This is a genomic window from Streptomyces sp. NPDC059696 (assembly GCF_042733745.1).
GTDB lineage: Bacteria > Actinomycetota > Actinomycetes > Streptomycetales > Streptomycetaceae > Streptomyces.
Genome location: NZ_JBHWFG010000016.1, coordinates 1 through 54953 on the forward strand (window position 1 = coordinate 1; position 54953 = coordinate 54953).

Annotated in this window: 55 protein-coding genes, 1 pseudogene and 1 riboswitch (1 of these 57 running past the window's edge); of the genes and pseudogenes, 31 read left to right on the forward strand and 25 right to left on the reverse strand. The window is 73.9% G+C overall.

The window, feature by feature from the left end; all coding sequences use genetic code 11:
• Positions 1–160: 160 nt before the first annotated feature.
• On the forward strand, positions 161–724 hold the full coding sequence (locus tag ACFV20_RS18765) for a DUF6328 family protein (RefSeq protein ID WP_385657948.1): 564 nt from the start codon (positions 161–163) through the stop codon (positions 722–724).
• A 129-nt stretch (positions 725–853) separates the two neighbouring features.
• On the opposite strand, the gene ACFV20_RS18770 is transcribed toward ACFV20_RS18765, so the two are convergent.
• Positions 854–1312 carry an ATP-binding protein gene (locus ACFV20_RS18770; RefSeq protein WP_385657950.1) on the reverse strand — a complete coding sequence of 153 codons (459 nt, stop codon included), beginning with the start codon at positions 1310–1312 and terminating at the stop codon, positions 854–856.
• 213 nt (positions 1313–1525) lie between these two features.
• Here ACFV20_RS18770 and ACFV20_RS18775 point away from each other — a divergent pair, with 213 nt between their 5' ends.
• Together ACFV20_RS18775 and ACFV20_RS18780 are read left to right on the forward strand one after the other, a co-directional pair.
• Entirely contained in the window at positions 1526–2386 is an 861-nt protein-coding gene (locus ACFV20_RS18775; RefSeq protein ID WP_385657951.1) for a helix-turn-helix domain-containing protein, read from the forward strand.
• 10 nt (positions 2387–2396) lie between these two features.
• Positions 2397–2627: a DUF397 domain-containing protein gene (locus tag ACFV20_RS18780; RefSeq protein ID WP_385657952.1), complete on the forward strand. Its 231-nt coding sequence runs from the start codon at positions 2397–2399 to the stop codon at positions 2625–2627.
• Between the two features lie 52 nt (positions 2628–2679).
• Here ACFV20_RS18780 and ACFV20_RS18785 read toward each other — a convergent pair whose 3' ends face one another.
• Positions 2680–3807, reverse strand: a complete 1128-nt coding sequence (locus tag ACFV20_RS18785; RefSeq protein WP_385657953.1) for an 8-amino-7-oxononanoate synthase — start codon at positions 3805–3807, stop codon at positions 2680–2682.
• A 150-nt stretch (positions 3808–3957) separates the two neighbouring features.
• Here ACFV20_RS18785 and bioB point away from each other — a divergent pair, with 150 nt between their 5' ends.
• From bioB to ACFV20_RS18810, 5 genes are all read left to right on the forward strand, one after another.
• Positions 3958–5133, forward strand: a complete 1176-nt coding sequence (gene bioB, locus ACFV20_RS18790) for a biotin synthase BioB (protein WP_385657955.1) — start codon at positions 3958–3960, stop codon at positions 5131–5133.
• Positions 5126–6532 (forward strand): adenosylmethionine--8-amino-7-oxononanoate transaminase, encoded by a 1407-nt coding sequence (locus tag ACFV20_RS18795; protein ID WP_385657956.1) that lies wholly within the window; start codon positions 5126–5128, stop codon positions 6530–6532. Before bioB ends, ACFV20_RS18795 begins: the two co-directional genes overlap by 8 nt.
• Position 6533: 1 nt before the next feature.
• Positions 6534–7259 carry a dethiobiotin synthase gene (bioD, locus tag ACFV20_RS18800; RefSeq protein WP_385657957.1) on the forward strand — a complete coding sequence of 242 codons (726 nt, stop codon included), beginning with the start codon at positions 6534–6536 and terminating at the stop codon, positions 7257–7259.
• A gap of 135 nt (positions 7260–7394) precedes the next feature.
• A complete protein-coding gene (gene bla / locus ACFV20_RS18805) occupies positions 7395–8294 on the forward strand; it encodes a class A beta-lactamase (RefSeq protein ID WP_385657958.1) in 900 nt (299 codons plus the stop codon).
• A gap of 315 nt (positions 8295–8609) precedes the next feature.
• Complete coding sequence (locus ACFV20_RS18810) at positions 8610–9284, forward strand: class I SAM-dependent methyltransferase (protein ID WP_385657960.1); 675 nt, start codon at positions 8610–8612, stop codon at positions 9282–9284.
• Here ACFV20_RS18810 and ACFV20_RS18815 read toward each other — a convergent pair whose 3' ends face one another.
• Complete coding sequence (locus ACFV20_RS18815) at positions 9285–9539, reverse strand: hypothetical protein (protein WP_385657962.1); 255 nt, start codon at positions 9537–9539, stop codon at positions 9285–9287.
• Between the two features lie 3 nt (positions 9540–9542).
• A pseudogene (locus ACFV20_RS18820) lies at positions 9543–9716 on the reverse strand (toxin-antitoxin system HicB family antitoxin); the annotation flags it as partial.
• Positions 9717–9851: 135 nt separating this feature from the next.
• Here ACFV20_RS18820 and ACFV20_RS18825 point away from each other — a divergent pair.
• The 8 genes from ACFV20_RS18825 (at position 9852) to mug (ending at position 19236) form a co-directional block, all read left to right on the forward strand.
• The gene (locus tag ACFV20_RS18825; protein ID WP_385657963.1) at positions 9852–10673 is read left to right on the forward strand and encodes an ABC transporter ATP-binding protein; all 822 of its coding nucleotides are present in this window, start codon (positions 9852–9854) and stop codon (positions 10671–10673) included.
• Positions 10674–10677: 4 nt separating this feature from the next.
• On the forward strand, positions 10678–13245 hold the full coding sequence (locus ACFV20_RS18830; RefSeq protein WP_385657965.1) for an ABC transporter permease: 2568 nt from the start codon (positions 10678–10680) through the stop codon (positions 13243–13245).
• Positions 13246–13300: 55 nt separating this feature from the next.
• Complete coding sequence (locus ACFV20_RS18835; protein WP_385657967.1) at positions 13301–13726, forward strand: GNAT family N-acetyltransferase; 426 nt, start codon at positions 13301–13303, stop codon at positions 13724–13726.
• Positions 13727–13902: 176 nt separating this feature from the next.
• A complete protein-coding gene (locus ACFV20_RS18840; RefSeq protein WP_385657969.1) occupies positions 13903–15243 on the forward strand; it encodes a hemolysin family protein in 1341 nt (446 codons plus the stop codon).
• A complete protein-coding gene (locus ACFV20_RS18845; protein WP_385657970.1) occupies positions 15240–16253 on the forward strand; it encodes a hemolysin family protein in 1014 nt (337 codons plus the stop codon). The genes ACFV20_RS18840 and ACFV20_RS18845 overlap by 4 nt, the downstream gene beginning before the upstream one ends.
• Before the next feature lie 109 nt (positions 16254–16362).
• Positions 16363–17142 (forward strand): SGNH/GDSL hydrolase family protein, encoded by a 780-nt coding sequence (locus ACFV20_RS18850; RefSeq protein ID WP_385657972.1) that lies wholly within the window; start codon positions 16363–16365, stop codon positions 17140–17142.
• A gap of 92 nt (positions 17143–17234) precedes the next feature.
• Entirely contained in the window at positions 17235–18677 is a 1443-nt protein-coding gene (gene purB / locus ACFV20_RS18855) for an adenylosuccinate lyase (RefSeq protein ID WP_385657973.1), read from the forward strand.
• A gap of 13 nt (positions 18678–18690) precedes the next feature.
• Positions 18691–19236 carry a G/U mismatch-specific DNA glycosylase gene (gene mug, locus ACFV20_RS18860; protein ID WP_385657974.1) on the forward strand — a complete coding sequence of 182 codons (546 nt, stop codon included), beginning with the start codon at positions 18691–18693 and terminating at the stop codon, positions 19234–19236.
• Positions 19237–19284: 48 nt separating this feature from the next.
• Here the strand turns inward: mug and ACFV20_RS18865 are convergent, their stop codons facing one another.
• The gene (locus tag ACFV20_RS18865; protein WP_385657976.1) at positions 19285–20010 is read right to left on the reverse strand and encodes an ABC transporter permease; all 726 of its coding nucleotides are present in this window, start codon (positions 20008–20010) and stop codon (positions 19285–19287) included.
• Between the two features lie 2 nt (positions 20011–20012).
• Entirely contained in the window at positions 20013–20933 is a 921-nt protein-coding gene (locus ACFV20_RS18870; protein WP_385657978.1) for an ATP-binding cassette domain-containing protein, read from the reverse strand.
• Between the two features lie 108 nt (positions 20934–21041).
• On the opposite strand from ACFV20_RS18870, the gene ACFV20_RS18875 reads away from it, so the two are divergent.
• The 3 genes from ACFV20_RS18875 to ACFV20_RS18885 all read left to right on the forward strand — a co-directional run bounded on the left by ACFV20_RS18875 (position 21042) and on the right by ACFV20_RS18885 (position 24126).
• Entirely contained in the window at positions 21042–22214 is a 1173-nt protein-coding gene (locus tag ACFV20_RS18875; protein WP_385657979.1) for a sensor histidine kinase, read from the forward strand.
• 14 nt (positions 22215–22228) lie between these two features.
• Entirely contained in the window at positions 22229–22891 is a 663-nt protein-coding gene (locus ACFV20_RS18880; RefSeq protein ID WP_385657981.1) for a response regulator, read from the forward strand.
• 86 nt (positions 22892–22977) lie between these two features.
• The gene (locus ACFV20_RS18885) at positions 22978–24126 is read left to right on the forward strand and encodes an ROK family transcriptional regulator (protein ID WP_385657983.1); all 1149 of its coding nucleotides are present in this window, start codon (positions 22978–22980) and stop codon (positions 24124–24126) included.
• A 72-nt stretch (positions 24127–24198) separates the two neighbouring features.
• Here the strand turns inward: ACFV20_RS18885 and ACFV20_RS18890 are convergent, their stop codons facing one another.
• Positions 24199–24960, reverse strand: coding sequence for a GntR family transcriptional regulator (locus ACFV20_RS18890; protein WP_385657984.1), 762 nt, complete (start codon positions 24958–24960; stop codon positions 24199–24201).
• Between the two features lie 167 nt (positions 24961–25127).
• A complete protein-coding gene (locus ACFV20_RS18895; protein ID WP_385657986.1) occupies positions 25128–26012 on the reverse strand; it encodes an RNA polymerase sigma-70 factor in 885 nt (294 codons plus the stop codon).
• A 112-nt stretch (positions 26013–26124) separates the two neighbouring features.
• Here ACFV20_RS18895 and ACFV20_RS18900 point away from each other — a divergent pair, with 112 nt between their 5' ends.
• The 5 genes from ACFV20_RS18900 to ACFV20_RS18920 all read left to right on the forward strand — a co-directional run bounded on the left by ACFV20_RS18900 (position 26125) and on the right by ACFV20_RS18920 (position 32277).
• On the forward strand, positions 26125–26778 hold the full coding sequence (locus tag ACFV20_RS18900) for an NADPH-dependent F420 reductase (protein WP_385657988.1): 654 nt from the start codon (positions 26125–26127) through the stop codon (positions 26776–26778).
• Between the two features lie 121 nt (positions 26779–26899).
• Complete coding sequence (locus tag ACFV20_RS18905) at positions 26900–27730, forward strand: alpha/beta fold hydrolase (protein ID WP_385657990.1); 831 nt, start codon at positions 26900–26902, stop codon at positions 27728–27730.
• A 36-nt stretch (positions 27731–27766) separates the two neighbouring features.
• Positions 27767–29212 carry a PLP-dependent aminotransferase family protein gene (locus tag ACFV20_RS18910; RefSeq protein ID WP_385657992.1) on the forward strand — a complete coding sequence of 482 codons (1446 nt, stop codon included), beginning with the start codon at positions 27767–27769 and terminating at the stop codon, positions 29210–29212.
• Positions 29213–29342: 130 nt separating this feature from the next.
• Positions 29343–30911: an alkaline phosphatase D family protein gene (locus tag ACFV20_RS18915; RefSeq protein WP_385657993.1), complete on the forward strand. Its 1569-nt coding sequence runs from the start codon at positions 29343–29345 to the stop codon at positions 30909–30911.
• Between the two features lie 109 nt (positions 30912–31020).
• Positions 31021–32277 (forward strand): GNAT family N-acetyltransferase, encoded by a 1257-nt coding sequence (locus ACFV20_RS18920; protein ID WP_385657994.1) that lies wholly within the window; start codon positions 31021–31023, stop codon positions 32275–32277.
• Positions 32278–32286: 9 nt separating this feature from the next.
• Here the strand turns inward: ACFV20_RS18920 and ACFV20_RS18925 are convergent, their stop codons facing one another.
• Positions 32287–33507, reverse strand: coding sequence for a trans-sulfuration enzyme family protein (locus ACFV20_RS18925; RefSeq protein WP_385658290.1), 1221 nt, complete (start codon positions 33505–33507; stop codon positions 32287–32289).
• Between the two features lie 67 nt (positions 33508–33574).
• Here ACFV20_RS18925 and ACFV20_RS18930 point away from each other — a divergent pair, with 67 nt between their 5' ends.
• Positions 33575–34066: an Lrp/AsnC family transcriptional regulator gene (locus ACFV20_RS18930; RefSeq protein ID WP_107457283.1), complete on the forward strand. Its 492-nt coding sequence runs from the start codon at positions 33575–33577 to the stop codon at positions 34064–34066.
• 31 nt (positions 34067–34097) lie between these two features.
• Positions 34098–35789, forward strand: a complete 1692-nt coding sequence (locus ACFV20_RS18935; RefSeq protein ID WP_385657996.1) for a DUF885 domain-containing protein — start codon at positions 34098–34100, stop codon at positions 35787–35789.
• On the opposite strand, the gene ACFV20_RS18940 is transcribed toward ACFV20_RS18935, so the two are convergent.
• The 3 genes from ACFV20_RS18940 to ACFV20_RS18950 form a co-directional block, all read right to left on the reverse strand.
• Positions 35790–36623, reverse strand: coding sequence for an SDR family oxidoreductase (locus tag ACFV20_RS18940; protein WP_385657998.1), 834 nt, complete (start codon positions 36621–36623; stop codon positions 35790–35792).
• Positions 36624–36693: 70 nt separating this feature from the next.
• The gene (locus ACFV20_RS18945) at positions 36694–37212 is read right to left on the reverse strand and encodes an immunity 21 family protein (RefSeq protein WP_385658000.1); all 519 of its coding nucleotides are present in this window, start codon (positions 37210–37212) and stop codon (positions 36694–36696) included.
• Positions 37213–37257: 45 nt separating this feature from the next.
• A complete protein-coding gene (locus ACFV20_RS18950) occupies positions 37258–37731 on the reverse strand; it encodes a rhodanese-like domain-containing protein (RefSeq protein WP_385658002.1) in 474 nt (157 codons plus the stop codon).
• A 94-nt stretch (positions 37732–37825) separates the two neighbouring features.
• Between ACFV20_RS18950 and ACFV20_RS18955 the strand changes: the two genes are divergently transcribed.
• Positions 37826–38272: an Lrp/AsnC family transcriptional regulator gene (locus ACFV20_RS18955; RefSeq protein ID WP_385658003.1), complete on the forward strand. Its 447-nt coding sequence runs from the start codon at positions 37826–37828 to the stop codon at positions 38270–38272.
• A gap of 2 nt (positions 38273–38274) precedes the next feature.
• Here ACFV20_RS18955 and ACFV20_RS18960 read toward each other — a convergent pair whose 3' ends face one another.
• From ACFV20_RS18960 to ACFV20_RS19000, 9 genes are all read right to left on the reverse strand, one after another.
• A complete protein-coding gene (locus ACFV20_RS18960; RefSeq protein WP_385658005.1) occupies positions 38275–41271 on the reverse strand; it encodes an AAA family ATPase in 2997 nt (998 codons plus the stop codon).
• Positions 41268–42431, reverse strand: coding sequence for an exonuclease SbcCD subunit D (locus ACFV20_RS18965; RefSeq protein ID WP_385658007.1), 1164 nt, complete (start codon positions 42429–42431; stop codon positions 41268–41270). Before ACFV20_RS18965 ends, ACFV20_RS18960 begins: the two co-directional genes overlap by 4 nt.
• A 265-nt stretch (positions 42432–42696) precedes the next feature.
• Positions 42697–43323 (reverse strand): YigZ family protein, encoded by a 627-nt coding sequence (locus ACFV20_RS18970; RefSeq protein WP_385658009.1) that lies wholly within the window; start codon positions 43321–43323, stop codon positions 42697–42699.
• Positions 43324–43391: 68 nt separating this feature from the next.
• A complete protein-coding gene (locus ACFV20_RS18975; RefSeq protein WP_385658011.1) occupies positions 43392–43676 on the reverse strand; it encodes a hypothetical protein in 285 nt (94 codons plus the stop codon).
• Between the two features lie 162 nt (positions 43677–43838).
• On the reverse strand, positions 43839–44381 hold the full coding sequence (locus tag ACFV20_RS18980) for a SixA phosphatase family protein (RefSeq protein WP_385658013.1): 543 nt from the start codon (positions 44379–44381) through the stop codon (positions 43839–43841).
• Entirely contained in the window at positions 44378–45253 is an 876-nt protein-coding gene (locus tag ACFV20_RS18985) for a hypothetical protein (RefSeq protein WP_385658014.1), read from the reverse strand. The genes ACFV20_RS18980 and ACFV20_RS18985 overlap by 4 nt, the downstream gene beginning before the upstream one ends.
• A gap of 105 nt (positions 45254–45358) precedes the next feature.
• Complete coding sequence (locus ACFV20_RS18990; protein ID WP_385658015.1) at positions 45359–46156, reverse strand: ABC transporter ATP-binding protein; 798 nt, start codon at positions 46154–46156, stop codon at positions 45359–45361.
• On the reverse strand, positions 46153–47205 hold the full coding sequence (locus ACFV20_RS18995; protein WP_385658017.1) for a FecCD family ABC transporter permease: 1053 nt from the start codon (positions 47203–47205) through the stop codon (positions 46153–46155). The genes ACFV20_RS18990 and ACFV20_RS18995 overlap by 4 nt, the downstream gene beginning before the upstream one ends.
• Positions 47202–48218, reverse strand: coding sequence for an ABC transporter substrate-binding protein (locus ACFV20_RS19000; RefSeq protein WP_385658019.1), 1017 nt, complete (start codon positions 48216–48218; stop codon positions 47202–47204). Before ACFV20_RS19000 ends, ACFV20_RS18995 begins: the two co-directional genes overlap by 4 nt.
• 68 nt (positions 48219–48286) lie before the next feature.
• Positions 48287–48477: riboswitch (cobalamin riboswitch) on the reverse strand.
• 84 nt (positions 48478–48561) lie between these two features.
• On the opposite strand from ACFV20_RS19000, the gene ACFV20_RS19005 reads away from it, so the two are divergent.
• Complete coding sequence (locus ACFV20_RS19005; RefSeq protein ID WP_385658021.1) at positions 48562–48990, forward strand: CoA-binding protein; 429 nt, start codon at positions 48562–48564, stop codon at positions 48988–48990.
• A gap of 58 nt (positions 48991–49048) precedes the next feature.
• Entirely contained in the window at positions 49049–50272 is a 1224-nt protein-coding gene (locus ACFV20_RS19010) for a 4-hydroxybenzoate 3-monooxygenase (RefSeq protein ID WP_385658022.1), read from the forward strand.
• 212 nt (positions 50273–50484) lie between these two features.
• On the opposite strand, the gene ACFV20_RS19015 is transcribed toward ACFV20_RS19010, so the two are convergent.
• Positions 50485–50844, reverse strand: coding sequence for an ArsR/SmtB family transcription factor (locus ACFV20_RS19015; protein ID WP_385658024.1), 360 nt, complete (start codon positions 50842–50844; stop codon positions 50485–50487).
• 63 nt (positions 50845–50907) lie between these two features.
• On the opposite strand from ACFV20_RS19015, the gene ACFV20_RS19020 reads away from it, so the two are divergent.
• On the forward strand, positions 50908–51978 hold the full coding sequence (locus tag ACFV20_RS19020; protein ID WP_385658025.1) for a cation diffusion facilitator family transporter: 1071 nt from the start codon (positions 50908–50910) through the stop codon (positions 51976–51978).
• Positions 51979–52037: 59 nt separating this feature from the next.
• Here the strand turns inward: ACFV20_RS19020 and ACFV20_RS19025 are convergent, their stop codons facing one another.
• Together ACFV20_RS19025 and ACFV20_RS19030 are read right to left on the reverse strand one after the other, a co-directional pair.
• Entirely contained in the window at positions 52038–52595 is a 558-nt protein-coding gene (locus tag ACFV20_RS19025) for a YbaK/EbsC family protein (RefSeq protein ID WP_385658027.1), read from the reverse strand.
• A gap of 43 nt (positions 52596–52638) precedes the next feature.
• Positions 52639–53211: an XRE family transcriptional regulator gene (locus ACFV20_RS19030; RefSeq protein ID WP_385658029.1), complete on the reverse strand. Its 573-nt coding sequence runs from the start codon at positions 53209–53211 to the stop codon at positions 52639–52641.
• A 97-nt stretch (positions 53212–53308) separates the two neighbouring features.
• On the opposite strand from ACFV20_RS19030, the gene ACFV20_RS19035 reads away from it, so the two are divergent.
• The gene (locus ACFV20_RS19035; protein WP_385658030.1) at positions 53309–54166 is read left to right on the forward strand and encodes a DMT family transporter; all 858 of its coding nucleotides are present in this window, start codon (positions 53309–53311) and stop codon (positions 54164–54166) included.
• Between the two features lie 10 nt (positions 54167–54176).
• On the opposite strand, the gene ACFV20_RS19040 is transcribed toward ACFV20_RS19035, so the two are convergent.
• Positions 54177–54953: the 3' portion of a DapH/DapD/GlmU-related protein gene (locus ACFV20_RS19040; RefSeq protein WP_385658032.1), read on the reverse strand. Its footprint extends 21 nt past the window's final position; the window shows 777 of its 798 coding nt (coding positions 22–798); the start codon falls outside the window, past its right edge — the gene reads right to left on this strand; its stop codon occupies positions 54177–54179.

A 54953-nucleotide genomic window follows, 5' to 3' on the forward strand; every position in this document is an offset into this window, starting at 1 on the left:
CGTCTGTTTTGTATATGAGACTGGGGTGCGGCTCCATAAGATCTGCACCACGCGCGTCTGGTCGGGGCGCGTTACGTGACCCCCCCGGCGTGCGGGGGCGCCCGGCCGCGCCGCCCCACGCCGGAGCGTGACACGGGCCCGGATGGATACCCGTCACTCCATGGCCGAGCCCCGTCCCTGCACCGCGCGCAACGAGACCCCGCTGCAACGCGCCGACCGCAACTTCGTCGAGCTGCTGCAGGAACTGCGCGTCACCCAGACGGGCGTACAGATCCTCTTCGCCTTCCTGCTGTCGCTGGCCTTCACCTCGCGCTTCGAGGGCCTCGACACGGTCCAGCGCGTGACCTACGTCGTCACGCTGCTGCTGGCGGTCCTGGCCGCCGCCCTCTTCACCGCGCCGGCCGCCCTGCACCGCTCGCTGTTCCAGCAGGGTGCCAAGCCCCGCATCGTGCAGGTCTCCTCACGCCTGGCCACGGCCGGGCTGAGCGTGCTGGTGTTCGCGTTCAGCGGCTCCGTGCTGCTGGTGGTCGACGTGACCACGGGACGGACCGGCGGAATCATCGCGGGCGCCGCGACCTTCCTCACCTGCGTCGGGCTGTGGGGGGTGCTCCCGCGGCTGGTGCGACGGGCTTCGGGGAGCGCGAGTGCGCCGGGAGGCGCCGGCACGGCATCGGTGACGGCTGCGGGCTCCGGCGGGCCGGAAGGCGCGGAGCGGGCGTCGTAGCCGTGGGAGTGGGCCCGGATGTGGGTCGCGCGGGCCGGGGTGCTCGGAGGCACCCGCCGAGAGGTCGTTCAGGTCCTGCCGGCGACGATCTGGTCCTGCATGGGGTCGTTCAGGCCGTGCCGAGAGGGGCTACGGCTCCTGCCGGCCCGTCGCCGTCACCGGCTGGACGGGGACGGCCCACGGAAGCTCGATCGAGATGGTCTTGCCCCCCTCACGGGTGGGGCGGATGCGCAGTCTGCCGCCGCACTCGGCCGTCAGCCAGCGGATGATGACCAGGCCGCGGCCGTTGTCCTGCTGCACGGCCGCGGGCAGGCGTCTGGGAAGACGCGGGTGGCTGTCCGTGACACCGATGCGCAGCCGTTCGTCGCGGTCCAGCTCGACGTCCACGGTGAACGTGGGCGACTGGCCGAAGGTGTGCTGTACGGCGTTGGTGGCCAGTTCGGAGACGATGAGCCGGACGGTGTCGGACACCTCCGTGCCCGCCGGCAGGCCCCACTCCGCCAGCGTGCTCACCACATAGGAGCGCGCGACGGAGACCGAGGCTGGATCGCTCGGCAGAGTGACGGATGCTTCCAAATGGTCTGCCATGGCGACCTCGTCCCTTTTCCACGGGACCGCGGCCCGACACGGAGCGGATGGTTCGAGTACGGTCCCGGACTGGTGCTTCGTCGCCAGACTGCCACCAGAACACCCGTCAAGGTCGGCGATCCACCAAGATATGCATATATCTGTCGCTCAAAACGGTGAACTCTGCGACGCGAGACCGTATTTGGGTGGGTCCGAAGGAGTAAGGAGGAGCCCATGCAGCACGGTCCCGCGGTGCGCCGCCGGAAACTGGGCGCCGAACTGCGTGCGCTGCGCTCCTCGGCGGGGCTCACGAGCGGTGAGGCGGCCCGGCAGGTGGGCTGGCACCAGTCCAAGGTCAGCCGGATCGAGACGGGCACGAGCGGGGTGAAACCGGCCGACGTCCGGTTACTTCTCGACGCCTACGGGGTGGCGGACGTCCAACTCCGCGAACTGCTGATGGTCTTGGCGGGCTCCGAGGACAACGACGGCCGGCACCACTGGTGGCACGCCTACCGGGGTGTCCTGCCGCCGACCTACCGGGACTTCATCAGCCTGGAGTCGCAGGCCGGCGCGATGCGCACGCTGGAGACGACCGTGGTCCCCGGTCTGCTTCAGACGCCCGAGTACGCGCGTGCGGTGACGCGGGCCGCCGTGGAAGGGCTGTCGGAGGAAAGGCTCGACACCCTGGTCGAGGTACGTCTGGCCCGGCAGGACGTGCTGCGCGCGGATCCCCCGCTGGAACTGAGCGCCGTTCTGGACGAGGCGGTACTGCGGCGGGAGGTGGGCGGGCCGGACGTCATGGCCCGTCAGCTGGAACGACTGGTCGAGGCCGCCCGGCTGCCCCAAGTGCGCCTCCAGGTACTGCCGTTCGCCGCCGGGGCGCACATCGGCGTCACCGGACCTTTCGTTATCTTGTCATTTTCGAGCACTTCTGATCTGGATGTGGTTGTTCTCGACCACTTGACGAGTAGCCTCTATCTCGAACGGAAAGAAGACCTCCAGGCCTACACGGAGGCCTTCAACGCCCTTCAGATCCACGCCCTTTCGCCCGAGGACTCGTTGGATTTCATCGCCGGGACAGCCACCGGCGCGTAAGGAGGCACCTATGCGTGCACTGCCTCGTCACGTCCCCTCCAGCATCGAACTGCACGGTGTGCGGTGGTTGCGCAGCAGCTACAGCACCGGAGCGAACAACTGCGTGGAGACCGCCCGTCCGGACAGCCCGCCCTGGGCGGGGCTGCTCGCCGTGCGCGACTCCAAGGACCCGGCCGGACCCGCACTGCTCTTCTCCGCGAGGAGCTGGGCGGCGTTCGCGGCCGGGGTGGACCGTATGTGACCGTCGTCGATCCACACCGTCGTCGTGCGACGCACGGCCGTGTCACGCCGACTCATGGCCGCGTCTCGCCGATCAGTCGTACAGCGCGTTCGATCTGCTGACCGGTCAGGTCCGCGCGTGCGGTCAGCCTGAGCCGTGAGATGCCGTCCGGTACGGAAGGCGGCCGGAAGCACCCCACGGCCAGGCCCGCCGCGCGGCACTGTGCCGCCCAGCGCACGGCGCCCTCGGGAGACGGCGCCCGCACCGAGACCACCGCGGCGTCCGGACGTACCGCTTCCAGACCCGCGGCGGTCAGGCGTGCGTGCAGTTCGCCCGCCACCGCGCGGGCTCGGGCCGCGCGCTCCGGCTCGCGGCGCAGCAGCCGCAGGGCCGACAGCGCCGCCCCCGCCGCCGCGGGAGCGAGACCGGTGTCGAAGATGAACGTCCGGGCCGCGTTGACCAGGTGGTCGACGACCCGGGCCGGGCCGAGGACCGCGCCGCCCTGGCTGCCGAGCGACTTGGACAGCGTGACCGTCGCGACGACGTCGTCCGCGCCCGCGAGCCCCACGGCGTGCGCGGCGCCGCGGCCTCCGTCGCCGAGGACTCCCAGGCCGTGGGCGTCGTCGACGACCAGCCCGGCGCCGTGCTCCCGGCAGGCCTCCGCCAGCGCGGTCAGGGGGGCGGCGTCGCCGTCGACCGAGAAGACGGTGTCGGACACGGCGATCGCCGTGCCCTCGTGCGTCGCCAGCGCCTTCGCCACGGCGTCCGGCTCGGCGTGCGCCACGACCTGGGTACTGCCGCGGGCCAGCCGGCAGCCGTCGATGAGCGAGGCGTGGTTGCCCGCGTCGGAGACGATCAGAGAGCCGTGCGAGGCCAGCGCGGTGACCGCGGCCAGGTTGGCGGCGTAACCGGAGGAGAAGACGAGGGCCGCCTCGAACCCGCAGAAATCGGCCAGTTCCCGTTCGAGTTCGGTGTGCAGTTCGGTGGTGCCGGTGACGAGCCGGGAGCCGGTCGCGCCGCCGCCCCAGGTCCGCGCCGCCCGGGCGGCGCCCTCGGTGACCTCCGGATGGCGGGCCAGCCCGAGATAGTCGTTGCTCGCCAGGTCCAGGAGCGGCGAATCGGCCGGACGGGGGCGCAGAGTCCGCACAAGTCCGGCGCGGGCGCGCAGCTCCGCCTGCTCGTCGATCCAGCCGAACGCCATGGGTGGTCCTCCGGGGAATTTGTAGGCAGTGCACAGACACTAGCGGGACCACCAGCAGGTCAGTGTGTGGCAATACCCACACCTCGAAGCGACTCTGTTGTGCGAACTCTCCTTGGCCCCGGGCACCGACTTAGGACAGGATCGGCTTCCATGGACCTGCTGAACACGCTGGTGGACAAGGGGCTTCGGCGCGAGCTGCCGACCCGCGACGAGGCACTGGCCGTCCTCGCGACGTCCGACGACGACCTGCTCGATGTGGTGGCCGCGGCCGGAAAGGTGCGTCGGCACTGGTTCGGCCGACGGGTGAAACTCAACTATCTCGTCAACCTCAAGTCCGGCCTGTGCCCCGAGGACTGCTCCTACTGTTCGCAGCGGCTCGGCTCGACGGCCGGGATCCTGAAGTACACCTGGCTGAAGCCCGACCAGGCGTCCGACGCGGCGGCGGCCGGTGTGGCCGGCGGGGCCAAGCGGGTGTGCCTGGTGGCGAGCGGGCGCGGCCCGACCGACCGGGACGTGGACCGGGTCTCCGAGACGATCAAGGCGATCAAGGACAACAACGAGGGCGTCGAGGTGTGCGCCTGTCTCGGGCTGCTCTCGGACGGCCAGGCGGAGCGGCTGCGCGAGGCCGGTGCCGACGCCTACAACCACAACCTCAACACGTCCGAAGCGACGTACGGCGAGATCACCACCACGCACACCTACGAGGACCGGGTCGACACCGTGCAGAAGGCGCACGCGGCCGGTCTGTCCGCCTGCTCCGGGCTGATCGCGGGCATGGGCGAGACGGACGAGGACCTGGTGGACGTGGTCTTCTCACTGCGTGAGCTGGACCCGGACTCGGTGCCGGTCAACTTCCTGATCCCGTTCGAGGGCACCCCGCTCGGCAAGGAGTGGAACCTGACGCCGCAGCGGTGCCTGAGGATCCTGGCGATGACGCGGTTCGTCTGCCCGGACGTCGAGGTGCGGATCGCGGGCGGGCGCGAGGTCCATCTGCGCACGATGCAGCCGCTCGCCCTGCACCTGGCCAACTCGATCTTCCTCGGTGACTACCTCACCAGTGAGGGCCAGGCCGGCAAGGCGGACCTGGAGATGATCGCGGACGCCGGGTTCGAGGTGGAGGGCACCGACCAGGTGACGCTGCCCGAGCACCGGGCCACGGGCGGTTGCCACGACGGCGGCGGCGTCTGCGGTTCCGGTGGCGGCGGAGCCTGCGGCTCGGACGCCGCCCCGCAGACCGCCGATTCCCCGGCCGCCGGCGCACCACGCACCGACCTGGTCGCCGTGCGCCGCCGCGGCGCCGGGACGGACCTCGCGCCCAATGCCTGAGCTGACCGCCCCCGAGCTGCTGGAGCTCGACCGGCGGCACGTGTGGCATCCGTACGGCCCGATGCCCGGGCAGCGGGAACCGCTCGTCGTGGAGTCGGCGAGCGGGGTACGGCTGCGGCTCGCCGACGGCTCGGGAGTGCCGGGCGGTCGGGAAGAGCCGAGCGGTCCGGGAGTGCCGGGCGGCCGGGAAGCGCCGAGCGGCCCCGGAGCGCCGGCCGGTCCGGGAGGACCGGGCGGTCCGGGGGAACCGGGCGGTCCGCGCGAGCTGATCGACGGCATGTCGTCCTGGTGGTCGGCGATCCACGGCTACAACCACCCGGTGCTGAACGAGGCCGCCCGCGAGCAGCTCGGGCGGATGAGCCACGTGATGTTCGGCGGGCTCACCCACGAGCCCGCCGTACGGCTGGCGAAGCTCCTTGTCGACATGTCACCCGAGGGCCTGGAGCACGTCTTCCTCGCCGACTCGGGGTCGGTGTCGGTCGAGGTCGCGGTCAAGATGTGCCTGCAGTACTGGCGTTCGCTGGGCCGCCCCGGCAAGCAGCGGCTGCTGACCTGGCGCGGTGGCTACCACGGCGACACCTGGCAGCCCATGTCGGTGTGCGACCCCGAGGGCGGGATGCACGACCTGTGGACCGGGGTGCTGCCGCGTCAGGTGTTCGCCGGCCCGCCCCCGGCGGAGTACGACGAGGCGTACGCCGAGCAGCTGCGGTCGCTGATCGAGCGGCATGCCGGTGAGCTGGCCGCGGTCGTCGTCGAGCCGGTGGTGCAGGGCGCGGGCGGGATGCGGTTCCACTCCCCCGCGTATCTGCGGGTGCTGCGCGAGGCGTGCGACGCGCACGACGTGCTGCTGGTGTTCGACGAGATCGCGACCGGCTTCGGCCGCACGGGCGCGCTGTTCGCGGCGGAGCACGCGGCCGTCACACCCGACGTGATGTGTGTGGGCAAGGCGCTGACCGGCGGTTATCTGACGATGGCGGCGACGCTGTGCACCGCGCGCGTGGCCGACGGCATCTCGCGGGGCGAGGTGCCGGTGCTCGCGCACGGTCCCACCTTCATGGGCAATCCGCTGGCCGCCGCGGTGGCCTGCGCCTCGATCGAGTTGCTGCTCGGTCAGGACTGGCTCGCGGAGGTCAAGCGGATCGAGTCGGGGCTGCGGGACGGGCTCGCGCCCGCCTCGGACCTGCCGGGTGTGCGGGAGGTCCGGGTGCTCGGCGCCATCGGCGTCGTCCAGCTGGACCACCCCGTGGACATGGAAGCGGCGACGGCGGCGGCCGTGCGCGAGGGCGTGTGGCTGCGGCCGTTCCGCGATCTGATCTACACCATGCCGCCGTATGTGACGGGCGACGAGGACCTGGCGCGGATCGCGCGGGCCGTGTGCGCGGCGGCGCGGGAGGGATGACATGCCGGTACTGGTGATCACGGGCACGGGCACGGAGGTCGGCAAGACGGTCGTGACCGCCGCTCTCGCCGCGACGGCCCTGGCCGCCGGCCGCTCGGTGGCCGTGCTGAAGGCGGCGCAGACGGGCGTGGGGCCGGACGAGCCCGGGGACGCCGCCGAGGTGGCGCGCCTCGCGGGCGGGGTGACGACGGCCGAAGTCGCCCGTTATCCGGAGCCCTTGGCCCCGGCGACGGCGGCGCGCCGGGCAGGCCGGGCCCCGGTCCGGCCGCACGAGGTCGCGGAGACCGCCGCGAAACTGGCCACCGAGCACGACCTGGTGCTGGTCGAGGGCGCCGGCGGACTGCTCGTCCGGTTCGACGCGGCCGGGGGGACCCTGGCGGACGCGGCGCGGCTGTTGTCGGCGCCGGTACTGGTGGTGGCGCAGGCGGGACTCGGCACCCTCAACGCGACGGAGCTGACGACGCGTGAACTGCGTGCCCGGGAGCTGGAACCGGCCGGGATCGTGATCGGGAGCTGGCCGGCGGCCCCGGACCTCGCGGCGCGCTGCAACCTCGCGGACCTGCCGGAGGTGGCCGGAGCCCCGCTGCTGGGCTCCGTCCCGGCCGGCTCCGGCGCCCTGTCCCCCGCCGCGTTCCGGGCGGCCGCGCCGCACTGGCTGGCGCCCCGGCTGGACGGCTCGTGGGACGCGGAGGCGTTCCGGGAACGGGAGGCGCCCGAGGCGTTCTGAGGGGCCGGGGCGGCGGGCGGTGGAACCGGTGCGGCCGTGATCGCGTTCTGAGGGGCCGGGGCGGCGGGCGGTGGAACCGGTGTGGCCGTGATCGCGTTCTGATGTACGACCGTGATCACCTCCGAAGGGACCACCTTGCACGCGAACGGATTACGCCCGTCCCGCCGTACGGCCCTCGTCCTGGGCACGGCCGCCGCTCTCGCCCTGGGCGGCGGCACGGCCCACGCGTCGGCCGGCACCGCCGGTGTCGCCGCGCGGCTGCGGGAACTGGAGCGGGAGCACACCGCACGACTGGGCGTGTACGCCCGCAACCTGCGCACGGGCCGGACGGTGGCGTACCGGGCCGACGAGCGCTTCCCGATGGCCTCGGTGTTCAAGACGCTCGCCGCCGCGGCCGTCCTGCGCGACCTGGACCGCGACGGCGAGTTCCTGGCCCGGCGCGTCCACTACACCCAGGGGTACGTCGACCGGTCCGGCCACTCCCCCGTCACCGGGGAGCACGTCGGAACCGGCATGACCATCGGCGAACTGTGCGACGCGACCATCCGCTTCAGCGACAACACCGCGGGCAACCTGCTCCTGAAGGAGCTGGGCGGTCCGGCCGCCGTGACACGGTTCTGCCGCTCGGTCGGTGACCGCGTCACCCGGCTGGACCGCTGGGAGCCCGAGCTCAACTCGGCGGAGCCGTGGCGCGTGACCGACACGACCTCCCCGCGCGCCGTCGGCCTGACCTACGCCCGGCTGGTGCTCGGCGACGCACTCAAGCCCCGGGACAGGGCCCGGCTCACGGACTGGCTGCTGCGCAACACCACGAGCCTGGACCGGTTCCGCAAAGGCCTGCCGGCCGACTGGCTGCTCGCCGACAAGACGGGGGGCGGCCGGTACGGCAGCAACAACGACGTGGGCATCGCCTGGCCGCCGGACGGCCCGCCGATCGTGCTGTCGGTCCTGACCACGCAGCCGGAGGAGGACGCCGAGGCCGACCATCCGCTCGTGGCGCGCACGGCCGCGCTGCTGGCGGCGGAGCTCGCGTAGCGGGCCGCCGAAGCGTATCGGCGCTCGTACCGGCGTCGCGCGGGCCCGCTCACAGCCCGCGCGACGCATGCCGACCTCGCGCAGGCCCGCGCACGACCCGCGCCACGCATGCCGGCCCCGCCGCGAACCAGCGCACCGCCCGCGCCACGCATGCCGACCTCGCGCAGGCCCGCGCACGACCCGCGCGACGCATGCCGGATCCTCCCCGCGGGGGGCCGCCCGGCTCCTCCCTCGGTGGGCGGCAGGGGTGCGGCGGGCTCCCGCGGGGGAGAATCACCCCGAGGCTTCAGGCCGGCCCCGTCAGGGAGGTTCCCCATGCCGCTGCGCTCCGGCAAGGTGCCACGGGACGCCGTGCACCATCCGCTGTTCGCCCGCTGCTACGCGAGGATCAGTGTGGCCGCCGAGACCCGGATGGGCATGGGCCGGATCCGCGGGAGACTCCTCGACGGGCTGTCCGGGCGGGTGATCGAGATCGGCGCGGGCAACGGGCTGAACTTCGCGCACTACCCCGGCACCGTCGCGGAGGTGGTGGCCATCGAACCGGAGCGGCGGCTGCGGCACCTGGCCGTGGAGGCCGCGCTGCGGGCCGAGGTGCCGGTGGACGTGGTGCCGGGGGTGGCCGAGGCGCTGCCGGTCAAGAGCGAGGGCTTCGACGCGGCCGTGGTGTCCCTGGTGCTGTGCAGTGTGCGGGACGTCCCCCGGGCGCTCGGGGAGCTGCGGCGGGTGCTGCGGCCGGGTGGCGAGGTGCGGTTCTTCGAGCACGGCCGGGGCGGCGGCCGGGCGATGACCCTCACGCAGCACGCCCTGGACCGGACGGTGTGGCCGGCGCTGAGCGGGGGCTGCCACGTGGCCCGGGAGCCGGTGCGGGCGCTGCGGGAGGCCGGATTCGAACTCGGTCCCTACCGGCGGGTGCTCATGCCGGAGGAGGGGCCGAGGCTGCCGAGTTCGTACTGTGTGCTCGGCGCGGCGTGGCGCCCGGCCGACGGGTAGTCACAGGGTCCACTGGCGCGGTTCCCGCTCGATGTCCCGTACGGACGCCTCGTCCAGCGCGGGGGCGTGGAGCGGGAGCTGGAGCAGGGCGGCGGCGCGGGCGTGCGGGCTGTCGTGGACGGGGACACCGAACAGGGCGGCCCGGTGGCGTGCGACGGCGGCGACGAGGGCTCCCCAGTCGGTGACCTGAGGGTCTCCGGGGTCTTCCGCTCGGCGAGCACCAGCAGCCAGGCGAGTCGACCTCGAAGTTGTCAAAGGTCAGCGGCGACCTTCGCGCGTGCCCTCGCGGTCTTCCCCCGCTCCCGGCTTCGCCCGGGCGGGGGCGCCCCCGTCGAACTCCTCGGCGAGGACGGACTCGTACTGCTTCATGAAGTCCGCGGCGGCTTCCACGAAGGTGTGGCCCACCTCGCCGGTGTCCTGTCCGACGAGTTCCATACCCCGAAGCCGGCGCGCTGGTGCCGGCACCGGCAAGGGCGAGTCCGACCCGCGGAGGATTCCGAGTGTGGGCCGGGTCACATTACGCTCGGGCAAGGTTGAGGTCCTGAGGCAAACCCAGAGGAGGCGGCCTTGTCCACACCTGCTGCGGAGCACGCTCCCGGCCTCGCACCGGCCGACCGGATCGCGGCCCGCGCCCGCGGTCTCACCAAGGCGTACGGCGCGGGCGAGACGGCCGTGCTCGCGCTGGACTCGGTGGACGTGGACGTCGTCCGGGGCCGGTTCACCGCGGTGATGGGCCCGTCGGGCTCGGGGAAGTCCACCCTGATGCACTGCCTCGCGGGGCTCGACACCGTCTCGGCCGGTCAGGTGTGGCTGGGCGACACGGAGATCACCGGGCTGCGGGAGCGGGAGCTGACGCGGCTGCGCCGGGACCGGATCGGGTTCATGTTCCAGTCGTTCAACCTCATCCCGACCCTCAACGCGCTGGAGAACATCACTTTGCCGATGGACATCGCGGGCCGGAAGGCCGACGCGACGTGGCTGGACCAGGTGATCGACACCCTGGGCCTGCGGGACCGGCTCGGGCACCGGCCCTCGCAGCTCTCCGGCGGGCAGCAGCAGCGCGTGGCCTGCGCGCGGGCGCTGGCCTCCCGCCCCGAGCTGATCTTCGCGGACGAGCCGACCGGCAACCTCGATTCGCGGGCCGGCCTGGAGGTGCTGGGCTTCCTGCGCGAGGCGGTGGACCAGCTGGGGCAGACCGTCGTCATGGTCACCCACGACCCCGGCGCGGCCGCCCACTCGGACCTGGTGCTCTTCCTCGGAGACGGCCGGATCGTCGACGAGATGCGGCACCCCACCGCCGAGGCGGTCCTGGAGCGGATGAAGAGGTTCGACGTGATCCGCACCCGTGCCGGGGGCACAGACGCCCCGGCGTCGCCCGAGGAGAAGTGAGCCCGTGCTCAAGGCGACCCTGCGGAGCTTCCTGGCGCACAAGGGGCGGCTGCTGCTCTCCGCGCTCGCCGTCCTGTTGTCCGTCGCGTTCGTCACCGGCAGCCTGATCTTCTCGGACACCGTCAGCCGCACCTTCGACCGGCTGTTCGCGTCCACCGCGGCGGACGTCACGGTCAGTCCGAAGGAGGACCTCGACGAGGCGGTGCCCTCCGGCCGCACGGCCACCCTGCCCGCCGCGCTCGCCGCACGGGTCCGGCAGGTCGACGGGGTCGCGGCGGCCCGCGCCGACGTGAAGGTGAACGGCCTCACGGTCGTCGACGAGAACAACGAACCCGTGGGTCCGACCACCGGGGCGCCGACGCTGGGCAACGCGTGGAACCCGAACGAGCGCAGCCCCGTGCGGCTCGCCTCGGGCCATGCCCCGCGCGGACCCGGCCAGGTGTTGCTCGACGCGGAGACCGCCGATCGCAAGGACGTGCGCGTCGGCGACACCCTCACCGTCATCGCGCCCCCGGGGTCGTTCAGGGTCCGGGTGGTCGGCATCGTCTCGTTCAGGACGACGAATCCCGGCTCCGCGCTGCTCTACTTCGACCCGCCCACGGCGCAGGCGAAGCTGCTCGGCCGGCCGGGGACGGCGACCGGCATCTCGGTCGACGCGGCTCGGGGCGTCAGCGACGACCAGCTCAAACGACGCGTCGCCGGGGCGCTCGGCGCGCACACCTACGACTTCAGGACGGCCGGGGAACAGGCCGAGTCGGACGTCCAGCAGCTGGGCGGGTTCCTCGACGTCATCAAGTACGTGATGCTCGGCTTCGCCGGGGTCGCCGTGCTGGTCGGCGTGTTCCTGATCGTCAACACCTTCTCCATGCTGATCGCCCAGCGCACCCGGGAGCTGGGCCTGCTGCGCGCGCTGGGAGCCGACCGGCGCCAGGTCCGCGCCTCGGTGCTCACCGAGGCGTTGCTGCTCGGGCTGGTCGGCTCCACCCTGGGGCTCGCCGCGGGCATCGGCCTGGCGGCCGGGCTGATCGGGCTGATGGGCCTGCTGGGCATGAACATCGACGCCGGCGAGATGGAGATCGGCTGGGCGACCCCGGTGGCGGCGTACGTCGTCGGGCTCGGCGTCACCTTCGTCGCCGCGTACCTCCCGGCCCGGCGGGCCGCGGGTGTCTCCCCGATGGCGGCCCTCTCGGACGCCGAGGTCGCGGGGGTGGGCCGGCCGCTGCGGATGCGGGCGGTGGCGGGCGCGGTCGTCGGGGCGGCCGGTGCGGCGGCGCTCGCGGGCTGCGCGGTGTCGCAGCGGACGCCGTCGGCGGCCTCCCTGCTGGGTCTCGGGGTGGCGCTCACCCTGATCGCGACGGTGATCGCCGGGCCGCTGCTGGTGCGCCCGGTGATCCGGGTGCTCGGCGCGGCCTTCCCCGCCCTGTTCGGTTCGATCGGCCGGATGAGCCAGCGCAACGCGCTGCGCAACCCCCGCCGCACCGGGGCCACGGCCGCGGCCCTGATGGTGGGCATCGCGCTGGTCGGCGGGATGTCGGTGGCGAGCGAGTCGATGACCGCCTCGTTCGACCGGCAGATCGACAGGACGCTCGGCGCCGATTTCGTCGTCCAGAACAGCAACTTCCAGACGTTCCCGCGTGAGGTCACCGACAAGGTGCGCCGCACCGACGGCGTGGGCCTGGTCGTGCGCGGGCGGTTCACACCGGTCGCGGTGCGTCTCCCGGACGGCGACCGCGTCGAGACCACGGCGGCGGGCTACGGTCCGCGGCTCGACGAGGTCGCCAACATCACGTACTCGCAGGGCGACTCGGCGTCGGCGCTCGCGAGCGGGCACCTGGCCATGGACCGGGACTTCGCACGCGACCACGACGTCCGGGTGGGCAGCACCCTGCCCGTGCGGTTCCCGGGCGGGCGCTCGGCCCGGCTGACGGTCGGCGCGCTCACCGACCAGGACGCCGCCGAGGGATTCGGCACCCAGGGCGGGCTGTTCTTCGGTCTGAACACCCTGGAGCGGTACGCGCCCGGCGGACAGGACTCCGCGCTGTACGTCAACGCCGCCGCCGGCACGGGCGACGACGCCCTGCGCGCGGCCCTGGAGAAGACCCTGGATCCGTATCCGCAGGTGCAGGTGCGGGACATGGCCGACTACAAGAGGCTCGTCCACGACCAGATCGCCGTCCTGTTGTACCTGGTGTACGCGCTGCTCGGGCTGGCGATCATCATCGCGGTGCTGGGTGTGGTCAACACGCTCGCCCTGTCGGTCGTCGAACGCACCCGGGAGATCGGCCTGCTGCGGGCGATCGGGCTGGCCCGGCGCCAGCTGCGGCGGATGATCCGGCTGGAGTCGGTGGTGATCGCGGTGTTCGGCGCCGTCCTCGGGCTCGCGCTGGGGCTGGTGTGGGGGGTGTCCATGCACCGGGTGCTGGCGCTCCAGGGCATGACGGTCCTCGCGATCCCGTGGCTCACGATCGTCCTGGTGGTGGTCGGCTCGGCGGTGGTCGGGGTCGTGGCGGCGCTGCTGCCGGCGTTGCGCGCCTCCCGTATGAACGTGCTGGCGGCCATCGCGCACGAGTGACGTCCGGATGGTGAAACGGTCTGACACGGACGGGCACGAGTGCTGTGATCATGCGATGACCGATGTGCGCATCCGGGCCGCGACGCCCGAGGACCTCGACGCCGTGCTGGCCTTCTGGAAGGTGGCCGCCGAGGGCACGAGCATCAGTGACGACCGCGGCGGCGTGGAGCGGCTGGTGGAGCGTGACCCCGGGGCGCTGATCCTGGCCGAACACCGGGGAGAGCCGGCCGGCACGGTGATCGCCGGGTTCGACGGCTGGCGCTGCCATCTGTACCGGCTGGCCGTGCACCCGGACCGGCGCCGCCGGGGGATCGCCACGGCGCTGCTCGCCGCCGCGGAGAAACGGTTCGTACGGCTCGGCGGGCGCCGGGCGGACGCGATGGTGCTCACGCGCAACGAGACCGCGCACCGGACGTGGGGAGCGGCGGGTTACGGGGCAGAGGAGCAGTGGCGACGCTGGGTGAAGCCGCTCACCGGGTAGGCGCGGCCGGGAGGTGGTGGCCGCACCCGGAAGAGGACTTTGCCCATCCTTTACTCTTGAATGGCCACTCGGTCCGGCATGAAAGGTTGTGAGCCTCCGCCCATGGGCGAGCCTCCCCGTGCGCGACACCGCGCGTTCCGCCCCGTCCTGGAGAACCATGGAACGGGGGTGAACCGATGACCGAAGTGCTCCTGCTCCTGGCGGCGATCGCGCTCTCGCTCGCCTGCGGTGCCTTCGTCGCGGCCGAGTTCTCCCTCACCACGGTCGAGCGCGCCGAGCTGGAACAGGCCGTGGAGCGCGGCGAGCGGGGTGCGCAGGGCGCGCTGAAGGCCGTACGGAACCTGACGTTCCAGCTTTCCGGGGCGCAGCTCGGCATCACCGTCACGAACCTGGTCGTCGGCATGCTCGCCGAGCCGTCGATCGCCGCCCTGATCGCCGGGCCGCTGGAGGACCTGGGCGTCTCGCGCTCGGCGTCGCACAGCATCGCGCTGGTGATCGGCACCGCCCTGTCCACGGTGTTCCTGATGGTCGTCGGCGAGCTGGTGCCCAAGAACTGGGCGATCTCCTCGCCGCTGACGGTCGCCAAGACCGTGGGCAACGCCCAGCGCTGGTTCAGCGCCGCGTTCCGGCCCTTCATCACCCACCTGAACAACACGGCGAACCGGGTGGTGCGGCGCATCGGGGTCGAGCCGGCCGAGGAGCTGGCCTCGGCGCGCGGTCCGCAGGAACTGGCCGCCCTCGCCCGGCACTCCGCCAAGGAGGGCGCCCTGGAGGCGGACACCGCGGAGCTGTTCGTGCGGACCCTGAACCTCGCCGATCTGACCGCCGAGAACGTCATGACGCCGCGGGTGCAGGTCGTCGCGCTGGAGGTGCAGGCGACCCTGGAGGACGTGGCGAACGCGACCCGGGCGACGGGCCTGTCCCGGTTCCCCGTCTACCGCGGCACCCTCGACTCGGTCGTCGGCACGGCGCACGTGAAGGACGTGCTGGCGGTGCCCGCCGAACGCCGCCCCCGGATCCACGTCTCCGAGCTGATGCGCGAACCCCTGCTGGTCCCGGAGACGCTCACCGTGGACCGGCTTCTGGACCGGCTCTCCGGCAAGCACACGATGGCCGTCGTGATCGACGAGTACGGTGGCACGGCCGGTGTGGCCACGCTGGAGGACATCGTCGAGGAGGTCGTCGGCGAGGTGCGCGACGAGCACGACCCGCACGAGACGCCCGACCTGGCCCCGGCCGGCACCGACGAGTCGGGACACGCGCTGTACTCGGCCGACGGATCCGCGCGCGTGGACCACCTGGAACGGATCGGGCTGCGCGCGCCGGAGGGGCCCTACGAGACGCTCGCCGGGCTGGTGGCGTCGGTGCTCGGCCGGATACCGGAGGCCGGTGACACGCTCGAGGTCGCCGGCTGGCACCTGGAGGTCCTGGACGCGACGGGGCGCCGGGCGGCCCGCGTCCTGCTGCGCGCCCCGCTCGACGACGAGAAGCCCGACGTGAAGGGGGCGGAACTGTGACCGCCGTCCAGCTGCTGATCGGACTGGCGACGCTGGTCGTCAACGCCTTCTTCGTGGGGGCCGAGTTCGCCCTGATCTCCGTGCGCCGCAGCCAGATCGAGCCCTACGCCGACCAGGGCGACCGGCGCGCCAAGAGCGTGCTGTGGGGTCTGGAGCACGTGTCCGCGCTGATGGCGGCCGCGCAGCTCGGCATCACGCTGTGCACGCTGGTGCTGGGTGTGGTGGCCGAGCCCGCGATCGCTCATCTGCTGGAGCCGGTGTTCCACGCGGTGGGCGTGCCCGAGGGAGCGGGACACGCGGTGTCCTTCGTGATCGCGCTGTCGCTGGCGACCTATCTGCACATGCTGCTCGGTGAGATGGTGCCGAAGAACATCGCGCTCGCCGAGCCGGTGCGCAGCGCGCTGGCGCTCGGCCCGCCCCTGGTGGCGCTGTCCCGCGCCCTGCGCCCGGTGATCTTCACGGTGAACGCGTTCGCCAACACCCTGCTGAAGCTGCTGCGGGTGGAGGCCCGCGAGGAGGTCGCCGCCTCCTACTCGGACGCCGAGATAGCGCGGATCGTGAAGGACTCCAGCGAGGCCGGCCTGATCGACGACCGCGCCCAGGAACGCCTGCGCGACGCGCTGGAGCTGGGCCGCCGCCCCGTGCGGGACGTGGTGCTGCCGCTGGAGCGCGTGGTGTACGCGCGTGTGGGGGTGACGCCGGAGGAGCTGGAGCGGCTGTCGGCGGAGTCCGGGTTCTCGCGCTTCCCGGTGGTGGACGAGGGGCGGCGGATCGTCGGTTATCTGCACGTCAAGGACGCCCTGGACGCCCCCGGCCGGACCACGCCGTTCCGGCTGCGGGACATGCGCCCCATCGCCCGCGTACGGGAGCACACGCCCCTCGACGACGTCCTCACGGCGATGCGGGGCAGCCGCACCCACCTCGCGGCCGTCCTCGGGGCGGACGGGCGGCTGGCGGGGCTCGTGACCATGGAGGACGTCCTGCGGGAGCTGTTCGGTCTGCGGGCGTGAGGACGTGGGTCCGGCGGGCTGCGGGAGCCGCCGGTTCGCAGGGTCGAAGCCCGCTCCCGGGGGACCGACCGACTGCTGGGTATGTGCACGGGATACCATTTCCGTCGCCATGCAGACGAACCCCACCTACAGCAGCCTGGTCGCCCTCGGCGACTCCTTCACCGAGGGCATGTCGGACCTGATGCCCGACGGCACCTACCGGGGCTGGGCCGACCTGCTCGCCGCGCGGATGGCGGCCCGTACGCCCGGCTTCCGGTACGCCAACCTCGCGGTCCGCGGCAAGCTGATCCAGCAGATCGTCGACGAGCAGGTCGACGTCGCGGCGGCCATGGGGGCCGACGTGATCACGCTGGTCGGCGGGCTCAACGACACGCTGCGGCCCGCGTGCGACATGGGCCGGGTCCGCGGGCTCCTCACGGAGGCGGTGGAGAAGCTGGCCCCCGCCTGCCGGCAGCTCGTCCTGATGCGCAGCCCGGGCCGGCAGGGCCCGGTCCTGGAGCGCTTCCGGCCGCGCATGGAGGAGTTGTTCGCCTGCGTCGACGAGCTGGCCGCCCGGCACGGCGCGCTCGTCGTCGACCTGTACGGCGCGCCCTCCCTGAGCGACCCGCGGATGTGGGACGTGGACCGGCTGCACCTGACGGCCGAGGGGCACCGCCGGGTCGCCGAGGCGGTCTGGCAGGCGCTGGGCCACGACCCGGAGGACGCCGAGTGGCGCACGCCGATGCCGGCGACACTGCCGCCGGGCTGGGTGGCACGGCGGGTGGCGGACGCGCGGTTCGCCCGGCAGCACCTGCTGCCGTGGATAGGCCGCCGTCTGACGGGCCGCTCCTCGGGCGACGGCCTGCCCCCGAAGCGACCGGACCTGTTGCCCTACCAGGACCCGGCGTAGCCGCAGGTGGACGCGCCCGCCGTGCCTTCGTAGGTTCCGACGAAGACACCCGGGGCGCTGGCCTGCACGAATCGCCAGTAGAATCCGTCCACGTGACTTCCGCTCCCGCCAAGCCCCGCATCCCGAACGTCCTCGCCGGACGCTACGCCTCCGCCGAGCTCGCCACGCTCTGGTCGCCCGAGCAGAAGGTGAGGCTGGAGCGGCAGCTCTGGCTCGCCGTGCTGCGGGCCCAGAAGGACCTCGGCATCGAGGTGCCGGACGCGGCGCTCGCCGACTACGAGCGTGTGCTCGACACCGTCGACCTCGCCTCCATCGCCGAGCGCGAGAAGGTCACGCGGCACGATGTGAAGGCGCGGATCGAGGAGTTCAACGCTCTCGCCGGGCACGAGCACGTGCACAAGGGCATGACCTCCCGCGACCTCACCGAGAACGTCGAGCAGCTGCAGATCCGCCTGTCGCTGGAGCTGGTGCGCGACCGCGCGGTCGCCGTCCTGGCCCGGCTCGGCAAGCTGTCCGGCGAGTACGGCGAGCTGGTCATGGCCGGCCGCTCGCACAACGTCGCCGCCCAGGCCACCACCCTCGGCAAGCGCTTCGCCACCGCCACCGACGAGCTGCTCGTCGCGTTCGCCCGGATCGAGGAGCTGCTGGGCCGCTACCCGCTGCGCGGCATCAAGGGCCCGGTCGGCACCGCGCAGGACATGCTGGACCTGCTCGGCGGAGACGCCGGGAAGCTCGCGGACCTGGAGCAGCGGATCGCGAAGCACCTGGGCTTCTCGCAGGCGTTCACCTCGGTCGGCCAGGTCTACCCGCGCTCCCTGGACTATGAGGTCGTCACCGCGCTGGTGCAGCTGGCGGCGGCCCCGTCGTCGCTGGCCAAGACGATCCGGCTGATGGCCGGGCACGAGCTGGTCACCGAGGGCTTCAAGCCCGGCCAGGTCGGCTCCTCGGCGATGCCGCACAAGATGAACACCCGCTCCTGCGAGCGCGTCAACGGCCTCATGGTGATCCTGCGCGGCTACGCCTCGATGACCGGCGAGCTGGCGGGCGACCAGTGGAACGAGGGTGACGTGTCCTGCTCGGTGGTGCGCCGGGTCGCGCTGCCCGACGCGTTCTTCGCGCTGGACGGTCTGCTGGAGACGTTCCTGACGGTGCTCGACGAGTTCGGCGCGTTCCCGGCGGTCGTCGCCCGTGAACTCGACCGCTACCTGCCGTTCCTCGCCACCACCAAGGTGCTCATGGGTGCCGTGCGCGCGGGTGTCGGCCGGGAGCTCGCCCACGAGGCGATCAAGGAGAACGCCGTCGCCTCCGCGCTCGCCATGCGTGAGCAGGGCGCCGAGCGCAACGAGCTGCTCGACAAGCTGGCCGCCGACGCGCGCATCCCGCTGGACCGGGACCAGCTGGACGCGCTGATGGCCGACAAGCTGTCCTTCACCGGTGCCGCGGGCGACCAGGTCGCCGCCGTCGTCGCCCGGGTCGAGGAGATCGTCAAGCAGCACCCCGAGGCCGCGGGCTACACGCCCGGCGCGATCCTCTGACGCGCTGTTCCCCATGGCGCGTTTCACCCCCGAGGAGCTGGAGGCCGCCCGCGACCGCGTCGTGCCCGACGTGGTCGCGGAGGGCCTGCGGGTCCTGTTCTGCGGCATCAACCCCGGCCTGATGACGGCCGCCACGGGCCATCACTTCGCCCGGCCGGGCAACCGCTTCTGGCCTGCGCTGCACCGGTCCGGGTTCACGCCGCGCCTGCTGAAGCCGTCCGAGCAGCAGGAGCTGCTGTCGTACGGGCTGGGCATCACCAACGTCGTGGCGCGGGCCTCCGCGCGGGCCGACGAGCTGAGCGCCGAGGAGTACCGGGAGGGCGGGCGGCTGCTCACGGCGAAGGTGGAGCGGCTGCGGCCGCGCTGGCTGGCGGTGGTCGGCGTGACCGCGTACCGCGCCGCGTTCGACGACCGCACGGCGCGGGTGGGGCCGCAGGCGCGGACGATCGGTGACACGCGCGTGTGGGTGCTGCCCAATCCGAGCGGCCTGAACGCGCACTGGACGCTCGCGACGATGGCCGAGGAGTTCGGACGGCTGCGGGAAGCCGCCGAAGGCTGATCCTCCCTGCGCCGGGTGCTCTCCCCGCCGGGCGCCGGCCGGCCCTCCTCAAGCGTCGCTGCGGCGCACCCGCCAGGCTCCCGCCAGGAGGGCCGCGGCCGACCACAGCGCGGTCACCGCGAGCCCCGACCACGGGCCGAGGGCACCGTCGTACGTCTCCCGGAGGACCAGCTGCCCGGCCTTGTCGGGCAGGAAGTCGGCGACGGTGCCGGTCGCGTCGCCGATCACGAACGACACGACGAGGATGAACGGCACCAGCAGGGAGAGGGTCGCCACGCCGCTGCGGAGCAGGGCGGCGATCCCCGCGGCGAACAGGGCCATCAGCATCAGGTAGACACCGCAGCCCACGACCCCGCGCACCTGCTCACCGGCGCTGAGCCCGCGGGCCGCCGTGCCGAGCCCCGCCCGCCCCGCGAGCAGGGCGGCGAGGGCCGTCACCAGCCCCACGAGCAGCGCCGGCACGGCGATGACGGCGGCCTTGGCGGCGAACCACCTCCCCCGCTGCGGCACCGCGGCCAGGGACAGCCGCAGCCCGCCCTGGTGGAACTCCGACGACACCGCCATGGCCCCGAAGGTGACGGCCGCGATCTGCCCCGGTATCACGCCCGAGAGGGCCGTGAACAGCGGATCGAATCCCGGGTCGGAGACATCGGAGGCTCCGGCGAGCGCCGAGAACGCCGTGGTCGCCGCGAACAGCGCCAGCAGCGCCCCCGGCAGCGAGCGCAGCGTGCGGACCTTCAGCCACTCGGAGCGCAGCACGGGTGTGACCTCCATGGTCAGGCCTCCTGCGGCTGTGCGGTGAACTCGGTCTCGGCCCCGGTGAGGTCGAAGTAGGCCTGCTCCAAGGTGCCCTCCTCGGCGGCCAGTTCCAGGACGGGCACACCCGCGGCCGAGGCGATGCGGCCGACGTCGTCCACGCGCGCGTCGTGCACGGTCCAGTGCCCGTCCGTGTGTTCCTCGGCGTCGTGGCCGTGCCGGGCGAGGGCCGCGGTGAGGGCGCCCGGTTCGGTCGTGCGGATGCGGACCCGGGGTCGTACGCGGGCGTCGATGAAGTCCCGCACGGGGGTGTCGGCGAGGAGCCGGCCCCGGCCGAGGACGACCAGGTGGTCGGCGAAGGACGCGGTCTCGTTCATCAGATGGCTGGAGACCAGGACCGTGCGGCCCTCCCCCGCGAGCCGGCGCAGCAACCGGCGGATCCACACGATGCCTTCGGGGTCGAGGCCGTTGGACGGCTCGTCCAGCATGACCACCCCGGGATCGCCCAGCAGGGCGGCGGCGATGCCGAGCCGCTGGCGCATGCCCAGGGAGTACGTCCGTACGCGGCGCCGGGCCACCGGTGCCAGGCCCGTCTCCTCCAGGACCTCGTCGACCCGCCGGTCCGGGACGCGGTTGCTCGTGGCGAGGACGCGGAGGTGGTCGCGGGCGGTGCGGGAGCCGTGCGCGGCCTGTGCGTCGAGCAGGGCGCCCACGTGGCGCAGGGGTTCGCGCAGCGCCGGGTAGGGCCGGCCGCCGATCGTGGCGGAGCCGGAGGTCGGCCGGTCGAGGCCGAGCACCAGCCGCATGGTGGTGGACTTTCCGGCGCCGTTCGGGCCGAGGAAGCCGGTGACGCGGCCGGGCAGGACGCGGACGGTGAGCCGGTCCACCGCTCGCCGGTCGCCGAACTCCTTGGTGAGGTCCTGGACGTCGATGCTGGTCATGGCATCAGCGTGGCCTCGCGCAGGGGGCGCCGGCCTCCCCCGGCGGTGGAGATCGTCTCCCCCGTGCGGGGGAGGTTCCCGGCCGGTGGGGGCTGGCACGATGGCGCGGTGGTCCGGATGCTGCGCCCGCTCACGCGGGCGGTGACGTACAAGCGGTGGCTGCACATCGTGGTGGCCATCGTGTGGCCGTCGCTGTGGCTGTTCGTCGAGGAGGCCTGGTGGACGCAGGTCACGGCCGCCGTGCTGCTCGGGCTCGCCGGCCTGGTGCCCGTCACGCGGGTCGTGGAGGGGTTTCAGGCCAGGCTGCTGCTGACCGGGCCCCGGCAGGGCACCGGCGACAGCCCGGAGATCGTGACCACCCCGTCGGTCACCTGGGCCGATCGCGGGCGGACCGTGGTGTGGCTGGAGGCGCGGCTGTGCCTCGGCTGGGCGGTGGCCCACGTCTCCGTCCAGATGCCGCTCCTGGCGGTCGACCTGCTGACGGCGGGCCTCGGCCCGGGCGCCGCCGCCGACGGATTCGTGAGCGTCGAGGGCCACCACTGGTGGTACGCGGTGCTCGCACCCCTGCCGTTGGTGCTCCTCGCTGTGGTCGTGGTCGGGTCGGGCCATGTGACGACCGCTCTGGCGGGGCGCCTCCTCGGGCCGTCGCACGCCGAGCGGATGGCGGCGCTGGAGGAGCGCACCGAACAGCTGCTGGAACGCACGCGGATCGCCCGCGAGTTGCACGACTCCATCGGTCACGCGCTCACGGTCGCCGTCGTGCAGGCGGGGGCCGCCCGGGCGGCGGGCGATCCCGCGTTCACCGACCGCGCGCTGGAGGCCATCGAGGAGACCGGCCGGGCCGCCCTGGAGGATCTGGAGCGGGTGCTCGGGGTGCTGCGCGAGTCGGAGAGGCCGGTGAGCGGCAGACCCACCCTGGCGGACGCCGACCGGCTGCTGGAGTCCGCCCGTGCCTCCGGGGCGACGGTCGATGCCGAGGTGACCGGCCCGGTCGGGGCGGTGCCCGGGCCGGTGTCCCGGGAGGGCTACCGCATCCTCCAGGAGTCGCTGACCAACGTGCTGCGGCACGCGGGCGCGGTCCCGGTGCGCGTCCGCGTCCACGTCGCCGAGGGCGCCGTCGTCCTCGCGGTCCGCAACCCGCTGCCCGCCGGTGTGTCCGGCGCCGGTCGCGGCAGTGGCCTGCGCGGAATACGGGAACGCGCGGCCCTGCTCGGCGGCCGGGCCCGGACCGGACCCGACGGGGGCGACTGGCAGGTCCATGCCGAACTGCCGCTGAGTTGATCTACGCTGGCCCGATGCCGGTCACCGTTCTCCTCGTCGACGACGAACCCCTCGTGCGCGCGGGTCTGCGGGCCGTGCTGGAGGCCCAGCCCGACATCGAGGTCGTCGGTGAGGCCGCGGACGGGGCGGCGGTGATCCCCCTGGTGCGGCGGCTGCGGCCGGACGTGGTCGCGATGGACGTGCGGATGCCGCTGCTGGACGGCATCGAGGCCACCCGGGCGCTGCTGCGGACGGTCGACGATCCGCCTCGGATCCTCGTGGTGACGACCTTCGAGAACGACGAGTACGTGTACGAGGCGCTGCGGGCGGGCGCCGACGGGTTTCTGCTGAAGCGGGCCCGGCCGGCCGAGATCGTGCACGCGGTGCGGTTGATCGCCGAGGGCGAGTCGCTGCTGTTCCCGGCGTCGGTGCGGCAACTGGCCGCGGAGTACGGCGACACCGGCGGCAACCGTGCGGCCCGGGCCGTGCTGGAGCGGGCCCGGCTGACCGAGCGCGAGGCGGAGGTGCTGCGGCTGATGGCGCGGGGCCTGTCGAACGCGGAGATCGCCGTCCGGCTGGTCGTCGGGACGGAGACCGTGAAGTCGCACGTCAGCGCGGTGCTGGCCAAGCTGGGGGCGCGGGACCGCACCCAGGCGGTGATCGCGGCGTACGAGTCGGGGTTCGTGGCACCGGGCTGATCGGCGAGCGGTGCCCGCCCCTCGCCGGGGTGCGCCCCGCCGAAGTACGATCCGGCCATCACGCGCACGACCTGGGAGGACGGACGGTGGGGCGGCTGACCGGCGGGGATCCCTCGCTGCTGCGAAGGATCAACTCCGCGGTGGTGCTGCACGCGCTGCGTGCCACGGACTGCGCGACGCTGACCGAGATCACCCGGGTGACGGGGCTGTCCCGGCCCACGGTCGAGGGTGTCGTCGAAGGGCTCATCGAGGCCGGGCTGGTCGTCGAGACGGCGGCCGAGGAGGGCGCCGCCCGGCGGCAGGGGCGTCCGGCGCGGCGGTTCCGGTTCCGGGCGGAGGCCGGGCACCTGCTGGGGCTGGAGATCGGGGCGCACCGGGTGGCGGCGCTGCTGTCCGACCTGGACGGCCGGGTGATCGGCGCGCAGGCCAAGGAGGTGCCCGAGACGGCCGGGGCCGACGAGCGGCTGGAGCGGCTGCGCGGGGCGGTCGCCGAGCTGTTGCGGAGGGCCGGGGTGGCCCGCGGTTCGCTGAGGGCCGTGGGCGTGGCCACGCCCGGGATCGTCGAGGCCGACGGCACGGTCCGGCTGGGCACGGCGCTGCCGGGCTGGACGGGGCTGCGGCTGGGCGAGCGGCTGGGCCGGTCGTTCACGTGCCCGGTGCTGGTCGAGAACGACGCCAACGCCGCCGCCGTCGCCGAGCACTGGAAGGGTGCGGCCACCGAGTCGGACGACGTGGTGTTCGTGCTGGCGGGGCTCAGCCCGGGCGCCGGGGCGCTGATCGGCGGCCGGCTCCACCGGGGCTACGGCGGGGCGGCCGGGGAGATCGGGGCACTGCATCTGCTGGGCCGCGGGGTCACTCCCGAGACGCTGCTGTCCACCACGGACGAGCCCTTGCACCCCCTCGACGAGCAGGCGGTCGCCGAGGTCTTCGCTCAGGCACGCGAGGGCGACGAGCGGGCCCGCGCGGCCGTCGACCGCTTCATCCAGCGCCTGGTCCACGACGTCGCCGCCCTGGTCCTCGCCCTGGACCCGGAGCTGGTCGTGATCGGCGGCTGGGCGGCGGGCCTGGACGGCGTCCTGGCCCCCCTCCGCCAGGAACTGGCCCGCTACTGCCTGCGCCCTCCGGAGGTGACCCTCTCCGGCCTGGGGGACGCGGCCGTGGCGACGGGCGCCCTGCGCCTGGCCCTGGACCACGTGGAGGACCAACTCTTCGCGGTGGAGCAGCGCCCCCTCTAGGGGCGCGGGAACTGCGCGAAGAGCCTCAGCGCGCCGGCAGCCCTCCACGACCGCACCCACACGGCGCCAGGCTCAGGACGCCTGCTTCTGCAGCCCGGCGTCGATCTCCACACCCCCCGCGTCACCGAAGGTGAGACGGCAGGTGTCAGCCCGATACGTCGCGACCGACAGCGCGGCCACCCGCCCCCCGGCGACGAACCGCGTGGTCACCACCAGCACCGGCGCGCCCGGCAGCCGGTCCAGCTCCTTCGCCTCCTCGGCCCCGGCGGACCCCAGCTCCACCGCGTTCTCCTGCCGGTCCAGCTCCAGCCGCTGCAGCTCGCGCAGCACCGCGCGCGCCCGTGCAGCCCCCGACGGCGCGTCGATGCCGGACAGGTCGGGCACCGAGGACTGCGGGATGTACAGCAGCTCCGCGGCCACCGGCCGGCCGTGCGAGACGCGGGAGCGCCGCACGATGTGCACGGACTCGTCGCGGCCGGTCTCCAGCGCCTTCGCGACGCTCCCCGGCGGGACGGCGTCCGCGCAGTCGACGGGCTGCCAGGCATCCTCGGAACCGCCCGGCCAGGTGTGCGGGCCGGTGCCGAGGGAGATGCCCACGCGGGGCGGCGCGACGGTCGTGCCGACACCGCGGCGGCGCTGCAGCCTGCCTTCGAGTTCGAGTTGTTCCAGGGCCTGGCGGAGCGTGGCGCGGGCGACGCCGAAACGGGCCGCGAGGTCGCGCTCGTTGGGCAGGATCTCGCCCACCGCGAACTCCGAGTCGAGCGCTTCGCTGAGCACCGTCTTGAGATGCCAGTACTTCGGTTCCTGCACCGATTCCAGCTGCGTGGTCCCCACCCTGTCCTCCGCAATCGCCGTGGTCGGCGGCGTTTTAGCGCCCTTGTTTATTAAAGGTTGTTGCACTTCTCTGCGACCATAGGGCGGCCCTGATCCTTGGTCAAGACCAATGGCCGGGAACGTTCACGGGCTGTTCATCACCGGTCGGGTGCCCGCCGATCGGCGGCCTAACAGGACGTCAGGGACCGCAGCTTGTCGGGGTTGCGGATGATGTAGACGGACTGGACGCGGCCGTCGGCGACGTCGATCTGGAAGACGGAGTCGGGCCTGCCGTCGGCCAGGATCAGCGCGGCCGGACCGCCGTTGAGCTCCAGGAAGCGCACGGACAGACCGGGCAGGCTCTTCTGCGCCGCGCCGACGAGGAACCGGCCCACCTTGTCGGCGGAGTGCAGGACCCGCAACGGCGCCCGCGACTTGCCGCCGCTGTCGCCGACGAGCCGGACCTCCGGGGCGAGCAGCGCCATCAGGCCCTCGAGGTCGCCGTCGGCCGCCGCGGCGAGGAAGCGTTCGGTCAGGTCGCGGCGCCGGGCGGGGTCGACCTCGTAGCGCGGACGCCGCTCCTCGACGTGCTTGCGGGCCCGCCCGGCCAGCTGGCGCACCGCCGGTTCGCCGCGGTCGAGCATGGCGGCGATCTCCGAGTAGGGGAAGGCGAACGCCTCGCGCAGCACGAACACGGCCCGTTCCAGCGGGGACAGCGACTCCAGTACGACGAGGACGGCGAGGGAGACGGAGTCGGCGAGCACGGCCCGTTCGGCGGTGTCCGGCACGGTGTCGCCGAAGTCGGTGGCGTAGGGCTCGGGCAGCCAGGGGCCGACGTAGGTCTCGCCGCGGGCCTTGATCTGGCGCAGCCGGTCGATGGCGAGGCGGGTGGTGATCCGTACGAGGTAGCCGCGTGGTGCGCGCACGTCGCCGCGGTCGCTGCCGGACCAGCGCAGCCAGGCCTCCTGGACCACGTCCTCCGCGTCGGCCACGCGGCCCAGCATCCGGTAGGCGACGCCCAGCAGGACGGGACGGTGGGCTTCGAACACGTCGGTCGGGGTCTCGGTGGTCACGAGCTCCATCCCAGCCCACCGGTGCGGCCCTGTCCAGGCGGAATCGGCCCTTCCCGGACAGAATGGCCGACAGGGCGCCGTTGATCGGCGACGACGGCTTGCGGAGGTGGCGATGCGGTACGCGGTGCTGGGCACGGGGCAGGTCGGGCGCACGCTCGGCGGACGGCTGGTGGAGCTGGGGCACGAGGTGCGGCTCGGTTCGCGCACCCCGGACAACACGGCCGCCGTGCAGTGGGCCGCCGCCGCGGGCCCCCGGGCCGGCACGGGGACGTTCGCGCAGGCGGCGGAGTTCGGCGAGGTCGTGGTGAACGCGGTCGGCGGTCGGGTGGCGCTGGCCGCACTGGAGGCGGCGGGCGCGGAGCACGTCGACGGCAAGGTCCTGGTGGACGTTTCCAACCCGCTGGCGTTCGAGGAGGGCGAGCTGCGCCTGTCCCCCGTCGAGTCGGACAGTGTGGGCGAGCAGATCCAGCGAGCGTTCCCGCACGCGCGCGTGGTGAAGTCGCTGAACACGGTCAACTGCCGGGTGATGGTCGATCCGGCCAGTGTGCCGGGCGAGCACGACGTCTTCGTCTGCGGTGACGACCCGGAGGCCAAGGAGCAGGTGACGGCGCTGCTCGGGGAGTTCGGCTGGCCGGCGGAGCGCGTGCTCGACCTCGGCGGGATCCGGGCGGCCCGCGCTGTGGAGATGTGGCTGCCCCTGTGGGCGGAGCTGTTCCGGACGTTCGGGCACGCGGAGTTCAACCTGGAGGTGCGGCGGGCGCGTTGAGCGTCCGGACGACGAGGGTGATGAAACTTGGGGCTACCCGCCGGTAGCAATTGCTGACAAGCTGTCTCAGTGGAAGGACCCCCCAAGGCGTCCGTCAGCGAGTACAGCCGAGGAGCACCCCATGTCCGCCACCGTCTCCTTCGAAGTCCCCTCCGCTCGGGGCGAGCAGAGCGTGACCCTGTCCTACACGCGCCGGGGCCGCGGCGAACCGCTGCTCCTGCTGCACGGCATCGGCCACCACCGGCAGGTGTGGGACCCGGTGATCCCCGCGCTCGCGGCCGAACGCGACGTGATCGCCGTGGACCTGCCGGGCTGCGGCGAGTCACCGGCGCTCCCGGACGGCATGGCGCACGACCTGCCCACGATGAGCGCGGTCCTGACGGCACTCTTCGGGGCGCTGGAGATCGAACGGCCGCACGTGGCGGGCAACTCGCTGGGCGGCCTGCTCGCACTCGACCTGGCCCGGGCCCGGCTCGTCCGCTCGGTCACCGCCCTGTCGCCGGCCGGGTTCTGGAACGAGGCGGAGCGCCGCTACGCCTTCACCGTGCTGAGCACGATGCGGCAGATCGCCCGGCGGATGCCGCCGCCGCTGGTGGAACGGCTGGCCCGCCCGGCCCTCGGCCGTACCCTGCTGACGAGCACCATCTACGCCCGGCCGGGCCGCCGTTCGCCCGAGGCGGTGGTCGCCGAGACGCTCGCGCTGGCCCGGGCCCAGGGCTTCTCCGAGACCCTGCGCTCCGGCCGGACCGTGCAGTTCACCGAGGACATCGTGGGGACCCCGGTCACCGTGGCGTGGGGCAACCGGGACCGGCTGCTCATCCCCCGCCAGGGCGTGCGCGCCAAGGGCGTCATCCCCGGGGCCCGGCTGGTCCGGCTGCCCGGCTGCGGTCACGTCCCGATGAACGACGACCCCGCGCTGGTGGCCAGGGTCGTCCTCGACGGCAGCCGCTGACCGTTCGGGGGGACACAGCCTCTAAGGTCTCCCCTCATGAGGCCACCTGAGAGCGACCCGGGTGACGGCTCCGCGTCCGCCGCCTGGGAACTGCTGCTCCCCGCCGCGTCGGCACCGGCACGCACGCGTGGCCGTTCCCTGCAGGCGGCACTGCGTGAGGCGGTCCGCTCGGGCCGCCTCACGCCGGGCACCCGGCTGCCGTCGAGCCGTGACCTCGCGGCGGACCTCGGGGTCTCGCGCGGGCTGGTCACCGAGGCCTACGAGCAGCTGACGGCCGAGGGGTACCTGCGCAGCGGCCGGGGCGCCGGCACGTGGGTGGGCGCGGCCGTCCGGGCCGTCCGGCCACGGGCCCGCGATCTCGCTCCGCGCGCGTCCGGCACCCGCGCGGACTTCGTGCCCGGGACACCGGACCTGGCGCTGTTCCCGCGCACGGCGTGGGCCGCCGCGCAGCGCGCCGTGCTCGGGGAACTGCCGCACCAGGAGCTGGGTTACCCCGACCCCCGCGGGCTGCCGAGGCTGCGCACCGCACTGGCCGGACTGCTCGCCCGGCGACGCGGCGTGGTGGCCGACCCCGAGCGGATCGTGGTCGTCTCGGGCGTGGCCCAGGCGACAACCCTGCTCGGTTTCGCGCTGCACGCGCGCGGGCTGCGCACGGTCGGCGTGGAGGACCCGGGCAGTCCCCAGCACGACGCGCTGTACGCCTCGGCCGGGGTCACCGCCGTACCGCTGCCGCTGGACGACGAGGGTGTCGCCCTGGAACCGCTGCGGGCGTCCGGCGTGCGGGCCGTCGTGACGACACCGGCGCACCAGTTCCCCACCGGCATCGCCTGCTCGGCCGAACGGCGGGCCGCACTGCTGGACTGGGCGCGGTCCGTGGACGGCATCATCCTGGAGGACGACTACGACGGTGACTTCCGGTACGACCGTGCCCCGGTCGGCGCGCTCCAGGGCCTCGACCCGGACCACGTGGCCTACACCGGTTCGGTCAGCAAGTCCCTGGCGCCGGGCCTGCGGCTGGGCTGGCTGCTGGTGCCCGAGTCCTGGACGGAGGAGGTCGTCGAACGCAAGCGGACGATGGATCTCGGCCACCCCGCCCTGGACCAGGCGCTGTTCGCCCGCTTCCTGGAGCGCGGCGACTACGACCGTCAGCTGCGCCGCTGCCAGCGTGCCTACCGGGACCGACGGGACGCGCTGGTCGCCGCCCTGGACGCGCATTTCCCGGGGTCGGAGGTGTCCGGGATCGCCGCTGGTCTGCACGTGATCGCCACTCTGCCGCGCCGGTACGGGCCCGAGGAGCGGTTCCTCGCGCGCATGGCGGAGGCCGGGGTGGCGGTGCGCGCGCTCTCGGCCTACGCCCACACACCGGCCGGGCCGGCCGCGGCCGGGACCGCCGGGGACGTCCGGCTGGTGCTGGGCTACGCCCATGTGCCGCCCGCGCGGATCGCCGAGGGCGTGCGCCTCATGGCGCGGGCCGCGACCTGATGAGCCGACCGGTTCGCGCGTTCCCTCACCCTGCGGGCAGTTGTTCACTTGGGGTTCGTGTGTGCGCCGTGACATGCCAGTAGGTGTGGCTCTGCACACTTGGCCGGATCCCGTCCGTGGAGGCGCATCCATGTCCCAGTCCCACCGTCCGTCGCCCGGGCGCCGCAGCGTCCTGCGGGGCTCCCTCGCCGCGTCGGCCGCCCTGACCCTGCCCACCGCCCTCGGCGCGGCGCCCGCGTTCGCACGCTCCGGGCGCCCGGTCGCGCGGTGGGGTGTGCAGACCGGTGACGTGACCCGCGACTCCGGGCTGGTGTGGGTGCGCTCGGACCGCCCGGCCCGCATGATCGTGGAGACGTCGGCGACCGAGTCGTTCCGCGACCCGCACCGATGGCACGGACCGCTGCTGGGCCCGGACACCGACTTCACCGGAACGACCCGGCTGCGCGGTCTGCCGTCGGGCGAACAGATCCACTACCGCGTGCTGCTGGCCGACCCGGACGACCCGCGCCGCGCCGGCGAGCCGGTCACCGGCACGTTCCGCACGGCGTCAGCCAAGCGCCGCGACGGCGTGCGGTTCGTCTGGTCCGGCGACCTCGCGGGGCAGGGCTGGGGCATCAACCCGGAGCGCGGCGGCTACCGCATCTACGACGCGATGGGCGCCCTCGACCCGGACTTCTTCCTCTGCAGCGGCGACAACATCTACGCCGACGGCCCGATCGCCGAGACCGTGGCCCTGCCCGACGGGCGGACCTGGCGCAACGTCACGACCGAGGAGAAGGCCAAGGTCGCCGAGACGCTGGCGGAGTTCCGCGGCAACTTCCGCTACAACCTGCTGGACGAGAACCTGCGCGCCTTCAACGCCCGGGTCCCGTCCATCGTCCAGTGGGACGACCACGAGGTCGTCAACAACTGGTACCCGGGCGAGATCCTCACCGACACCCGGTACACCGAGAAGAACGTCGACGTGCTCGCCGCCCGCGCACGCCGGGCGTTCTCCGAGTACTTCCCGATCTCCACGCTGCGCCGGCCCGGCGGCCGGGTGTACCGCGTGCAGCACCACGGCCCGCTGCTGGACGTGTTCGTCCTGGACATGCGCACCTACCGCAACGCGAACTCGTCCGACGCCCAGACCACCGACCCGCAGGGCATCCTCGGCCGTGAGCAACTGGAGTGGCTCAAGCGGGAACTGTCCCGGTCGCGGGCGGTGTGGAAGGTGATCGCCTCCGACATGCCGCTCGGGCTGGTCGTCCCGGACGGGCCCGCCATCGAGGCCGTCGCGCAGGGCGACCCCGGCGAGCCGCTCGGACGCGAGCTGCAGATCGCCGAACTCCTGCGGTTCGTCAAACACCGGCGGATCACCGGCACGGTGTGGCTCACGGCCGATGTGCACCACACCTCGGCGCAGCACTACCAGCCGTCGAAGGCCGCCTTCACCGACTTCGAGCCGTTCTGGGAGTTCGTCTCGGGCCCGCTCAACGCCGGCGCCTTCCCCGCGAACGCGCTCGACGGCACCTTCGGCCCGGACCGCGTGTTCGTGAAGGCCCCGGTCACCGCCAACGTCTCCCCCGACGGGGGATACCAGTTCTTCGGCGAGGTCGACATCGACGGTCACAGCGGTGAGCTGACGGTACGTCTGCGGGAGCAGGACGGCTCCGTGCTGTTCACGAAGACGCTCCAGCCGGGGCTCGTCGGTCAGTAGGCACAGAGCGCAACGTTTGAAGCGTCGACAAAAGGGGCACAATGGCTCCTTTACCCGCCGGTCACAATGCGTTCGCGATCACGCAACACCGCTCGGTCACAGTGGGTGCATGACGCGAGAAGTGACCCATGTGACGCACACCGACGACAACTGCCGCCCCGCCACCTCGTGGCAGCGGATCGCGACGGCGTTCCAGGCCTGGCGGACACGACGCCAGGAAGACGCGCCGCCGACGAGTGATACCGGGTCCCCGGCGCCGGAAACGGTGCCGGGGGCGCACACCCTGTGGCGGATGCGGACCACGGTCCAGGAGGAACCGGGGTCACTGGCGGCGCTGTGCGGCGCCCTGGCCGGGCAGCGTGTCGACATCGTGAGCCTCCAGACGCACCCGCTCGCCGAGGGCACGGTCGACGAGTTCCTGCTGCGGGGCCCGGCGGATCTGCCGGCGTCCGCGATCACCACGGCCGTCGGCTCGGCCGGCGGCACCGACACCTGGATCGAGCGGGCCGACGCCCACGACCTGGTGGACGCGCCGACCCGGGTCCTCGGGCTCGCCGCCCGCACCGCCCTCGACTCGGCGGAACTCCCCCTCGCGCTGCGGCAGTTGCTGGGTCGCTGCACGATCCGCTCCCGGCCGGCCCCGGCCGGTGCCGACCGGGCGCCCGGGGACCTCTCCGTGGAGGGAGCCCTCGACGACACCGTGATGCGGCTGCGCGCTCCGGAAGGCGGCGTGATCATCGTGGAACGGCCGTATCTGCCGTTCACCCCCACCGAGTTCGCCCGGGCGAGGGCCCTGGTCGAACTGGACGCCCGGCTCGGGCCCCGGCTGCCGCACGGGCAGGACGTGTTCACGCTCGCCGAGGGCAGCGACATCACCGTGCGGCGGGCCGACACACGCGACCTCGAAGCGGCCAGGGCGATGCACGAGCGGTGCTCGCCGCGCACGCTGAAGCAGCGCTATCACGGGCCCGTCCGTGACGCCGACCGGTACCTCAACCACCTGCTCAGTCCGCGCTACGGCCGTACGCTCGCCGTGCAGACGGCCTCCGGGCGGATCGTCGGGCTCGGTCACCTCCTGTGGGACGGGGACGAGACGGAGGTCGCGCTGCTCGTCGAGGACGCCTGGCAGCGGCGGGGGGTCGGGGCGGAGTTGCTGCGCAGGCTGGTGGGGATGGCAGTCGATGCCGGGTGCTCGAGTGTGTATGCCGTGACGCAGTCGTCCAACACGGGGATGGTCGCCGCCATGCGGGGACTGGGACTGCCTCTCGACTACCAGGTCGAGGAGGGGACACTGGTCATCACGGCGCGGCTGGGTGAGGCGGTTGTGACGGCGGCGGAGGAGCTGGGCAGCGCCTCCGCGCCGTAAGGGTGCACCTCAGTGGGCGACTGCGGGCTCGTTGTGGTTGTTCGCGCAGTTCCCCGCGCCCCTTCGGGGGCGTCGTCCCAAGGCCGCGTCCAGATCCGACCAGAGGTCCTCGACGTCCTCCAGGCCCACCGACATGCGCAGGAGCCGGTCGCTGACGCCGGCTCCCCTGCGGTCGTCCGCGTCGACGATGCGGTGGCTGATGGACGCCGGGTGCTGGATGAGGGTGTCCACGCTGCCGAGGCTCACCGCCGGGGTGATCAGGCGGACCGCGGCGATCACCTCGTGCGGGTCGCCGTCCACCTCGAAGGCGACCATCGCGCCGCCGATGCGCGGGTAGTGCACCGTGGCGACCCGGGGATCGGCGGCGAGGCGCCCGGCCAGTTCGGCCGCCGTCGCGGAGGCCGCCCGGACCCGGACGGGGAGGGTGGACAGGCCGCGCAGCAGCAGGTACCCGGCCAGTGGATGCAGGACTCCGCCGGTGGCGAAGCGCACCTGGCGCAGCCGGCCCGCGAACTCCTCGTCGCAGGCGACCACACCGGCGAGGACGTCGCCGTGCCCGCCGAGGTACTTGGTCGCGCTGTGCAGGACCAGCCGGGCGCCGTGCTCGGCCGGGCGCTGGAGGACCGGCGTGGCGAAGGTGTTGTCCACCAGCAGCGGCACCGAACCGCAGGCGTGTGCGACGGCGCGCAGGTCGACCTCGGCGAGGGTGGGATTGGCCGGGGACTCGACCAGGACCAGTCCGGTGTCGGGCCGCAGGGCGCCGGCGACGCCGGCCGGGTCGGTCCAGGTCACCTCCGAGCCCAGCAGCCCGGCGGTCAGCAGGTGGTCGCTGCAGCCGTAGAGGGGGCGTACCGCGACGACGTGCCGCAGGCCCATGGAGCCGCGCACGAGCAGGACGGCGCTGAGCGCGGCCATGCCGCTGGCGAAGGCGACCGCCGCCTCGGTTCCCTCCAGCCGGGCCAGGGCCGTCTCGAAACGGGCCACCGTCGGGTTGCCGAGCCGTCCGTAGACGGGCGGGCCGTCCGGCTCGGCGCCGGTGGTGGCGAACGCGTCGATGCGGGCCGCCTCGCCGCGGCTGTCGTAGGACGGGTAGGTGGTGGACAGGTCGATCGGCGGGGCGTGCAGCCCCTGGCGGGCGAGGTCGTCCCGCCCGGCGTGCACGGCCTCGGTGGCGAGGGCTCGCGGTGCGGTGCGTACGTCGTCGTGGGCGCGCGTGCTCGTTGTGTCCATGTCCATGGTGGGCAAGGGTGAACATCGGCCGGGCTGCCGACTGCGAACCCCGTGCTACGTTCGGCCGATGGCTGAATCTGTCGTACTGGATCCGGTGGATCTCCATCTGCTGCGGCTGTTGCAGAACGACGCCCGGGCGACCTACCGGGATCTCGCCGCGCAGGTCGGGGTGGCGCCTTCCACGTGCCTGGACCGGGTGACGCGGCTGCGCCGCTCGGGCGTGATCCTCGGGCACCGGCTGGAGCTGGATCCGGCGAAGCTGGGGCGCGGGCTGGAAGCCCTGCTGTCGGTGCAGGTCAGGCCGCACCGGCGGGAACTGGTGGGGCCGTTCGTGGAGCGCATCCGGGCCCTGCCGGAATCGCGGACGGTGTTCCACCTGACCGGTCCCGACGACTACCTGGTGCATGTCGCGGTCGCCGACATGGCCGATCTGCAGCGGCTGGTGCTGGACGAGTTCACGTCGCAGCGGGAGGTGGCCCGGGTGGAGACCCGGCTGATCTTCCAGCAGTGGGAGTGCGGCCCGCTGCTGCCGCCTTCGCCCTCGGCTCAATCCGCGTGACGTGCGCGGTCCCTCGTACGAGGATGGCCGCATGTCTGAGATCAAGAGCCCGCTGCCCCGTGAGGTCGCCGACGCGTACGTCGACGAGCTCGTCGCCCTCGACCCGATCACCGGTACGTACCTCGGCGACGCGGAGAGTTCGAGCAGGTTGCCCGACACCTCGCCCGCGGGCCAGGAGGCACTGGCCGAGCTGGCGCGCCGGACGCTGGCCCGGCTGGACGAGGCCGAGCGGCTGCCCGGTGCGGACAGTGACATCGAGCGCCGGTGCGCGCGGCTGCTGCGCGAGCGGCTCGGCGCCGAACTCGCGGTGCACGAGGCCGACGAGAGCCTGCGGTCCGTGAGCAACCTGAGCTCCATCGCGCACGCCGTGCGGCGGGTGTTCACCGTGACGCCCGCGCGGACGGAGCAGGACTGGGCGGCGATCGCCGAGCGGCTGCGCGGCGTCCCGGCCGCGTTGGAGGGCTACCGGGAGTCCCTGGCGCTCGGCCTGGAGCGCAAGCTGTACGGCGGCCCCCGCGCCACCGCCACCTTCGTGACGCAGCTCGGTGAGTGGGCCGACGCCGATGGCGAGGGCCACGGCTGGTTCGAGCAGTACGCGGCGGCCGGCCCCGACTCCCTGCGGTCCGAGCTGGACACCGCCGCCCGGTCGGCCACCGAGGCCGTGGTCCGGCTGCGCGACTGGATGCGGGACGTGTACGCGCCGACGATCGAGGGCGCGCCGGACGTGGTGGGCCGGGAGCGGTACGCCCGCTGGGTGCGCTACTTCAACGGCACCGACCTCGACCTGGACGAGGCGTACGCCTACGGCTGGTCCGAGTACCACCGCCTCCTCGGCGAGATGAAGACCGAGGCCGAGAAGATCCTGCCGGGCGCCGGCACGCCGTGGGAGGCGCTGGCCCACCTCGACGCGCAGGGCACGCACATCGAGGGCGTCGACGAGGTCCGCGACTGGCTGCAGAGCCTCATGGACGAGGCGATGGACGCGCTCGACGGCACCCACTTCGACCTGGCCGAGCGGGTGCGCCGGGTGGAGTCGCGCATCGCCCCGCCGGGCAGTGCCGCGGCCCCCTACTACACGCCCCCGTCGGACGACTTCTCCCGCCCGGGCTGCACCTGGCTGCCCACCATGGGCGAGACGCGCTTCCCGGTCTACGACCTGGCGTCGACCTGGTACCACGAGGGCGTGCCGGGCCACCACCTCCAGCTGGCGCAGTGGAAGCACGTGGCGCAGGACCTCTCCCGCTACCAGGCGAGCGTCGGCATGGTGAGTGCCAACGCCGAGGGCTGGGCGCTGTACGCGGAGCGCCTCATGGACGAACTGGGCTTCCTGACCGACCCGGAGCGCCGGCTCGGCTACCTGGACGCGCAGATGATGCGGGCCGTGCGCGTCATCATCGACATCGGCATGCACCTGGAGCTGACGATCCCCGACGACTCGCCCTTCCACCCCGGCGAGCGCTGGACGGCCGAGCTGGCGCAGGAGTTCTTCGGCTCGCACAGCAGCCGGCCGGCGGACTTCGTGGAGAGCGAGCTGACCCGCTACCTGTCCATGCCGGGCCAGGCCATCGGCTACAAGCTCGGCGAGCGGGCGTGGCTGCTGGGCCGTGAGAACGCCCGCGCCCGCCACGGCGACGCATTCGACCCGAAGGCCTGGCACATGGCGGCGCTGTCGCAGGGCTCGCTCGGTCTGGACGACCTGGTGGACGAGTTGTCGGCGCTGTGATCAGCGGCGGAATCCGCCCTCGGAGTTGATGACCTCGCCGGTGATCCAGCCCGCCTCGTCGGTCGCGAGCCAGGCGATGAGGCGGGCCGGGTCGTCGGGCATGCCCCACCGGCCCGAGGGGAAGCGGGCGGCGACGGCGTCGTAGACCTCGCCGGTCAGGTAATCCGTGTCCACGGGGCCCGGGTTGACGGTGTTGACCGTGATGCCGCGTTCGGCGAGCGCCGTCGACAGGGAGCGGGTGATCGAGGCGAGGGCGCCCTTCTGGAGGGCGTAGGCGATCTCTCCCGGCATACCGCCCCCGATGTCCTGACCGGACGTCATCATCATCACGCGGCCTCCGGGGCCGGGCGGCCTCGACCGGGCGTGTGCCTGGACGAGCAGCAGGACCGCACGGGTGTCGACCGACCAGTGGCGGTCGAGCATCGCCGCGTCGATCTCGTCCAGCGCGCCGTCGAACCCGCTCTGCGCGTGGTTGGCGACGAGGATGTCGAGCCGTCCGCCGAGGGCGTCGGCCGCCCTGCCGACGAGCTCGGCGGGCACGGCCGGGTCGGCCAGGTCGCCGGGGCCCGCGACGATCCGGGCCGCGGGGTCGCCGGCCGCTTCGCGGACGGACGCGAGGACGTCCTCGGGGTTGTCCGCGCCCCAGGGCTGTTCGGCGTCGTGCGGAACGTGGTGGTGCAGACAGACGCTCGCGCCGTACGCGGCCAGGCGGCGGGCCACGGCGTGGCCGATGCCGCCGCGGCGGCTGGCGCCGGTGACGAGAGCGGTACGGCCGCGCAACGGCATGGGGTCGCGGCGCAGTTCCTCGGGGGCGGGGTGGGGAAGGCGGGGCATGGGTTCATCGTGATCGGAAGCGGCCGGTCCGTGCACGCGGTTTTCTCCGGCCGGCCGGGGCGCGCCCGCCCTACCTCGGGGTGAGCAACCGGAGCCGGACCAGGCCGAGCCAGGTCTCCGGGCCCGGTTGGGCCGTGGCCGCACGGACCGCGTATCTGCCCGGCTCCAGCAGGACCCGCGCCTGGTCGGACCCGCAGAGGCCGGTGCCGGGCCAGGCGGCGTCGAACAGCAGGACCGCGCCCGGGACGTCCCAGTACACCTCCGGCTCCCAGTGCGCGGCGTCGACGGCCGGCTCCACGCTCGCCAGCAGTTCCCCCTCGGAGTCGCCGGCCCGCCACCGCACGAACACGCCGTGGCCGGGCAGGTAGGCGGTCGCGGCGGGTTCGTCACCGAGGACCAGCGCGGTGGAGTCGCCGACCGGGAGGAGGCCGACGTGACCGTCCACCTCGCAGGCCCGGTCGTAGTCCGAGGCCGTCTCCTCGCCGCCCGCGCCCGCCCAGAACGGCAGGACGGTCTCCGGAACCGCTATCAGGGGCCCGCCGCCCGACTCCACCCACCGCACCGCGCCCGGCTCCGCGTATCGCACCATGGCGCACGAACCTACAGGGTCAACTCACGTCACCGGAGCGGGGGTTCAGCAGCCGCAGTCGCCGGCACCCACCGGGGCCGTCAGGGGGTCCGGCGCCCGGCGCTCGCGCCCCTGCCAGGTCTCGAACTCGAGGCCCTCGCGCACCCAGTACTCGAAGCCGCCGAGCATCTCCTTGACCTGGTAGCCGAGTTCGGCGAGGGCGAGGGCCGCACGGGCGGCCCCGTTGCAGCCCGGGCCCCAGCAGTACGTCACGACCGGCACGGCCCGGTCCAGGAGCTGCGCGGCCTGCTCGGGGACGAGCGCGGTCGGCAGGTGGAGCGCGCCGGGGACGTGGCCCTGGTCCCACGCCTCGGTGGAGCGTGAGTCGACGAGGACGAAGCCGGGGTCACCGCCGGCGGCGAGGGCGGCGGCGACGTCGGACACGTCGGTGTGGAAGGCGAGAGCGGCGCGGAAGTGGGCGGCGGCCGCGGCAGGAGCGGCGGGGGCGACGCGCAGGACGGGGTTCACGGTGGTGGTCATGCCGAGAAAACTACGGCCGTCCGGCGCGCTCCAGAAGCGTTGATCCCCGGCAGTCGGCTTGATCCGCCGGGGATTCCCCTGCTATCCCTCGGCCATGACCGCGTATTCCCCGGACGCCACCGACTGGCGCATCCTCGACGTCCTCCAGCGGGAGGGCCGGGCCAGTTTCGCCGAGCTGGCCCGTGCCGTGTCCATGTCCGCGAGCGCGGTCACCGAGCGGGTGCGCCGCCTGGAGGAGGCCGGGGTGATCCAGGGCTACGCGGCAGTGGTCGACCCGGAGCGGCTGGGCCTGCCGATCCTGGCGTTCGTGCGTCTGCGCTACCCGAACGGCAACTACAAGCCCTTCCACGACCTCGTCGCGGTGACGCCCGAGATCCTCGAGGCGCACCACGTCACGGGCGACGACTGTTTCGTCATCAAGGTCACGGCCCGCTCGATGCGGCACCTGGAGGAGGTGTCGGGCAAGATCGGGGCGCTCGGCTCGGTGACCACGAGCGTGGTGTACTCCTCGCCCCTCCCCCGGCGCCCCCTGGGCCGCTGACCTCAGCCGGCGCCGCGCAGCCGCAGTGCCGAGCCGGAACGGCCCTTGACCACTTCGAGCTGGGCGTGGACCCGGCGCCGCAGATCGGCGACATGGCTGACGATGCCGACGCTGCGGTCGCGTTCGCGCAGGGAGTCGAGGACGTCGAGGACCTCGTCGAGGGTCTGGTCGTCGAGGCTGCCGAAGCCCTCGTCGATGAAGAGGGTGTCCAGCCGCACCCCGCCCGCCTCGTCCGTGACGACGTCCGCGAGGCCGAGCGCCAGGGCGAGCGAGGCGAAGAACGTCTCCCCGCCCGACAGGGTCGCCGTGTCGCGTTCACGGCCGGTCCAGGCGTCGACGACGTGCAGTCCGAGCCCGCTGCGGCCGCGCCCGGTGCGGTCGTCGGAGTGGACGAGGGTGTAGCGGCCGGACGACATCCGCCGCAGCCGTACGGTCGCGGCGGCGGCGACCTGCTCCAGCCGGGCGGCCAGGACGTACGACTCCAGACGCATCCGGCGTTCGTTGTCCGCCGAGGTACCGGCGGCGAGGCCGGCCATCCGGGCGACGCGGTCGTACTCCTCCCGCAGCGGCGCCAGCCGGCGTACGGAGGCGGCCGCCCGGGCGGAGAGGCGGTCGAGGTCGGCGCAGCGCCGCTGCGCGGCGTCATGGGCGGAGGCGGCGTCGCGCAGCCGCCGGGCCGCCTCGTCGGCGGCCCGCTGCGCCGCGTCCGGGTCGGCCTGCGGCTCACCGGCCGCCGCGGCCGTTTCGGCCTCCGCGAGGACGGCCCGTACGGCGGCCTCCTCGTGCTGCCAGGCGTCCAGGCGGTGTTGCAGCTCGCGGTGGGCGGCACGGTCGAGCAGGGCGGCGGCCGCGGCCTGCGGCGTCTCGAAGCCGGCCCGGAAGGCGGCGTCGGCGAGCCGGGCGTCGGCGTCCTTCAGCCGCTGGGCGGTGTCGTCGGCGACGCGTGCGGCGTCGGCGGCGTCCGTGAGCAGCGCGGTGCGCCGCTCCAGCTGCGCGGCCCGCGCGGCGACGCTGTCCAGGGAGCCGCGCGCCCGCTCCAGTTCCTCCTCCAGCAAGGCCCGTTCGCGGTCCAGCCGCTCCCGGTGAGCGATCCGGGAGGCGGTCCGCACGGCCGTCTCCTGCCGGGCGGCGAGGCGTCGTTCGTGTTCCTGCCCGGCCTGCCGCAGCCGCTCCTGGGCGGCGTGGAGGTCGGCGGCGGCGCCGCGGGCCCGCGCGTACCGCTCCTCCAGCTCCTCCGCTTCCTCGGCGAGCCGGTCGGTGGGCGTGTCACCGGCCTCCGCGGTGGCGGCAGCCAGCGCCTGCCGTGCGTCCCCGAGTCTCCGCTCGGCGTCGGCGCGCTGTTCGTCGGCCCGCTGGTAGGCGGTGAGGGCCCGCTCCTCCGCCTCCCGGTCGACGTGCCCGGCGTCCTTGCGGGCGGGGGCGGGGTGTTCGGTGGCACCGCAGACGGCGCAGGGTTCGCCGTCGGCGAGGTGAGCGGCCAGTTCGGCGGCGATGCCGTTCAGGCGCTGCTCCTTGAGTTCGAGCCAGTGCTGCTTGGCCCGCAGCGTCTCGTCCCGCGCGGCGCGCGCCCGTTCGGCGGCACGGTCCGTGTCCTCGGCGAGCCGGTCGCGCAGGCGGGCCGCCCGGAGCCGCTGCTGCGCGGGCTCGCGCCGCACGGCGAGCTGTTCGGCGAGGGCGGCGGCCTGCTGCGCGGAGTCGACACCGGCCTGGAGCGCGGTGCGCCGCTCCTCCCAGCCGTCCAGCCAGCCCTCCGCGTCCTGCAGCAGGTCGGCGTCCGCGCGGTCCTGGCGGTCGAGGCCCGTGCGCTCGTCGAGGAGTTCGGCGAGGCGTCGCTCGGCGCGGCGGGCCGAGTCGAGCCCGCCCAGTTCCTCGGCGGCCCTGCGCGCGGCGGCGGCGAGCCCGGCCGCGCCGGCGTCGGCGAAGGTCTCCGGCAGCAGGGCCCGCGCCCGCTCCTGCGCGGCCGCCGCCCGGCGGTGTTCGGCTTCGGCGGCCTCCCGCAGGTCGAGGGCGGGCGCGACGGCTTCGGCCTTGCGGGCCCGCTCCATGAGCGCCAGGGCCTCCCGGTAGGCCTCGGCTCCCTGTTCCAGGGCCGCCGCCCGTTCCCGGGCCTGCGCGTGGCGCCGCTGGAGCCGGGCCAGTTCGCGCGCCTCGTCCAGGACGCGGCCGGCGGCGGCCTGCGCGGACTCGGCGGCGGTGAGCGTGCACGCGGTGACGGTGAGCTGTTCGCGGACGGTGCTGCGGGCCACGGCGGCGGCGCTCAGTACGGCCTCGGCGAGCCCCGGTTCGCCCGGGGCCAGTTCGGGCAGGGCCATGGCGTCGCCCGCGGCCTGCTGCATGCGGTGGGCGTCGGCCAGCAGCTCCGCGTCCCCCTCGCGCACCCGGGCCTCGGTGGTGCGGCGCCGCTCGGCGAGGCGCTTCTCCACGTCGGCGAAGCGGCGGGTGTCGAACAGGCGGCCCAGCAGTTTGCCGCGGGCCTCTGCGTCGGCGCGCAGGAACCGGGCGAAGTCGCCCTGCGGCAGCAGCACGACCTGGCAGAACTGTTCCCGGCTCATGCCGAGCAGCTGCGTGATCTCCTCGCCGATCTCCTGGTGGGAGCGGCTGAGGTCCTTCCAGGCCCCGGCCGTCGCGTCGTACGCGCGCAGCCAGGTCTGGGCCTTGTCCAGGGTCGTGCCGGTGCCGCGTTTCTTGGGGCGCTCCCAGGGCGGCTGGCGGGTGACCTCCAGGCGGCGCCCGGCGACGGTGAGGTCGAGGGTGACCTCGGTGCGGGTCATGGGTGCGGCGTGGTCGCTGCGCAGGGCCGTGCCCTGGCCGCCGCCCTGCCGGGCGCCCGGCACCGAGCCGTACAGGGCGTAGCAGACGGCGTCCAGGACGGAGGTCTTGCCCGCGCCGGTGGGTCCGTGCAGCAGGAACAGCCCGGCGCTCGACAGTTCGTCGAAGTCGACGGTCTGGGTGCCTCCGAAGGGGCCGAAGGCGGTGACCGTGAGCCGGTGGAGCCTCACCGGGCCACCTCCCGCACGCTCTCGTCGGCCCGTACCGCGTCGAACGCGTCGCGCAGCACGCCCTGTTCGTGCGGGTCGGGCCCGGTGCCGCGCACATGGGCGACGAAGTCCTCGGCGATCTGCTGGTCGCTGCGGCCGGCGAGACGCCGGGCGTAGGACACCTCGGACTCGTCCTCGTCGCGGTCGGGGTCGAAGACGAGGCTGAGGGTGTGCGGGAAGCGCTCGGCGAGCCGGGCCATCGGGTCGGCCGGGCGGACGGGGTCGGTGAGGGTCGCCTCGACCCACGCCTCCTCGTGCCGCGCCAGGGCGGGGTCGGCGAGCAGGTCCTCCAGCGTGCCGCGGATCCGGGCCAGGGCGCGGGGCACCGGGCAGTCGACGCGCTCGGCGGCGAGAGAGCCGTCCGCGTCCAGGTCGACCAGCCACATGCTCTTGCGGTGGACGGCTTCCGAGAAGGAGTAGGGCAGCGGGGAGCCCGAGTAGCGGACGCGGTCGGTGAGGGTCTGGCAGCCGTGCAGGTGCCCGAGGGCGACGTAGTCGACGCCGTCGAACACCCCGGCCGGCACCGCGGCGACGCCGCCGACGGTGATGTCCCGCTCGCTGTCGCTGGGTTCGCCGCCGGTGACGAAGGCGTGCGCGAGGACGACGGAGCGGGTGCCGGGCGGGCGCGTGGCGAGGTCGGCGCGGACCCGGTCCATGGCGGCCACGAGCACGGTCTCGTGCCCTGCCTTCTCCACCCCGAACTCGGCTTTGACCAGCGCCGGTTCGAGGTAGGGCAGCCCGTAGAAGGCGACGTCGCCGTGGGCGTCGGCCAGCACGACCGGGGTGCCGGCCGCCGCGGGTTCGGTCCGGAGGTGGATGCCGGCCCGCCCGATCAGCCCGGCTCCGACGCCCAGCCGGCGGGCCGAGTCGTGATTCCCGGAGATCATCACCGTCGGCACCCCGAGGTCGGCGAGGCGGTGCAAGGCGTCGTCGAACAGCTCGACCGCGGCGAGCGGCGGCACGGCACGGTCGTAGACGTCCCCCGACACGACCACGGCGTCCACGGCACGCTCCCGCACGGTGGTGACGAGGTGGCCGATGAACTCGGCCTGGGCGCCGAGCATGTTCACCCGGTGGAAGGCCCGGCCGAGATGCCAGTCGGAGGTGTGCAGCAGCCTCAAGACGCCGCTCCGGCCCGCATGTCTCCCCCTGCTGTCCGTTCGTGGGCGACGCGAGCCGGTGCGGCCCGCCGTCGGCCCACCACGCTAACCCGTGCGGGCACCTGGTCCCCCACGAACCCCGGACTGTCACCCCTGTCCGGCAGCAATTCGGGTGGTATGTCCACAACTGGGCTGTGCGGCAGGTCGTTCCGGAGCGGTGCCGGGCGTAGGCGGGGAAGGGGCGTTACGGGAACGGGGCCACGGGTGCGGGGCGGGCGAGCCGCCGTCACGCGTCCCCGTACGCCTCCCCGCCCGTTTCGAGACCGGCCGTCCCGGCGGTGGCGTCGGCGAGCCAGGAGCGGAAGGCGTCGACGTCGGCGTCCGGGAGGGCGATCTCGATGGTGACCGCCTCGCCGTAGTGCACGTCCCGGACGTCGCGCCCGGTGGTGCGCAGGTCGTTCTCCAGCTTGCCGGCGCGCTGGTGGTCGACGGTGACCGTGGCCAGCCGGTACCTGCGCCGGGTGCGGGTGCCGAGGGCGTCCAGGGCTTCGCCGACCGCTCCGCCGTACGCCCGGATGAGCCCGCCCGCGCCGAGTTTGACCCCGCCGAAATAGCGGGTGACGACGGCGACGACGTACCGCATGTCGCGGCGCAGCAGCATCTGGAGCATGGGCACGCCGGCGGTGCCTCCGGGTTCGCCGTCGTCGCTCGCCTTCTGGACGGAGGCGTCGGCGCCGATGACGTAGGCCCAGCAGTTGTGGGAGGCGTCGGCGTGCTCCTTGCGGACCGCGGCGATGAAGTCCTGCGCCTCCTGCTCGGTGGCCGCCGGGGCCAGGGCGCACAGGAAGCGGGAGCGGCTGACCTCGGTCTCGTGCACGCCGGCGGCGGCCACCGTGCGGTATTCGTCCTGCATCCGGCCAGCCTAGTCCCGTGATCGGAAGCGTCCCGAGGGGGCGTTCGGCCGGGCCGCGGCGGCCCGCGCTACGAGTGGGCCACGACCTCGCCGGCCGTGACCTGGGGCGGGTGCGGCAGCAGTGCGGCGAGCCGGTCCCGGACGAAGTCCCCGGCCCTGCTGGTCGACTCCTCGGCGCCGGAGCGGTCCTGGAAGACACCGGTCGACACCATCACCCCGCCACCGGCGTCGACCCAGTAGTAGGCCACGAACCCCGGGACCTGGCGGACGATCGGCAGGAACTCCTCGTCCACCCGGCGTCCCGCCTCGGCCGGGTCGGTCACTCCCTCGTACCGCCGGATCACTGCGTGCATGGCTGCTCTCCTCCTGGATCGGCAAGACCGTTCGACGCAGACGCCCTACCCGCCGCGGGAGGCGGGCGCAGCGCGGGCCGGGCGTACGTCACCGGAAAGGCCGCATGCCGGAGCCCGGCCCCCCGGGCGTCGCGGGGCAGGCGGGGGCTTCGCGGAGGCGACCTAGTGCCTGGGGCCCCGGGGCACGGTGACGGACGTGAGCAGCGCGGTGCCGGGGGCGAGGGCCCGCCAGGTCGTGCCGCGCCAGGACAGGACGGCGATCGCGGAGGTCGGGAACTTCGTGCGGACCTGCTCCAGGGTGTCGTCGAGGCCGTCCCCGGCGAGGGCCAGGACGAGTTCCTCCAGGCCGGGGTTGTGCCCGATCAGCAGCAGCGTCTCCACCTCGGCGGGCACGTCGTGCACGACGGCCAGCAGGCCCGACGGCCCGGCGGCGTAGAGCCGCCGGTTGTGCCGGACCGGAGGGGGCGTGCCCCACTGCGCCGCGGCCAGGTCCCAGGTCAGACGGGCGCGGACCGCCGTGGAGCACAGGGCGAGGTCCGGCAGGAGGTCGGCGTCGGCCAGGGCCCGCCCGGCGGCCGGGGCGTCCCGCCGGCCGCGTGGGGCGAGGGGGCGCTCGTGGTCGGCGACGTCCAGGGGCCAGGCGGACTTGGCGTGCCGCAGCAGGACCAGGCGGCGCAGCGGGCCGGCTCCGGCGCGTTCGATCATGACGGGGATCCCAGATCGCGGGTGAGGTCGAGGGCCAGGAGCCGGTCGGCGTAGGCGTACGTCTCGAAGCGGGCACCGTCCGCGAGGTCCGGCTCGGTCTCGACCTGACGCAGGACATCCAGCACCCGGGGCACGTCCAGGTCGTCCTCCCAGGCCTCGCGCAGCCGCTCCCGTACGCCGTCGGGGACCGGCCGCGAGGGCTGCCGCGCCCAGCGGGCGACCGCGGCGCGCCAGCGGGCGAGGGTGGCGCGGGCGTCGTCGAGTCCGGCCGTCTCCAGGCGCAGGGGGGCGCTGTGGTGCCGGGTGAGCAGGGCGAGGCGCAGGACGGCGGGGTCGGCGGGATCCGGCCGCACCGGCCCGGCGGGGTCGGCAGAGTCCGGCCGCACCGGCTCGACGGGGTCGGCGGGGTCGGCGGGGTCGGCAGAGTCCGGCCGCACCGGCCCGGCGGGGTCGGCGGGGTCGGCAGAGTCCGGCCGCACCGGCCCGGCGGGGGCGGAGGGGTCCGGCGGGCCCGGCTCGACGGGGGCGACGGCGATGCGCACCCCGTCGGGTGCCGCCCCGCCTTCGGCGGCGACGTGGACGACCTGGGACTCGCCCAGGCCCGCACCGACGTCGGGGCTGTCCTCGAAGGGGCGGACACCGAGCGTCGCGGCCTGCGCGCGCAGCTCCGCCTCGCGGGTGCCGCCGGTCAGCAGGGCCCACACCGGTGTGCCGCCGAGTTCCAGGGTGCGTACGAGCAGGTCCCCGACGAGCAGCACCCGCAGGTCGGTGGGGTCGGAGCCCGACGCGTGCACCTGGACGCGGGTCAGGCTCCGGCGGGCCGGAGCGGCGTCGACCGGCTCACGGGTTCGGGCGTCGATGATGCGCAGCACGAGGCGAGCGTAGGCGGGTGGACGGGCCTGCGCAGGCGGACCCGTCCCTTTCCGGCCGCCGTGGCGCGATCGGACCAGCCGCGGGCGTCGCAGGTGCCGGCTCCCTCAGGTCAGTGTGCCGAGGTACCGCACGTGGGGCCGCCCGTCGGGCCCGTCGCGGCTCACGGCGGCCCGCACCCCGTACACCTCGGCGATGAGCTCCGCCGTGAGGACCTCGTCCGGGGTGCCTCCCGCCACGACCCGTCCCGCGCTCAGCACGAGGACCCGGTCGCAGTACATCGCCGCGAGGTTGAGGTCGTGCAGAGCGACGACGGTCGTGACGGGCAGGGCCGTGACCAGGGCGAGCAGGTCGAGCTGGTGGTGGATGTCGAGGTGGTTGGTGGGTTCGTCGAGGAGGAGCTCGCGGGGGTCCTGGGCGAGCGCGCGGGCGATCTGCGCCCGCTGGCGTTCGCCGCCCGAGAGGGTGTGCCACAGCCGGCCGGCCCGGTCGGCGAGGCCCGTGCGCTCCAGGGCGGCGCGTACCGCCCGCTCGTCGTCGGCCGAGGCGGGCGTCCAGGCCCGGCGGTGCGGGACGCGGCCCAGCCGTACGACGTCCTCCACCGTCAACTCGACCTGACTGTGCGACTGTTGCTCGACGACGGCCAGGCGGCGCGCGACCGTGCGGCGGGGCAGGCCGGCCAGCGGTGTGCCGTCGAGGGTGACGACTCCGGAGGTCGGTGTGAGCAGCCCGGCCAGCAGCCGCAGCAGCGTGGACTTGCCGGAGCCGTTGGGGCCGAGCACGCCGACCGTGGAGCCCGTCTCCGGGGCGAGGGCGACGCCGTCCAGGATGAGACGCCCGTCGGCGCGGCGGCTGACCCGGTCGGCCCGCAGCCCCGCCCCCACGGGTGCTTCCGCGCCGCTCACCGTGCCCTCCGGGTCCGGTACAGCACCGCCACGAACGCCGGCACCCCGATCAGTGACGTCACGACACCCACCGGGACCTCCTGCGGATCGAGGACGGTACGGGCCAGGGTGTCCACCCAGACCAGGAAGACCGCTCCGGCGAGGGCGGTGATGGGCAGCAGCCGCGCGTGCCCGGGGCCGGTCAGGGCCCGGGCCGCGTGCGGCAGGACCAGTCCGACGAAGCCGATCGCCCCGGCGGAGCTGACGAGCGCGGCCGTGAGCAGGGCCGTGACGCACAGCAGGACCAGGCGGGTGCGGGCGACGGACACGCCGAGCGCGGCGGCGGCGTCCTGCCCGAAGGCGAAGGCGTCGAGGGCACGGGCGTACGACAGGCACACCACCAGCGCCACCGCCAGTACGGCCAGGCACAGCCGGACATCGGTCCAGCCGGCGCCGCCGAGCGAGCCGAGGAGCCAGAACAGCACGCCGCGGGTGGTCTCGGCGTCGGCGGAGGTCAGCACGACGAATGAGGTCAGCGCGGAGAAGAGCTGCATGGCGGCGACGCCCGCGAGGACGACCCGGTCGGTGGTGCCGCCCAGGCTGTGGCTGAGCAGCAGCACCAGCGCGAACGACAGCAGGGCGCCGAGGAACGCCCCGGCCGGCACCGGCAGGGCACCGCCGCCCACGCCGAGGACGACGACGAGTACCGCTCCGGTGGAGGCGCCCGAGGACACTCCGAGGACGAAGGGGTCGGCGAGCGGGTTGCGCAGCAGGGACTGCATCACCGCTCCGCACACGGCCAGTCCGGCTCCGCACACGGCCGCGAGCAGGGTGCGCGGCAGCCGCAGCTGCCAGACGATGCCGTCCCGGATCGGCGTCAGCCCGGAGCTGCCGAGACCGAGATGGGCGGCCACGACGGACCACACGTCCGCGACGCCGATGTCGGCGGGGCCGATGGTGATGGCCACGGCGAGGGAAGCGACGAGCGCGACGGCCCCGGCCGCGCCCAGCGCGAGTCCTGCCCGGCGCCGGGGCCTGGTCCCGGCGGCCGGCAGGCCCTGGGCCGTCACCGCACCAGCCCGAAGCGGCGCAGCCCGGCGGCGACCTGCTCGACGCCCTCGACGGTGCGGATGGTCGGGTTCATGGCCTGCCCGCTCAGCAGCACGTACCGCCGGTGCCGGACGGCGTCCATGTTCCTCGTGACCGGGTTGGACTCCAGGAAGGCGATCTTCTTCTCGGCCGACTCGGCGGTCTGGGACGTGCGGGTCAGGTCGCCGATGACGAGGACGTCGGGGTCGCGGTCGGCGACCGTCTCCCAGTTGACCTGCGGCCACTCCTCGCGGGTGTCGTCGAAGACGTTCTTCGCGCCGAGGGCCCGGGTGATGATGCCGGGCGCTCCGCAACAGCCCGCCAGGTAGGGCGACTCGGAGTTCGCGAACCAGTACAGGAGGGTGACGCCGGAGGCGTCGACGCCCGCGGTGGCCTTCTTCATGCGCTGCCGGAGGGAGGCCACGAGGGCGTCGCCGCGCTTCCTCACCCCGAACACGGTCGCGAGGTCATGGACCTCGCGGTAGACGGTGTCGATGTCGAGTGCCTTGTCGCGTGCGCCGTCGCCGCCGCCCGAGTTGTCCTTGCCGGCGCAGTCGGACGGGGAGACGTAGGTGGGGACGCCGAGCTTCTCGAACTGTTCGCGGGTGGCGACGCCGCCCTTGCCGAGGGTGGAGACGAAGGACGCGGCGACGAAGTCGGGCTCGGCGTCCAGGACGCGCTCGAAGGACGGGTTGTCGTCGGCGAGGCGTGGCACCGTCGCGTCGGCCTTCTCCAGCCCCTTCATCACGGGGTCGGTCCAGGTGGCCGTGCCCGCGAGGCGGTCGGCGAGGCCCAGGGAGAGCAGGATCTCGGTGGTGCCCTGGTTGAGGGACACGGCGTGCTGCGGCGGGGCGGGGACGCGGACCTCGTGCCCGCAGTCGGTGAGGGTGACGGCGGCCTTGGCGTCGGTGGACGTGGTGCCGCCGCAGCCGGTCAGGAGAAGGAATCCGGCCGTGAGCAGCGCGGCGGCGCGGGCGGGGCGGGCGAGGGGCACGGGAACCAGTCCTCAGGCGTCGAGGGCTCATGCGCGGAGCCCGGTCGTACGGTGCTCCCCCGCCGCGCGCGGCCGCGGGGGCCGCCAGCAGGTCTTCGGACTCGGGTTCGCCCGGGTCGGAGCGCCTTCCCGGACGTCCGTGCAGGAGTCCAGTGGCCGAGGCCCCGCCCGTCCCCCTCACCGCTGCGCGTCAGTTCCGGATTCGCACCGGATTCCCTGACCCACGTACATGGGTTCGACTGGCCTCGGCAAGCTATCACGGGGGCCGTCAGGGGAATCACCGCGCACCCGCCGCCGTTGAAGGGGAGGAGCAGTTCGTCCACGACGTGCGAGGAGGCCGCCGGTGTACGGCGACGAGGCAACGGTCCGCAGGATCCTCACCGGGCTCGGCGACACCTGGGCGGTGGTGGGCCTGTCGTCGAACCGGCAGCGCGCGGCGTACGGCGTCGCCGCCGTGCTGCAGCGTTTCGGCAAGCGCGTCGTACCGGTGCACCCGAAGGCGGAGACGGTGCACGGGGAGAAGGGGTACGCGAGTCTGGCGGACATCCCCTTCGACGTGGACGTCGTGGACGTGTTCGTGAACAGCGAGCTCGCCGGAGCCGTCGCGGACGAGGCGGTCGCCAAGGGCGCGAAGGGCGTCTGGTTCCAGCTCGGCGTGATCGACGAGGGGGCGTACGACCGGACGCGCGCGGCGGGCCTGGAGATGGTGATGGACCGCTGCCCGGCCATCGAGATCCCGCGGCTGCCCCGGCACGACGTACGGACATCCTGACCTGAGGCCTCCTCCCGGAGGTGCCCGTCCGCCGGGAGGAGGCCTCCATAATGTGCGCATGTCCCACGCCTCTCCGCCTCCGGACTCCGACGGCCCGCAACGCTTTCCGGTCGTCGTCGTGGGCGCCGGCCCGGCGGGTCTGACCGTCGGCAACATCCTGCGGGCCGCGTCCGTCGGCTGTCTGGTGCTGGAGGCGGAGACCCGCGAGGTCATCGAACGGCGGCCCCGTGCGGGGGTCATCGAGGAATGGGCCGTACGCGGCCTGGAGAAGCGGGGCCTCGCCCGGAACCTGCTGGACCGCGCGGAACTGCACACCGCCTGCGAGTTCCGCTTCGAGGGGGAGCGCTACCGGTTTCCCTACGGCGAGCTGACGGGAAGTCACCACTTCGTCTACCCGCAGCCGTTGCTGGTGACGGACCTGGTGCGCGAGTACGCCGACGTCCGCGGCGGCGAGATCCGCTTCGGCGTCCGGGACGTGGCGCTGCACGACCTCGACAGCGACCAGCCGTCCGTGTCGTACGCCTGCCCCGAGACGGGTGAACGCCGACTCGTGCACTGCGACTTCGTCGCCGGGTGCGACGGGGCACGGGGAGCGACCCGGGCCGCGCTCCCTCCCGAGCGGGTCCGGATCGCGCGGCACGACTACGGCATCGGCTGGCTGGCCCTGCTCGCCGAGGCGCCGCCGTCCGCCGACTGCGTGCTGTTCGGCTGCCACGCGCGCGGGTTCGCCGGCCAGATGCCCCGCAGCCCGGAGCTGACCCGCTACTACCTCCAGTGCCCGCCGGGCGACGATCCGGACAACTGGCCGCACGAGCGCGTCTGGTCGGAGCTCCGGCAGCGGCTCGGGGCGGCCGGCGCGCCCCCGCCGACCGAGGGGCGGCTGATCGAGAAGCGCGTGCTGGACATGCACGACTACGTGGTCGAGCCGATGGTGCACGGCCGGCTCCATCTCGCGGGCGACGCGGCCCACCTGGTCGCCCCCATCGCGGCCAAGGGCATGAATCTCGCCCTGCACGACGCCTTCCTCCTCGGCGACGCCCTGGTGGCCCGGCTGACCACCGGCGACGACAGCGGCCTCGGCGGCTACGCGGAGGCGTGTCTGCGCCGGGTGTGGGACTACCAGGAGTTCTCGCAGTGGCTGTCCGAGGTGTACCACGGCACGGCGGCGGGCGACCCGTTCCGTGCGGGCACCGCGCTCGCCCGGCTGCGCCGCCTGTTCACCTCGCCCACCGCGGCCGCCGCCTTCGCCGAGCAGTACCTGGGGACGGCGGCACGCTACTGAGCGAGCCGCGCGTCTCGGGACCGCGTCCCTGCCGTGCGAGCCGCGCCCAGCAGAACCGCGTCCCTGCCGTGCGAGCCGCGCCCAGCAGAACCGCATCCCTGCCGTGCGAGGCGTGCCCAGCGGGACCCCGGCGCTGCCGTGCGAGCCGCGCCCAGCGGAACCGCGTCCCTGCCGTGCGAGGCGTGTCCAGTGGGACCTGGGTGCTGCCGTGGTCAGTCGTGCGGGGGGCGGTCGCTGAGGCGGTGGTCGGCCACGTTCAGCGCCTCGTCGACCAGGCGGCGCAGATGGCCGTCGCGCAGTGAGTAGATCACCCGGCGGCCGTCCTTGCGCGTGTCCACCAGGCCCGCCAGGCGCAGTCGCGCCAGGTGCTGGCTGACGGCCGGCCTGGCCGCCCCGCACGCCTGCGTGAGGGTCGTGACGTCCGCCTCTCCCCCGGTCAGCGCGTGCAGCAGGGCGAGCCGGGTCCGGTCCCCCAGCAGGGCGAGAACCTCCGCGGCGAGCGCGAACTGTTCCTCGCCCGGGCTGCGCGGATGCGCATCGTGCGCAGATGAGAGGTGCATGCGTGCGCTCATAAGCACATAATGGCGGCACGGCACGGGTACGTCCACTCCCGCGCGCACCGGAAGGGGATCCACGTGAGTGACCGGCACGAGCAGGCCCGCCCTCATGAGCACACCCACGGGCACGATCACGAAGACCGGCCCGGGCACGGCCACCGCCACGGCCTGCGCCACCGGGTCGGTCACCTGCTCGTGCCGCACTCCCACGAGTCGGCCGACAAGGTCGACTCCGTCCTGGAGTCCTCGGCCCGCGGGATGCGGGCGCTGTGGGTCTCGCTCGCCGTGCTCGGCGTGACGGCACTGGCCCAGGCGGTCGTCGTGGCCGTGTCGGGCTCCGTGGCGCTGCTCGGGGACACGGTGCACAACACCGCGGACGCGCTGACCGCCGTCCCGCTCGGGATCGCCTTCGTGCTGGGCCGGCGGGCGGCCACGCGCCGTTTCACCTACGGCTACGGCCGGGCCGAGGACCTGGCCGGTCTCGTGATCGTGCTGACCATCGCCGCGTCGGCGGCCTTCGCGGGCTGGACGGCCGTGGACCGACTGCTGGATCCGCGCCCGGTGCAGCACGTCCCGGCGGTCGCCGTGGCCGCGCTCGTCGGCTTCGCCGGCAACGAGTGGGTGGCCCGCTACCGCATCCGCGTCGGCCGCTCGATCGGCTCGGCCGCACTGGTCGCCGACGGTCTGCACGCCCGCACCGACGGCTTCACCTCACTGGCGGTGCTGCTGGGCGCCGGTGGCTCGGCCCTGGGATGGGAACCGGCGGACCCGATCGTCGGACTGGCGATCACGGCGGCCATCGCCCTGGTGCTGCGGGACGCGGCCCGGGAGGTGTTCCGCCGGGTGATGGACGCCGTCGACCCGGCCCTGGTGGACCGGGCCGAGCGGGCACTGACGGAGGTGCCCGGGGTGCGGGGGGTGGGTGAACTGCGGCTGCGCTGGATCGGCCACCGGCTGCGCGCCGAGGTGGCGGTCGTGGTCGACGGCGAGGCGACGGTGCGCGAGGCCCACCGGATCGCCGTGGACGCCGAGCACGCGCTGCTGCACGCGGTACCGCGCCTGACCGCGGCCCTGGTGCACGCGGACCCGGAGCCGGCCCCGGGCGAGAGCGACCCACATCTGCCGCTGGCCCACCACATGGCGGCGTAGACGGGGAGCGCCCAGGCGGCCGCCGGAGCCGTCGCCGGCCGGCGCGGCGCGGCGTCGGGTCAGGAGACCCCGAGCCCCTCCAGCACCTCGGCACCGGGCAGCTGCGCGAACGCCTTGCCCGGGACCAGCAGCTTGCCGCGCCGCCGTCCGCTGCCGACCAGCACGTACGGCAGGTCGGCCACGGCCGCGTCCACCAGCAGCGGCCAGCCGTCCGGCAGCCCGAGCGGGGTGATACCGCCGTACTCCATGCCGGTCTCGCCGGTCGCCGTGTCCATGGAGGCGAAGGAGGCCTTGCGGGCGCCGAGCCTGCGGCGTACCACACCGTTGACGTCGACCCGGGTGGTGGACAGCACGAGGCACGCCGCGAGCGTGGACTCGCCGCCCCGCTTGCCGGAGACCACCACGCAGTTCGCCGACCGCTCCAGCAGGTCCTGCCCGTAGTGCTCCACGAAGGTGGCGGTGTCGGCCCACTCCGGGTCGGTGTCGACGTAGACGATCTGCTCCGCCGGGACGCTGCCCCGCCAGTGGCGTACGGCGTCGGCGACCGGGGCGGTGAGTTCGCCGAGGCAGGCGGGGGCCGGGCGGGCGTTGTCGAACTGTCCGATGGGTGCGCGCATGGCCGCACGCTAACAACAGCGGGCCGGTGCGGGACCGGGCGTCTCAGGTCACGGGCGGCACCGAGACGGCCATGACCATCTCCATGGGCGCGTCGCCGGTGTTGCCGTAGGCGTGCGGGACGTTCGCCTCGAAGTGGACGCTGGCGCCCGCGGGCACCCGGTGCTCGACGCCGTCGACGGTGAGGGTCAGCTCGCCCGCCGTGACGTGGAGCAGTTCGGTCGTGCCGGCGGGGTGCGGGTCCGACGGGCTGCTCTCGCCGGGCATGAGCCGCCAGTCCCACATCTCCAGCGGGCCGGGCGCCTCGGTGCCCGCGAGGAGCCGGTTGTAGCTGCCGGCGTCGGTGTGCCACAGCCGCACGGCCTGGTCGGCCGGGACGATGCGGACGTTGGGGCCCTGCTCGTAGTCGAGCAGGGTGGTGATGCTCACGCCGAGCGCGTCGCCGATCTTCACGACAGTGCCGAGGCTGGGGTTGGTGCGGGCCTGCTCGATCTGGATGAGCATGCCGCGGCTGACGCCCGCCCGGGCGGCGAGCACGTCCAGCGTGAAGCCGCGTACCGCACGCCAGTGCTTGACGCTGCGCGCCAGGGACTGGGTCAGCAGGTCGAGGTCCGACACATTCCGTCCAATATTCTGTATGACACAGTGCAATGCGCTGCACTATGGTGTGGTTGACCTGATCGTTCACTGAACTGTACTGCGAGGTATCCGTCCCATGACAGCGCTCTTCGCCCTGGCCACCAGCCTGTTGTGGGGGCTGGCCGACTTCGGCGGCGGTCTGCTGACCCGGCGCACGCCCGCGCTCACGGTGGTCGTGGTCTCGCAGTCGATCGCGGTGGTGGTGCTCGGCGCCGTCGTGTTCGCGACCGGCGGCTGGAGCGAGGCGGGACCGCAGCTGTGGTTCGCCGTGGCGGCCGGGCTGGTCGGACCGGTGGCGATGCTCGCCTTCTACAAGGCGCTCGCGCTCGGCCCCATGGGCGTGGTCTCGCCACTGGGGTCGATCGGCGTGGCCGTGCCGGTCGGGGTGGGCCTGGTGCTGGGCGAGCGTCCCGGCCTGCTGCAGTTCCTCGGCATTCTCGTGGCGATCGCCGGGGTGTGCCTCGCCGGAGGCCCCCAGTTCCGCGGCGCCCCCGTCCAGCGCCAGGCCATCGCCCTGACCCTGCTCGCGGCGTTCGGCTTCGGCGCGGTGATGGCCCTGATCGCCGAGGCGTCCACGACGCTGACCGGTCTGTTCCTCGCCCTGTTCGTCCAGCGGGTGACCAACGTCGCCGCGGGCGGACTGGCCCTCTGCGTCTCCGTGCGGCGCGGGTCGCCCGCGCTCCCGGCAGGCGGCTTCCCCTGGCGTTCGCTGGCCGCCCTCGCCTTCGTCGGACTCGCGGACGTCGCCGCGAACGGCACCTACTCGATCGCCGCGCAGCACGGTCCGGTGACGGTCGCCGCCGTGCTGGCCTCCCTGTACCCGGTGGTGACGGCCGTGGCCGCGCGGGGTGTCCTCCGGGAACGGCTGCGGGCGATCCAGGCCGCCGGAGCGGGGCTCGCCCTGGTGGGGACGGTCCTGCTGGCGTCGGGCTGAGCCCGGCGGTTCAGGAACCCGGCTCCAGCCGCGCGAGATCGGCCGCGGTCTCCTCGTCCAGCGCGGCCAGCCGGGCCGCCGTCTCCTCGTCCAGCTCCGACAGCGCCCGGAGCTGCTCGGGGGTGACGCCCTCCGGTATGGGCACCGGTGCCGGTGTGCGCAGGGGTGGCTGCCAGCCGTCGGCCGGGGTCCAGCGGCGTACGACGCGCGCCGGAGCGCCCGCCACCACGGCGTGGTCGGGCACCGTTCCGCGCACGACGGCGCCCGCGGCCACCACCACGTTCCGCCCGATCCGCGCGCCCGGCAGGATGACCGCTCCGGTGCCGATCCAGCAGCCGGGCCCGATCTCCACCGGCTCCATCCGCGGCCACTGCTTGCCGATCGGCTCGTGCGGATCGTCGTAGGAGTGGTTCGTGGACGTGACGTACACGTACGGGCCGAAGTAGCAGTCGCTGCCGATGGTGACCGTCGTGTCCGCGATGACGTGGCTGCCGCGGCCCAGGACGACCCCGTCGCCGATGCGCAGGATCGGCTCCGGGCCGAGGTCGAGGTCGGGCATCAGACCCGCGGTGAGGGTGACCTGTTCGCCGATGATGCAGTGGGAGCCGACGTGGATCCACGGTTCACCGAAGACCGTGCCGAGCGGGAAGGCCAGTCTGGTACCTGTTCCCATGGCGCCGAAGCGGTAGCGGCCGGGGTGTTCGGCGGTGACCGAGCCCGTGCGCTGCACCCAGGCCCAGCCCGCGTGGACGGCCCGCTGGGTGAGGTCCCGCCGCCAGGATGAGAA

Excerpts from the sequence above, each read along its gene's own strand:
- ACFV20_RS18785 (WP_385657953.1), bottom strand. The coding sequence starts at position 3,807 with ATGGCGTTCGGCTGGATCGACGAGCAGGCGGAGCTGCGCGCCCGCGCC.
- ACFV20_RS18955 (WP_385658003.1), top strand. The coding sequence starts at position 37,826 with ATGACCGCGTATTCCCCGGACGCCACCGACTGGCGCATCCTCGACGTC.
- ACFV20_RS19035 (WP_385658030.1), top strand. The coding sequence starts at position 53,309 with ATGACAGCGCTCTTCGCCCTGGCCACCAGCCTGTTGTGGGGGCTGGCC.
- bioB (WP_385657955.1), top strand. The coding sequence starts at position 3,958 with ATGGACCTGCTGAACACGCTGGTGGACAAGGGGCTTCGGCGCGAGCTG.
- ACFV20_RS18980 (WP_385658013.1), bottom strand. The coding sequence starts at position 44,381 with ATGATCGAACGCGCCGGAGCCGGCCCGCTGCGCCGCCTGGTCCTGCTG.
- mug (WP_385657974.1), top strand. The coding sequence starts at position 18,691 with ATGGCGCGTTTCACCCCCGAGGAGCTGGAGGCCGCCCGCGACCGCGTC.
- ACFV20_RS18840 (WP_385657969.1), top strand. The coding sequence starts at position 13,903 with ATGACCGAAGTGCTCCTGCTCCTGGCGGCGATCGCGCTCTCGCTCGCC.
- ACFV20_RS18765 (WP_385657948.1), top strand. The coding sequence starts at position 161 with ATGGCCGAGCCCCGTCCCTGCACCGCGCGCAACGAGACCCCGCTGCAA.
- ACFV20_RS18835 (WP_385657967.1), top strand. The coding sequence starts at position 13,301 with ATGACCGATGTGCGCATCCGGGCCGCGACGCCCGAGGACCTCGACGCC.
- ACFV20_RS18880 (WP_385657981.1), top strand. The coding sequence starts at position 22,229 with ATGCCGGTCACCGTTCTCCTCGTCGACGACGAACCCCTCGTGCGCGCG.
- ACFV20_RS18850 (WP_385657972.1), top strand. The coding sequence starts at position 16,363 with ATGCAGACGAACCCCACCTACAGCAGCCTGGTCGCCCTCGGCGACTCC.
- ACFV20_RS18795 (WP_385657956.1), top strand. The coding sequence starts at position 5,126 with ATGCCTGAGCTGACCGCCCCCGAGCTGCTGGAGCTCGACCGGCGGCAC.
- ACFV20_RS18945 (WP_385658000.1), bottom strand. The coding sequence starts at position 37,212 with ATGGTGCGATACGCGGAGCCGGGCGCGGTGCGGTGGGTGGAGTCGGGC.
- ACFV20_RS18780 (WP_385657952.1), top strand. The coding sequence starts at position 2,397 with ATGCGTGCACTGCCTCGTCACGTCCCCTCCAGCATCGAACTGCACGGT.
- bioD (WP_385657957.1), top strand. The coding sequence starts at position 6,534 with ATGCCGGTACTGGTGATCACGGGCACGGGCACGGAGGTCGGCAAGACG.
- ACFV20_RS18910 (WP_385657992.1), top strand. The coding sequence starts at position 27,767 with ATGAGGCCACCTGAGAGCGACCCGGGTGACGGCTCCGCGTCCGCCGCC.
- ACFV20_RS18970 (WP_385658009.1), bottom strand. The coding sequence starts at position 43,323 with ATGCAGGACGAATACCGCACGGTGGCCGCCGCCGGCGTGCACGAGACC.
- ACFV20_RS18810 (WP_385657960.1), top strand. The coding sequence starts at position 8,610 with ATGCCGCTGCGCTCCGGCAAGGTGCCACGGGACGCCGTGCACCATCCG.
- ACFV20_RS18925 (WP_385658290.1), bottom strand. The coding sequence starts at position 33,507 with ATGGACACAACGAGCACGCGCGCCCACGACGACGTACGCACCGCACCG.
- ACFV20_RS18775 (WP_385657951.1), top strand. The coding sequence starts at position 1,526 with ATGCAGCACGGTCCCGCGGTGCGCCGCCGGAAACTGGGCGCCGAACTG.
- ACFV20_RS18865 (WP_385657976.1), bottom strand. The coding sequence starts at position 20,010 with ATGGAGGTCACACCCGTGCTGCGCTCCGAGTGGCTGAAGGTCCGCACG.
- ACFV20_RS19015 (WP_385658024.1), bottom strand. The coding sequence starts at position 50,844 with ATGAGCGCACGCATGCACCTCTCATCTGCGCACGATGCGCATCCGCGC.
- ACFV20_RS18920 (WP_385657994.1), top strand. The coding sequence starts at position 31,021 with ATGACGCGAGAAGTGACCCATGTGACGCACACCGACGACAACTGCCGC.
- ACFV20_RS18940 (WP_385657998.1), bottom strand. The coding sequence starts at position 36,623 with ATGCCCCGCCTTCCCCACCCCGCCCCCGAGGAACTGCGCCGCGACCCC.
- ACFV20_RS18935 (WP_385657996.1), top strand. The coding sequence starts at position 34,098 with ATGTCTGAGATCAAGAGCCCGCTGCCCCGTGAGGTCGCCGACGCGTAC.
- ACFV20_RS18975 (WP_385658011.1), bottom strand. The coding sequence starts at position 43,676 with ATGCACGCAGTGATCCGGCGGTACGAGGGAGTGACCGACCCGGCCGAG.
- ACFV20_RS18870 (WP_385657978.1), bottom strand. The coding sequence starts at position 20,933 with ATGACCAGCATCGACGTCCAGGACCTCACCAAGGAGTTCGGCGACCGG.
- ACFV20_RS18770 (WP_385657950.1), bottom strand. The coding sequence starts at position 1,312 with ATGGCAGACCATTTGGAAGCATCCGTCACTCTGCCGAGCGATCCAGCC.
- ACFV20_RS19010 (WP_385658022.1), top strand. The coding sequence starts at position 49,049 with ATGTCCCACGCCTCTCCGCCTCCGGACTCCGACGGCCCGCAACGCTTT.
- ACFV20_RS19025 (WP_385658027.1), bottom strand. The coding sequence starts at position 52,595 with ATGCGCGCACCCATCGGACAGTTCGACAACGCCCGCCCGGCCCCCGCC.
- ACFV20_RS18905 (WP_385657990.1), top strand. The coding sequence starts at position 26,900 with ATGTCCGCCACCGTCTCCTTCGAAGTCCCCTCCGCTCGGGGCGAGCAG.
- ACFV20_RS18950 (WP_385658002.1), bottom strand. The coding sequence starts at position 37,731 with ATGACCACCACCGTGAACCCCGTCCTGCGCGTCGCCCCCGCCGCTCCT.
- ACFV20_RS18930 (WP_107457283.1), top strand. The coding sequence starts at position 33,575 with ATGGCTGAATCTGTCGTACTGGATCCGGTGGATCTCCATCTGCTGCGG.
- ACFV20_RS18915 (WP_385657993.1), top strand. The coding sequence starts at position 29,343 with ATGTCCCAGTCCCACCGTCCGTCGCCCGGGCGCCGCAGCGTCCTGCGG.
- ACFV20_RS18900 (WP_385657988.1), top strand. The coding sequence starts at position 26,125 with ATGCGGTACGCGGTGCTGGGCACGGGGCAGGTCGGGCGCACGCTCGGC.